The sequence below is a fragment of the Phenylobacterium sp. genome (assembly GCF_022402485.1).
GTDB lineage: Bacteria > Pseudomonadota > Alphaproteobacteria > Caulobacterales > Caulobacteraceae > Phenylobacterium.
The window spans coordinates 1-44,783 of record NZ_JAKRSA010000032.1 but is presented as its reverse complement, the minus strand read 5'-3'; the positions used below and the strand labels follow the sequence as shown (position 1 = coordinate 44,783).

Genomic DNA, 44,783 nt, shown 5'->3' with positions numbered 1-44,783 from the left:
TGCCGACCTTTGGCTCCCCGATCAGGGGGTGGCCCCTTACCGGGGGCGGGGCTGATAGGTGCCTGCGAGGGCGACCGGATAACTGCCCCTGGACGTTACGGAAGATATGGCAAGCGCTTCAACGCTGGCTTGCCGACGATGGCTTAGGTTTGGAAAGCCGACGCTGAGGCTTGCGCGCCCAGTGTGCGCCTTGATGCTTCCACAGTTTCACAGTATCACAGCGTTATGCGCAACATAACCGTCGCCATTGACGAAGAAACCTACCTCGCCGCCCGGGTGAAAGCCGCGGCGCAAGGCTCCTCGATCTCCGCCCTGGTCAAACAATTCTTGAAGGACCTGACCGCCCTTGACGCGCGGTTCGAAGCCCTTGCCCGGGAGGAGGAGGATATCCGTGTCAAGATTGAGGATTTCGACGCCGAGGCCCGATTGCCCCGCGGCGACCTTTATCGCCAAGACACATGAGCGTATTCCTCGACACCAATGTCCTCCTCTACAGCCTTGACCTCAACGTCGGCGAAGGGACCAAGCGGCATGTGGCGCTTGGCTATCTTGCACGCCGGGATGTGGTGCTCAGTGTGCAGGTCTTGCAGGAGTTCTACGTGCAGGCCACGCATGCGCGGCGGGCGCGACCATTGTCCCATGATAACGCCGTCGGCTTGATCCGCGCCTGGAGCCGCTTTGACGTGATTGACAATACCCAGGCCCTTCTCAAGGCGGGCCTGGCGTTGCGCGCCTCTGCGCAGTTGTCGCTCTGGGATGCTCTTGTCGTTGCAGCGGCCGCTGGTGCCGGCTGCGAAGAATTGATCACAGAAGACCTTAACCCTGGCCAGACCATCGCTGGCGTGCGGATTACTAACCCGTTCCACCGGGGTGCTACGTAAGCGCAACTGGCTGCAGATTGGGTCGCCGACTGGGCCGCGGCCGACGCCTGGCTTTGGAAGACCAAATGTGGGGCGTCCGCGAGCGAGCCGATCCCTGAAAACGGCAGCGTTTCCAAACCTCATGTCCAGCCGGACGAACAGACGCAGTCATTGCGCCCTCACTGGCGGCAAGGGCCTTCAACTGCTATATAGAGTAGGCCCAACTCTCCTCGGGCGTGTCACCGGAGGCCGGTCGGCGTTTGCGCCGGCCGGTCTTTGTGTTTCGCCCCGCCCAGGGGCTGGTGGCGGCACTCCAGGCGCGGGCTCTTACAGGTCTTGTTCGACAGTTGCATGACAGGCTCCGGGCAAGGACTGGGTGCCGGCAGGCCTATCCCTCCCAGCGGCTGACCAGGCTGTTGGCGTCGGGCCGGACGCGCTCCAGAGGCGGCGTCGCCGATGTTCCCATGAAGATGTAGCCGGCCACCCGCTCGCCGTCCTCCAGCCCTAGGATCGCCAGCGCGTCGGGGTCATAGGCGTACCAATCGGTGATCCAGTTGGCACCATAGCCCATGGCGATGGCACCATAGAGCAGGTTGGTACAGACCGCCGCAGCCGAGAGCAGTTGCTCCCACTCTGGGATATCACTTTGGCGCGGTCTGGCGATGACGGCCACGCCCAACGGTGGGGCCTTGAGTTTGCCGAGTTTGACCACGGCCTTGGTATCGCCCCGCTCCAGGGCCAGCGCCTCCAGTTTCGCAGCGAACGCGGCCTTTGGAGCGGTCTCCAGCACGATCAGGCGCCAGGGAGTCAGCTTTCCATGGTCTGGAACTCGGGTGGCCAGACGGGTGAGCACGTCCACCTCATCTGACGTGGGGCCAGGGGCAGCCAGGGTTTGAGCCGAGGCAGATCGCCGGGTGGCCAGAAACTGCAGCACCTCCGGGCACGGGGGCTGCGGCATGGGCGTGCCCATGGGGACAGGAGTAGGAAGGGGCGAGGACAAGGGATACCTTTTCTTGGATGGCCCGGAGACTCAGGGGCTGCAGTTCAACTCAATCGACGGCTCTAGTTGAGAATATGTCGCAAAAACTCTCCTGGCGCCAGCCCCATGGAAGCCCTTGGCAGGCGGGCCCGCCGCGCCGGGTGTACGACAATCCCTGGATCACCGTGGAGGAGTATGACGCGACGGCCCCCACAGGGGCTCCGGCGCTCTACGGGGTGGTTCGGTTCAAGAACCTCGCCCTGGCCATTCTGCCGTTGCACGACGACGGGACGGTGACCCTGGTGGGGCAGAACCGGTTTCCCCACGCCGACTACAGTTGGGAAATCCCCGAAGGCGGCGGGGCTCTGGACGGCGATCCCCTCGAGCACGCCCGCCGAGAGCTGCGCGAGGAGGTCGGGCTGGAGGCCTCAGAATGGCGCGAAGTGCTTCGGACGCAGCTGTCAAACTCGGTCACGGACGAACGCGCCATGGGCTTTCTGGCCCTGGGACTGAGCCCTGTCGACCACGCGCCCGATGAGACCGAGGACCTGGCGGTGGCGCGGGTGCCCTTCCGGGAGGCCCTGGAAACCGCGTTGGCTGGGCATTTGCCTGATATGCTGACAGTAGCAATGTTGCTTAGGGCCTACCATATGGCGCATGAGGGAGCCTTGCCCCCGGCGCTGACGCGCCGGATGCTGAGCTAGGGAGAACGCCCATGGGCCGGGAAGACGCCGCACGGCTGGAAGTGATCGATCCGGGCCATGCCCCCCCTGTTTGGGCGGCCCTGCGCAACGAGGCTGAACGTGCGGCGCGCGATGAGGCCGCACTCGCCTCTCTGCTGAACGCCGTGATCCTCAGCCACCATAGCCTTGGCGACGCCCTGTCCTATCAATTGGCGCGAAAGCTCGGCGACCAGGAACTGCGGGCCATGAGCCTTCGGGACATCGCTGAACAGGCCTATGCCGCCGCCCCTGGACTTGTGGACATCGCCGAGGCTGATCTTCGGGCGGTCTTCGAACGCGATCCGGCCTGCAAGGGCTATGTACAGCCCTTCTTGTTCTTCAAAGGGTTCCTGGCGCTTCAGACCCAGCGGGTCGCCCACTGGCTGTGGAGCCAGGGCCGGGACACCATGGCCTTTTATCTCCAGAGCCGGATGTCTGAGGTCTTCCAGGTGGATATCCACCCGGCCACCCGGATTGGCTCGGGCGTGTTCATCGACCACGGGACGGGCATCGTCATCGGTGAAACAGCCGTGATCGGCGACGAGGTTTCGCTGCTTCAAGGGGTGACCCTGGGGGGCACCGGTGCCGAACGTGGAGACCGGCACCCCAAGATCGGCCGCGGCGTGCTGCTGGGGGCCGGGGCCAAGGTTCTGGGCAATATCACCATCGGCGACTACGCCAAGGTCGCGTCAGGCTCTGTGGTTCTCAAGCCGGTCCCCGCCCATTGCACGGCGGCAGGTGTTCCGGCTCGGCTGGTGAACTGCCCCACGGGGGATGAGCCGGCCCGCAGCATGGACCACACCCTGTCCGAGGCTGTGTATGACTATGTCATCTAGGCGGGAAATCGCCTCGGCCTAGGTTTTATATGGGGGCGCGAACGTCTAGGTTCGCCGCTTCATTGGATTCCCAAGGAGCCCCCCGTGGACGAACGCGCGATGCGTAAAGTCGAAGGCCACCTGCGCGGCACCTTCGCCAATGCCAGGATCACCCTGGTTCCGCGCCCCAAGCAGAAAGACTCGGCCGAGGTTTACATCGCCGATGAATTCATCGGCGTCGTCTTCGAGGACGAGGACGAGGCGGGGTCCTACATGTTCGAGATGGCGATCCTGGCCGAGGATCTCCCCTAGGCCTGCGACGGATCAGCCCTGCTGGGATGATTTTGCATCTCTTGCCTGCATTTGACCTTCCCTTAACCCCTGAGGCAGACCTTACCCAAATTGGGTTTTGTCGCCGGTGTTGGTTTCCTGGGTGGGTGAATGTTCGGCACAGTAAGGCTCTGGGGAGGCTCAGCCTCTCCGAAGTTTGACGCCGTCGGTCTGCGCCCCGTGCTTCGCCGCATGGCGAGGGCGGCTCGGGCGCACTTTGCCGCCGTGCATGTCGAGATTGTGCTGCACGATGGTGATGACGCTTTTCGCTGCGCCGAGGACGGCGAGCTTGAGCTTGTGGTGGATGCGGGACCCGAAGTTCTTTTCACCACACCGCTTTGGTCTTCCGAGCAGGCCCAGAACACAGAGCTGGGCTTTGCCGGGGCGGTCTTCGTGGCGAGCGCCCCGATGCTGTTCCGTGGCCCCTGCCTGCGGGGCCGGATCACGGTTGTAACGGACAGCGCGCGTGGTGCCGACGCTGATCTGGCTGAAATCCTGGCGGATCTGGCCGACGGAGTTGCGACCACCGCCGAGCGCCTCCATGCCGACGCTGCCAATGACTTCGCCCAGGCCGAGGCCGATGCCGCCGAGCAGCTGCTGCTCAATCTGATGGCCTCAGCGCCGGTGGCGATGGCCGTCACCAACTGCGATCTGCGTCTCATGCACAGCAGTCCGCGTTGGCGAGAGGAGATGGGCCTGGTCGACCGTGATCTGCACGGAGAGTCGCTCTCTGAGCTCCTGCCGGAGGTCTTCAGCCGTTGGCAGGGCCGGTTCCAGGACTGTCTGGCAGGCGAAGTGCTGAAGGCCGAGCGGGTGCAGTTCGCCACTGCAGACGGTCGACGCATCTGGGCGCGGGTCGAGGTGGCACCCTGGCGTGCGCCTGATGGGACCGTCGGCGGGCTCATGCTGCTGTCACAGGACATTTCCGATCTGGTGGAGGCGATCGATCGCGCTCAGCGCTCAGAGTCTCGCATGCGTCTGGCCACCGAGTTGTCAGAAATCCATGTCTATGAGCTCGACTATACCTCACGGCAGCTGTTGAGCGTCGGTGCCGAGGATACGTTCTTCACCCGACGGCTGACCTATGATGACCTTTACCGCAATGTCTGGGGCACCGTGCATCCGGACGACCGCGCCATGGCGCAGGCGGCCTGGGACCATCACCAGCAGACGGGCGAGCCCTACCGGGTCGAGTACCGGGTCGCTCGGGATGATGGCCAGGAGGTCTGGGCCTATTCGACCTCGGAATTGATCACCGACCCAGCCGGCCGTCCCCTACGCCTTGTCGGCGCGCTGCAGAACATCACTAGCCGCAAGCAGGCGGAGGTGGAGATGGCTCAGGCCCGTGACGCCGCAGAGGCTGCCAATCGGGCCAAGAGCGAGTTCCTGGCCAATATGAGCCACGAGATTCGCACCCCCATGAACGGGGTGATCGGCATGAACGCGCTTCTGCTGCGCAGCGAGCTGACGCCAGATCAGCGCAAACATGCCGAGGCAGTCCAGACCTCGGCCGAAAGCCTGCTCTCGATCATCAATGACATCCTCGATGTGTCGAAGCTGGAAGCTGGCAAGGTCGATCTGGAATCGATCGCCTTCAGCCTCACCGATCTTGTGGAGGACGTGGCCGAACTGATGGCCCCTCGGGCGGCAGAGAAGAAGCTCGAACTGGCCTGCTATCTTGATGATGGGGCCCAGGGCGGGTTCACGGGCGACCCCACGCGCCTGCGTCAGATCCTGCTCAACCTCGTCTCCAATGCGGTGAAGTTTACAGAGCGAGGCTATGTGGCCATCGAGGTGTCCTCGACGTCTGCAGCCAACGGGTGCCAAGCGCTAAAGATCGAGGTCGCCGATACGGGTCCTGGTCTGACCCCGCAGGCCAAGCTCGGCCTGTTCCAGAAGTTCCAACAGGCTGACGGATCGATCACCCGCAAGTTTGGTGGCACGGGCCTTGGCCTGTCCATCTGCCGCCAGCTGGTCGAGCTGATGGGCGGGCAGATCGGCGTCAGAGACCGGCCAAGCGGCGGCTGCGTTTTCTGGTTCGAGGTCGAACTGCCCAGGGCGCAGCTGACCGAGGAGGCCCCTCCGCTAGATCATCCGTCGAGCCTTGCCGGCACCCGCATCCTGGTGGTCGACGATATCGCCTTGAACCGCGACATCTTCCGTCGGCAACTGGAGGGGGAGGGGGCCATTGTGGCTGAGGCCGACTGTGGCGCCGTGGCCTTGACCCTTTTGGGTGCGGCCTGCGAGGCGCGCAGGCCCTTCGACGTGGTGCTGCTGGACCACATGATGCCTGGAATGGCCGGAGATGAAGTGGCCCGGGCCATCCGCGCCTCCACCACCTTGCGCCAGCCCAGGGTCATCGTCGCCTCCTCCATGGGGCCGCCGTCGCGCGAGGAACTGGAGGACTGGCCAGCCCTCGACGCCTTCCTGACCAAGCCAGTGCGCCAGCATGTCCTGATGGATACCTTGCGCCAGCCTGGTGCAGGTCGATCTCTCCGTGCGACAGAGATGCATGCGGCTTCGCCTCATCCCCTTGGCCATTCCCCGGCCAAGGACCCTGAAGGCGGAGACCGGGTGCGGATTCTCCTGGCGGAGGACAATGAAATCAACACCCTGCTGGCCTGTACCCTGCTGCACGAGGTGGGGTGTGAGGTGGTCAGCGTGGTCAATGGTGCCTTGGCCGTGCAGGCCGCCGCCGCCGGGGACTTCGACCTGATTCTGATGGACATGCAGATGCCGGTGATGGACGGGCTGGAAGCCACCCGGCGGATCCGGTCACTCGGTGGGGCGATTTCTCAGGCCCCTATCGTGGCCATGACCGCCAACGCCATGCAGTCTGACCAGGACGCCTGCTATGCCGCCGGGATGAGCGATTTCATCTCCAAGCCGATCCATCCGGAAACCTTCCTGACGGCGATTGCCCGCAACCTCGATAATGCCATCGAAGGGTCCTTGAAACTCGTGGGTTCCGAGGCCTGAGACCCTGGTGCATTAAGGGCTCCAAAGGTCTGTCGCCGGAGCGATTCCATGCTGAAGGTCATCGCTCTGTCCCTCGGCGCCCTGCTCGTCCTATGGGTCGGTACCGGCCTGATCATCGAAGCGATTTTCGCGCCTAGGGATCTGCGGGGGCAGATGGTCGATCTGGGGGATCGGCGGCTGCGGATGGTGTGTGAGGGCCCCGACAGCGGCCCCCTGGTCTGGCTTGAGGCCGGTGCCTTCGGCTTTTCGGCCGATTTCTCTGACCTGCAGTCGGCCCTGGCGGCCGAGGGGGTGCGCAGCTGCGCCTATGATCGGGCGGGGCTAGGCTTTTCCGACCCTGGTCCTCTCCCCCGCGACAGCGCCGCGATCGTCACTGATCTGGAGCGTCTGATGGTGGCGGCCGGCGTCACCCAGCCGGTCGTCCTGGTGGGTCACTCCATGGGCGGGCAGCATGTGCGGTTGTTCGCCACCCGGTATCCCGAGCGGGTGGCGGGCATTGTCCTGGTGGATGCTGCGACGCCTGAGGCGGTGGAAATCCCCCTGGTACGACGGTTTGTCACCACCTTTGGCGGGCTCTCTCAGGCGACAGCTACGGCCATCAGTCTTGGGCTGGCCAAGCCCCTGTTCTTCCTGGGCGACCGGATTGGCCTGAGCGGTCCTGCCGTGCGGGAGAAGCAGGCGGCCTTTGTGTCGGGCCGCCACGCCCGAAATGCGGCCAATGAGGCCTCTCACTGGCTGGCCAGCGCGGCCATGGCCAGGGCCGCAGGGGGGCTTGACCCGGCCTGGCCGGTGGCTGTCGTCACTGCTGGCGCTGCGGCAGATGAAACCAATGCCTGGGGCCGCGCGCGCCTGGCCCCGGTCAAGGCCTCGGCCCACGGCAGTTATGCTGCGGTCCCCGCCGCCGGCCATGCCACCCTCCTATCCCACGCCCACAACGGCGAGGTTGTCGCAGCCGTAAAGCGGGTGATCGCCAGCGCCCGGAAGCCGGTCTGACTTTGGTGGTTAGGCGGATTTCAGAGCTGCTTGATTGAACTCCGTCCGCCAAGCCTCCAGGGTTGGGCCCGTGGCGGCCTGATCCCACGGATGGAAGCCCGGACGGTACCAGGCAAAGTAGGTCTTCCAGCCCCGCCGGAAGAGCCCAGGCTTGACCCAGACGAACTGTTTGACGGCCTTTAGGGCGGCTTCAGGCGTATAGCCATCGGCCTCCAGCAGGCGGGCAGCGTTGCGGGTGATGTTGCGCGTGAACATGATGGTGATCAGCGCCATGGCGATGCAGCGGCGGCGATAACGCAGGAACGGCGACCAGTCCTTGGTGGCGACCATGAACACGTCATAGGCCACGGCCTTGTGCTCGGTCTCCTCCAGGGCATGCCAGCGCCATAGCTTCTCGATGGCCGGGTCGGTCTTCTGGAACAGCTCCTCGCGATGGCGGATATGCACCTCGGCCATCATGGCGGTGAAATGTTCCAGGGCGATGGTCGAGACCAGCATGGCCATGGGACCACGGCTGCGGCTGAAGGCCACCCGCTCGCGGATTTCGGCCTCGATGGCCGCCACCGGATAGCGATCGCGGTCGATCAGCTGGTTCAGGCTGTGATGCTCCCGGGAATGGATCGCCTCCTGGGCGATGAAGCCACGGACATCTTCAGCCAGCTTGCCCGACACCCGGTCGCGGTAGTGGCGCACGGCGTCCATGAACAGGCGCTCGCCATCGGGAAACGTCAGAGACAGGGCGTTGAACACCGCTGTGGCCACCGGGTCGCCATCGAGCCAGTGGCCTGTACTGGCGGCTGCGGAGTCGAAGTGAATGTCCCGAGGGGTGACGTCGACATCGGTGGGCGTGGTCTTGCGCGTCATGACGTGATCCTGTGGAACCGGGATGGCCAACCCTTATGGCTATCGGTTGAGGCCAAACTAGAGTTACCTACAAAAATGTCAATAGAGCCCGTCCGTCGCCTTCGCCGCTCGCCTGAAGCTGCCCGCCAGAACATTCTCGAGGCCGCCGAGCGGCTGTTGCTGGACCGTGGCCCCCAGGCCTTGAAGCTGGTGGATGTGGCGAAGGGTGCCGGCGTCGCGCACGCCACGGTGCTGCACCACTTCGGGTCCATCGACGGGGTACAGACCGCGCTGATGGAGCAGATGATCCGCCAGCTGGTCGTGCAGATTCTGACGGCCGTCCGGCCGGTCGATCCCGCTGAGCAACTGGAGAGCGTCGGGCAGGTGCTGTTTGACGCGTTCGAATCTGCGGGCGGTGCCCGGCTTGCCGCCTGGCTAGAACTGACCGGCGAAACCCGACGCCTGACCATCGTGCGCGCCGCCGTAGAGGAGGTGATCTCGGGCCCCATGGCCCAGAAGGGCATCGCCCCTGAGACCGCCACAAATCTGATCCTGGTGGCGGTGTCCCTGGCCATGGGCGTTGGCCTGATCGGCCGCTCGCTCGCCGAACTGGTGGGCCGCCCGCCTGAAAGCACCCGACAGGCGGCCCTAGATTTTCTCAACGCTGGCCTGGCCGCGGCCCTGAAGCCCTAGCTGTTGGCGAAAGCCCAATGCCTTACGTCCTAAAGGACGCCGAGCATCTCGGCGACCAGGGGGTGGCGGACGATGTCGCGGTCTTTCAGGCGGACCACGGCGATGTTGGGGACGGTGTCCAGCTTTTCGGCCACGGGACCTAGACCTGAAAGCTCCGGCAAGAGGTCGGACTGGGCCGGGTCGCCGGTGACCACCATGGTGGAGTGCCAGCCCAGCCGGGTGAGCAGCATCTTGAGCTGCACATAGGTGCAGTTCTGGGCCTCATCGATGACCACAAAGGCATTGTTCAGGGTACGGCCGCGCATGAAGCCCACCGGGGCGATCTCGATGGCACCCTCGGCCATCAGGGCTCGGACCCGCTTCATGGACAGCCGGTCGGACAAGGCGTCATAGAGCGGCCGCAGATAGGGGGCGAGCTTGTCCTCCATCTCACCGGGCAGGAAGCCGATTGACTCGCCGGCCTCCACCGCCGGGCGCGACAGGACAATGCGGCCGACCCGACCGGCCTCCAGGGCTTCGACGGCCTTGGCGATGGCCAGATAGGTCTTGCCAGTGCCGGCAGGGCCCAGCGCCAGGACCAGGTTCTTGGCGTCGATGGCGGCGATCATCTCCTCCTGGCCGGGGGACTTGGCCTTGATGGTCTTGAGATACCCCTGATCCCGGCCCTCCTCGGCAGGCCCCAAGGGCGACCACCCCCGTTCGATGGGCAGGCGGCGGATTTTCGAATCGTCAAACTGCTCGGCGTCGAAGGCGCCTTCGCGCAGCTGTCGCTTCAGGGCTCGCTTGGTCATCAAAGCCTCCATGGGGGCATGAAAAAGGGGCGAGTCCTGTGCGGACCGCCCCTGGGGGGAGGACGAACGTGAAGAAGGCGGAGCAGGGCGAGCGCCTTGCGGCGGCCCATCCCCGGCGGTGGCCGGGTCATCGGTGGCAGGGAGACCCCGCCTGGATCGAAAACGCAGCGCCATGCACTCCGTCCCACTCGAACCTTGCAGACCGGAAGCCGGTCCGGCGCGCCTCCGTCGGGGTATGATCCCTTCGAATCGCCACGCAACTATGATGCTAGCGTGGTTAAGCGAGTCTAAAGTGCGACGTTTTCAATAAGATATGGGGTGTGCGGATGGCTGTCTATAACTTGGGCGATGTGGCGCCGGAACTGCCGCCGGAGGGCGAATACTGGATTGCGCCGACGGCCGCCGTCATGGGCAATGTCATCTTGAAGAAAAATGCGTCGGTCTGGTTCAATGCCACCCTGCGCGGCGACAATGATCCGATCATCATTGGCGAGAATTCGAATATCCAGGACGGCTCTGTACTTCATACCGACACAGGTTCGCCCCTGACCATTGGCCGCGACGTGACAGTCGGGCACATGGTGATGCTGCATGGCTGCACCATTGGCGACAACAGCCTGGTGGGGATCGGCTCGATCATCCTGAACGGCGCAAAGATCGGGAAGAACTGCCTGATCGGTGCCAACTGCCTGATCACCGAAGGCAAGGAGATCCCTGACAACAGTCTGGTCATGGGCGCGCCGGGCAAGGTGGTCCGGGAGGTCTCCGAGGGCCAGGCGCGCATCCTCACCGCCTCGGCCCATCACTATGTGGAGAACTGGAAGCGCTATCACAGCGCGCTTCAGCGCACCGCCTGAGGCCAGGGGCGGGCTAAAAGACCCGCAGGATCATCGACTGGCTGGCGGTGGCCATCAGCTCCCCGTCCTGTGCGAACAGGGACATGGCCCCGTGGCCAAAGCCTCCGTGCACCCCTTCGATGCGGATGTCGCACAGCACCCAGTCGGTGGGGACGATCCGGCGGTAGCGGATGGTGTTGTCCAGGCTGTTGCCGCCGGCGTTCAGATGCAGGGCGTTGCCCAGGGAGCCGGGGACAAAGTCCGCCACGATGGCCAGGAAGGTGGAGTCAATCGGCAGCCCCTCCCGGGAGCGGATCCAGAGCAGCAGGCGGCCATCGGTGGCGGGTTCTCCTGCCCTGGCACCCCCATAGAGGCCCTGGGCCACGCGGACCTCGATGCGGCTATGGAGATCATCCCCGCCCCCGCGCCAGTGTCCAGCCTCGATACAGTCTTCAGGGGGCGGTGCGGCGGGTGCCTGGACCCACTGGGCGGAGTGCTCGCTCTCGCGGGCCCCCAGGGCGGCGTTGACCGTGAAGATCTCCTTGTCCCCCACATGGCCGATCACCCGGGCCTGGCTGTTATACTTGCCTGAGGCCGGCACCCAGACGTCCAGGTCGACGATGCTGGGGGGGCGGGCATAGGAGAGATACTGTGCGGTCGCCCAGATGGCCGGCCGTTCGCAGGTCCGCTCCAGGGCGGCGATGGCCGCAGCCATCCCGACGCCGCCGAACATGAACAGGTTATCGGGCACGCCCACACAGACCGAGGGGCTGAGCGGCAGCAGCCAGCGGTGCGGGTTGTGGGTGGATTGCAGGTTGAAGAACAGGTTGGAGTTCATCGGGATCGCTTGCAGCCGCAGGTGGGGGGCGGAACCTGTCCCAGCCCGGCGCCAAGCTCAACCCGAACCTTCGTCGCAGGCGGATTTCTGGGGCTGAAATCCGTCAGACCGGTGGTGTTTTCGGCAGGACGGCCAGCAGCTTGTCCACATCGTTCATGTCGTTGAACACCGCAAGGGACACCCGGAAACGGTTCTGGGACAGGCCCAGACGGATCTGAGCCGCGTTGAGCCTCTCGGTCAGCGTGGCCCGGGCGTCCTTCAGCGCGAAGGCGACCAGGGGGGTGCGGCTGTCTTCAGGGGTGAGGGGCTCATAGCCCCGGTTGCGGAGTTCGGTCTGGATCACATCGGCCATGGGCTGGCGCCAGGTCTGGATGGCCTCGACCCCGACCCTGTTCAGCCAGGCTAAAGACCAGTTCAACTGGATGACCCCGGTCCAGGGGGCCGCGCCCATGGCGAACAAGCCCTCAGCGCCATCAATGGCCTCGTAGTCAGCCACGGTCTCGCCGGGGGTGTCATAGGGATAGACATGGGACTGGAAGCGGGCGAGCTGATGGTAGCCCCACCAGGGGCGGCGCAGCTTCTCCTGCACCTCCCGGCGCACATAGAAGAAGCCCAGGCCAAAGTCCCCCATCAGCCATTTGTAAGAGGCGCTGGAGGCGAAATCGACGCCGGCCGCCCGCAGGTCAATGGGGGTGGTTCCCGCCCCGTGGATTATGTCGGCGAACACATAGGCACCCTTGGCGTGGGCCAGGTCGCAGATCGCCTTCAGGTCATGCTCAAAGCCGTTGACGGTGGAGACGTGGCTGATGGCCACCAGCTTGGTGTTGTGGTCGATGGCGTCCGCCATCTTGCCCATGTCGATACGGCCATCGGCTTCCATGGGCAGGGTCACCACGTCCATGCCCGCCCGGCCCATCTCGCCGTAGGTGTAGAAGGACCCGAAGAAGTGCAGGGCGTCGGTGACGATTCGTCCGCCGGCCTCAGGCAAACCCAGCGCCAGCAGAGCCAGGTTCTCGCCCATGGTCGTGGACTGGATGAGGCTCAGCTCATTGGGCGCAGCGCCCACCAGGGACCCGAAGGCCGTGATCATCTCGCGCTCGAGCGCCCCGACCCGCAAAGGTCGCGCCGAGCCATCCAGGGTCTTTTCCCGGAGGTAGGTTTCCAGGGCGTTTGCGGCGCCTAAGGGCATGGGGTGGGTGGCACCGGCGTCCAGATAGGTCAGCGGCATGTCGGCAAACTCCGACTTGGCCGGCAGCAAGGGGCGCGACGCGCCACGGGCTGTGGTGTCGGCTGTCACGTCTGCGACGGCAGGATTAACGATGCCCGTCCCTGCAGCAGCGGCGGCGATCAGGCTTCGGCGTGTGAGCATTCAGCGATCCTCAAGCGTTCAGCGTACGGCGCGCACCTTCAAGGGCACAGCTGTGGTGCTCTTGGAGTCGGTCAGGGTGACGATGGAGCGCACATCCACGACGCCCGGGAGCTTGAGGATCGTGGAGAAGACGAAGTCTTGGTACCAGTTCACGTCAGGGGCGAGGATCTTGAGCATGGCGTCCATCTCCCCAAACACTGTATAGCACTCCATGATCTCAGGAATGCTCTCGATGGTCCGGTGGAAGCGCGCCCGGTCCTCATCGCTGAGGGTGGTCATCTTCACCTGCGCGAAGATCTGCATGGTGAAGCCAAGCTTGTGACGATCCACCAGGGCGACGGTCGCCTTGATGAATCCTTCTTCCTTCAGCCGTTGGATGCGCCGCCAGCATGGCGACTGGGACAGGCCCACCCGCTCCGCCAGATCAGCCGTCGACAGGGAAGCATCCCGCTGCAGGATCTCAAGGATCCTCAGGTCGATGGCGTCCAGTTGGCCGGGCATAGCTTATGCTCCACATGGCAAGAGTGCGCATAGCAGATGCCGATATGGTCGCTGTCAAGGCAATCTCGCAGTGGCCGCTGCCGATGCATCTGCACCGCCTGAACTTCAGTACAAAGCTGTCGAACTCAGCGCGCAGGTGAACACGAGCACTTCATAGCCGTTCTTAAGCAGCTCGCAGCGGAACACTCCGGCGTCCAGGGCAAACTTCGAACTGCCGAGCGAAGCCTTTATACGGCCGGTGTCTAAGGTGCGCTCTGGGACGCCTGCCTCAGGAAGGCGCGGACGTCTTCGGCCAGGGCCCGGGCGCTCTCTTCCCCCAGATAGGGCATGTGGCCCGACGGATAGGCCTTCAGCACCACGCGCTCGGCCGGCAGGTCCACCTGGTTGAAGCCGTATTCGGCAGCGCCGAGCGTGGTGACCAGGTCATAGTGGCCCGCCGCGATGAACAGCCTGAGGGCGGGGTTGCGCCGCAGGGCGGCGGCAAATTCGACGGCGTTGTTGCGGCCTCTCAGGCCACCAGGGCCGTAGTCCCACTTGGAGTTCACCTCGGTGAAGGCGATGGGGATGTAGGGCGTGGTCATCCGCACCTTCAGCTCATTCGACAGATAGCTGTTCATGGCACCCACAAACGCCGGGGTGTACTGGCCCATGGCCGGATCATCGGCCACCGGATCGTTGCCAGCCGCCTTCAGGGGCAGGACATAGCGGCTGTCATAGGCGCCGACCTGCAGGCCCCTGGCCTTGAGCAGCTCGCGGCCATAGGCACCAAGCCCGATGCGCAAACCATTAGCGACCCAGACGTCTGACGACACGCCCGTCAGGGCCGTCAGCTTGACCAGCAGGTCGTCCCGCTCGGCGGTGGGCAGGGCGGTCCCCATATAGAGGGCCCGCATATAGGGGCCGGCCGCCAGGTCACGGGCGCTTTGGACCACATCCTCCAGGCTCTGCCCGTTGCGGCGCTCTGGCATGTGATACCAGGCCGTCGCGGCCATGGCAGAGAGGTTGGCGCCATAGAGGTGGTCGCCCACGGGGCCGCCCATGGAGGGGCCGACCACCAGGATCCCGTTCAAGGTCACCGCGCCAAGCTCACCAGAGGGCGAGGTAGGGCCACCCATCAAGGTGGTGGCCAAGGCTGCCGCCCGGGTCGCTCCATAGCTCTCCCCCATAATGAACTTGGGGGAATTCCAGCGGTTATTCCGGGTCAGCCACTCGCTGATGAATTGGGCGACGGCCCGGGCATCCTGATTGACGCCGTAATAGTCCTCGGTCCGACCCTCGGGCAGCACCCGGCTATAACCGGTGCCGGGGGGGTCGATGAACACCAGGTCAGCGACATCCAGCAGGGCATTGGGATTGTCACGCAGGGCAAACGGCGGAACGGTCGGGGGATTGACCTCGTCGTCAAAGTCCACCTGCCGGGGACCCGCCATCCCTAGGTGCAGCCATACCGAGGATGAGCCCGGCCCACCATTAAAGATGAAGACCACGGGGCGATTGGCGCGGGCCGAGGTTTCGACATAGCTGAACGCGAACAGACTGGCGGCCGGTACCCCCTTGGTGTCCCGCAGGATCGTCTCGCCAAGGGTGGCCACATAGGAGACTTTGCGGCCGCCGAAGATGCCGGAATGCGACGTGGTGAAGCTCTTGGGTGCCGCCGCCGTTTCAGCCATTGCCGGACCAAAGCCAAAGGATAGAAGGGCCGCAGCCAGGAGCCCGGTGAGGGAACGAAGAGCTCGCCTCATGGAGCCACCGTCACAAGGGCGCGGACATCGACCATCATCTCCGCCAGGCTCGCCTCGATGGAATAGGCCATATGGCCCCCCTGGTAGCTCTTGGCGCTCGCCCGGTCCTTGGGCCAGCCTGAAAGCGCCAGGCCATAGTCCATGGCCCCGGTGGTCGTCTGAGTATCCTGATGCCCATTGGCCATGAGCACCCGGAAGGTCGGGTTCAGGGCAAACACTTCGCTGACGGCGCTCATAAAGGGATAGTCAGAAAAGGGGGAAGCAGGGCCTTCCGCATAACGCCAGCCTCGGGTCACCGGCGAGCGGGTGTTGTAGGTCCCGATCCCGTCGACCTTGAGGGTCTCCCGGGCATAGGTGTCGAAGGCTGCGATGAGCGCCTGGGGGATCACCCGCGACGGGTCGGCGGCCCGCTCGCCTGGCGCTGAGGATGGGCCCACATAGCGGGCATCAGACATGCCGATGGTCAGGCCCTGATCCTTGAACAGCTCAACCCGGTAGCGCTCTTTGGTGATGCGCAGATTGTTGTCCACATAGAAGCTGGCCGGAATGCCGCTATAGGCCTCCAGCCGGGCGGCAACCTTTGCCCTGGTTGCGGCATCGAGATCGTCGCCCTGGGCCAGGGCGGTCAGATAGTCGGTCCGGGCAAACAGCCGCATCTCCGCCATCCAGGTCTCGAAGTCCTGACCGCCCAGGTCGGCCTTGCCATGCCACCAGGCCGTCGCCGCCAGAGTCGGTAGGGAGACCACGTAGCTGATGATGTTCATGGGCCGCTGGACGTATTCGACGATGTTGATCGCCTGGCCCATGAAGACCACGCTTTGCAGGTTCTGGTCCTGCGGCAGTTTCTGGATCTGGTTGGCGGCGACCGCCGCGCGGATCGTGCCATAGCTTTCGCCAAACAGATGCTTGGGGGAGGCTTCGCGGCCATGGGCCTTGGACCAGGCGACCACGAAGTCCGTCAGCTGGCGAGCGTCGGCCTCAACGGAGAAGTAGGTCTCGGGATCAACGCCCTCAGCGAAGCGGCTGAAGCCGGTTCCGGCGGGATCGAAAAACACCAGGTCGGCCACATCAAGCACGGTGTAGGGATTGTCGACGATCTCAAAGGTGGCCGGGTCGGCGCTCAGGTCGTCAGGGACCGCCAGCCGCCGGGGGCCGAAAGCCCCCATGTGCAGATAGGGCGACGGCGAGATGGGGCCGCCGTTGAAGACGAAGATCACCGGGCGCTTGGGGCTGGCCAAGGTGCCGGTGGCCACATAGGCGGTGGTTACCAGCCGAACGCCGGGTCCCCCGTCGGGGCCGGGCAGGTCAAAGGCCTCGACCCGGGCCTGATAAGTGACCCGCTTGCCGTTGAAGACACCCTTGTGGGTGGTGACCACCGGGGTGCTGAGGTTCACAGGCCCCAGTTGCGGCGGCAGCGGCGTCTGGGCCTGAGCCGCACCGACACAGAGGGCAAGGCACGCCCCCACCAGCAGAAGTCGCCGTCCAATGGAGGTCATGGCCCCTGTCCCCTGTGCCCTGTTTTGCGCCGAGTTTAGCGGTGCGAGGCGGAATTATCTTGCCCTTGTCCGCCAAGCCCTGGGGGCCTCTTGGATAGGCTATGCGAGGCGCTCAGCGAAACTGGCGGTGGCGCAGGGGCACAGCAGTGGTCGACTTGGATTCCGACAGGGTGACGATGGACCGGACGTCGACCACACCGGGCAGCTTCAGGATCGTCGAAAAGATGAAGTCCTGGTACCAGTTCACGTCTGGGGCCAGGACCTTCATCATGCAGTCCATCTCTCCGAAGACCGCATAGCACTCCAGGATTTCCGGGATGTCGTGGATGGCCTTGTAGAAGCCTTCGCGCTCCTGGTCGGTGAGGGTTGTCATCTTCACCTGAGCAAAGACCTGCATCTTGAAGCCCAACAATTGGCGATCGAGGATGGCCACGGTCGCCTTGATGTAACCCTCATCCTTCAGGCGCTGGATCCGTCGCCAGCAAGGGGACTGGGACAACCCTACGCGCTCGGCCATTTCCGCTGTGGAGAGCGAGGCGTCCTTTTGCATGAGGTCGAGGATCTTGAGGTCGATCGCATCCAGAGCCGCCGGCATATCTTATGTCTCCGCATCTCTCACTGAGCATAGCGGATGCGGAAATTACCCCTGTCAAGGAACACAAAGGCAAGAAAAACCACGCCCCAAAACTAGGATCGGCTCTTGGGCACCTGCCGCATTCTGGCAGGTCAAGGAGTGCAGGCCATGGGGAAGCGGCCTTGAATTCAGCGATAGCGCGGCTGAGCTCTTCCCCCCAGCACGGGTTCCGCTCGGGGTTGGAGGGCGGCTACACCGCCTGGGTCCGTGAGGTCCTGCGTGCGGTTGCTGCTGAGCCCCGGGCTGCGGTCCTGTTTGACTCCACCATCAAGGAGCCCACCGAGCTGCTGGCGACCGTCGTTCGCCGCGCTTTCGCAGGTGGCGTCACCGATCGATATGAGAGCACCTTTGCCGGCGGGAACCGTTTTGTGGCCGCTGCCGTCGCTGACCGGCACGGGGTTCACCCCGATCAGGTGATCTGCACCACCGGCGCCACCAGCGCCATGGGCATGGCCATGCGCGCCTTCGTCGCGGCGGGCGACCATGTGATCGTGGAGGCACCGGCCTTTGATCTCTTGCCCGCCCTGGCCCAGGACGCCCGGGCCCGGGTTACCCCCCTGCCGCGCCGGGCGCCTGACTTTGCGATTGATCTGGATGAGCTCGCGGCCCTTGTCCGGCCCGATACCCGGCTGATCCTGTTGACCCAGGTGCATAACCCTTCTGGCGCGATCTTGGACGCCCAGACCTTGCAGGGCATCGGGGAGATCGCCGCCAGGGTCGGTGCGAAGGTTCTGATCGATGAGGTTTATGCCGACTTCGCCGATGTGGGCTCGGCGGTCCGCATCTCAGATGTGTTCATCAGCGCCGGCAGTCTGACCAAGGTTCAGGGGCTGTTTGCCTTGAAGTGCGGCTGGGCCGTGGGCTCGCGGGCCAATATCGCGGCGATCCAGGCGGCCAATCCCCAGGGTGATCTCGGGGTCTCCAAGCTGACCCACGCCATCGGCGCCCTTGTGCTTGAGGACATGGCGCCGTTCGAGGCCCACTGGCGCGGGGTGCTGGATGCCGCCCGTCCGGTGCTGGCCGCGCATGCCAGAAGGATGGTGACCGATGGATTGATCCTCGGCGACCTGCCCACCTTTGGCTGCATGTATTTCCCCCGGGTGGTGGGGGTCAGCGACAGCCTGAGCCTGGCCTCCTGGCTCTGGTCCAGCGAACAGATCGTGGTCGCGCCCGGCGAGTTCTTTGGCCAGCCCGGTCACATCCGGATCGGCTTTGGCGGCGACGCTGCGGCCCTCGACGCCGGCCTTACGCGCCTCCACAGTGCCCTTCTGCGCCTGCGGGCCGCCGCATGACAGCCGGGAGCATCCCAGCGATCAGGCCCTTGGATGCGACAGTCGGCCTTGGCCGGACCATCGCATTGGCCATGCGGCGGCTCCGGGCCAACTGCATAAACGATTTGCGACGGGCCAGTGACGCTTGGCCTTTCGAAAAGAAAAACCGCGCCTGTCTGGCTAGGCTGGGCAGGACTGCAGTCACGTGCCTCCGGTTCCGGCGGACGCCCCCAGGACACAGAAGATGGGGCGCCACGGCGGGAGGTTCTTGGGATGTTGGGGGCCGCTTCGGCCACAGGGGGATGCAATGAGCTATCAGTCGATCCGCGGGCGCCTGCTCGCCACCACCATGCTCGGTGCTGCAGCGGCAGCGGCCCTGACGGCCATGCCCGCCTCGGCGCAGACGAGCGCGCAGACGCAGGTCCAGGAAATCGTCGTCACCGGGTCGCGGATCCGCCGTGTCGATACTGAGACCGCCGCGCCGGTCCTCACCGTGGATCAGCAGTCCTTCACCGACCGTGGCGTCGTGCAGGCCGGCGATCTGATGAACCAGATCAGCTCGAACATCCCGAGCTTCCCCATCGCCCCTGGCTCGGGTGCCGCGGCCGGCGCTGGCCAGCAGTTCCCGAACCTGTTTGGCTTGGGTCCCGGACGTACCCTCACCCTGGTGAACGGCCGGCGCTTCGTCGCCTCGTCCAATGGTCTGGCCGGCTCCTCGGTGGACACCAACATGATCCCCCTGGGGCTGCTCGACCGGGTCGAGGTGGTGCAGGGCGGCGGCGCTGCGGTCTATGGCTCTGACGCCATCGCCGGGGTGATCAACTATGTGCTGAAGACCGACTTCGAAGGGGTCGTGCTGGATGCCCAGACCGGCATCTCCTCACGCAACGATTACCCGGTCCACAGCCTGCGCGGCACCTTCGGTAAGAACTTCCTGGATGATCGCGCCAATCTGGCGGTGAATCTGGAGTGGTCCAAGAGCGACTCTCTGCTCGACTATGACCGGCCCCGCAGCAACCTCGCCCGCATCACCGTGCCAAACCCGGCCAACACCTCAGGCACGGACGGCATCCCCTCCATTAGGGAAATCGTCGACGCACGCTTCTGGGAGTTCAATCCCAACGGGGTGATTTTCACCACCCCGGCGCCGGTGCCAGCCTTCCTGCTTGGCCAGCAGTTCACCTCTGCAGTAGCGCTCGCGGCCTTCAATCCCGGCTCCATCCAGGGGGTGCCCTTCGCCAGCGGCGGCGACGGCCTGACCTACCGTGAGCTCGCCGCCCTGCGCACCGGGATCGAGCGGTTCAGCGTCAATGCCATCGGGCACTATGACCTGACCGATCGCGTCCGGCTGACGGGCGAGATGCTCTATGGCCGTACTGAGGGCACCGACCCCTACGCCGTGCAGTCCAGCAATACCGTGTTGAACAATGCGGCGTCAGGCTCTGGCGTCATCGCGTTCACGCGCACGAACGCCTTCCTGTCGCCGGCAACTCTGGCTCAGCTCACCGCCCTGCGTCCGGCCTTCGGCGCTGGCGCGCCGCTGTTCCTGTCCAAGTGGTTTGATGATCTGCTGCCGACCCGCGAAGGGACCCAGGTCACCGAGAGCTACCGCGTCCTGGCCGGCCTCGAAGGGGACTTCGATCTCGCCGAGCGCAACTTCTACTGGAGCGCCACCGTCAGCCGCGGCGTCACCGAGGGCCGTCAGGAGGCCTTTGGCGTCAACACGGCCCGGTTCAACAACGCCATCAATGCGGTGCGCAACACCGCTGGAACGATCGTCTGCGCCATCAACGCAGACGCGACCACCGCCAATGACGATGCGGCTTGCGTGCCGATTAACCCGTTTGGCGCTGGCAATGTCTCCGCTGAGGCCCGCGCCTACGCCACCACCTTGACCGGGCAGGAATTCTACAACGTCCAGGACAACTTCCTGGCCACCCTGGGCGGGGACCTGTTCACCCTTCCGGCCGGCCCGGTTCAGTTCGTGCTGGCCTATGAGCATCGCGCCGAGGACGCCAAGTTCGTGCCGCTGCCGGCGTCGCAGCAGGGCCTGACGGGCTCTCGGGTGCCGACTGTCGCCACGCGGGGCGAATACAATACCAACGAGTACTCCGCCGAGCTGTTGGTCCCGATCCTGGGCGGTGACTTGACCTTGCCCTTTGCCCAGTCTCTGGAGTTTGAAGGTGCCCTGCGCCGGGTGCAGAACTCCCTGGCCGGTGATGAGGACGTCTGGGGCGCGGGCTTGCGCTGGGGGGTCTTCGAAGGCTTGACCCTGCGCGGCTCGCTCAGCCGGAACTTCCGCGCGCCCACCCTCGAGCAGCTGCTGGCCCCGTCCCGCACCGCACTGGGCAGCATCGGCCAGGACCCCTGCGATGCGGACCGGATCAGCGGCGGCCCGGCCCCGGCCACCCGCCTTGCCAACTGCCAGGCCCTGTTTGCCGCCAATCCTGGCTTTGGCCCCTTGGCGACCTTCCAGAACCCGGCGGAGAACTTCGCTGCGGCGCTGATCACCACGGGGGGTAACCCCGATCTGCGTAACGAGATCTCCGACACCACGACCTATGGCTTCATCTTCCAGCCGACCTTTGTGCCAGGTCTGACGGTGGCCATTGACCGGGTGGAGGTTGATCTGACCGATGGTCTGTCGGCGTTCACCCCGCTGAACTTCATGGCGACCTGCTTCGACACCAGCCCGCAGCCGACCGATATCTGCAGCCGCTTCACCCGCACCCCCACCGGGGCGACGGCGACTGCCCAGACCACCACCTTCAACGCCGGCCTCGTCACCTATCGCGGCGAGACCTATTTCGCCGGCTACACCTTCGCGCCGGGCCGTTTCTTCGGCGACGCCGACTGGGGCGATCTCGACCTTTCGGTGGAGGCAACCCATACCGCCAAGCTGGAAACCTCGGTGACCGGCTTTGACCAGGCTCGGCTGGAGGGCTCAGTGGCCAATCCTGACTGGACCACCCGGTTTGACGCCCGCCATGTTCGCGGTCCGATGCGTCTGACCTATTCGATGATCTACCTGCCCGAGGTGAAGGCTGCGCCGACGGCGACCATCGAGAACAATCCCAACCCGATCATTCCGCGCAATATCCGTCACAGCGTCTCGGGCCAGTACAATTTCGGCAAGTACACGGTGCGGGCCGGGGTCATCAATCTGACGGACGAAGAGCCGTCCTACCCCACCCGCAACCATGGCGACATCCTGGGTCGCCAGTACTATGTCGGTCTCAACGCGCGCTTCTAGGGCCGGTTCGTTTGGCGCCCGTGAGGCTGCGTCTGATCTGACTATGCCCTGGAGACGACCCCAAAAGGCGGCGGGCATCTAAACCCCGACGTCCCTGCGGGGGCGGTGCGATGGCCCCACCATCGTCCGCCCCCGTCTTTGCAAGTGGAGGCTCGCCGCATGGCCGTGCAGGCCACCCATCCCATCGTGATCGACGCTGAGGGGGTCCGGAATCGCCTGTCCTTTGCCGAGGCGATTCCCGTGATCGCCGAGGCCATGATCGCCCTTTCAACGGGACGGGTCCGTCAGCACCTGCGCAGCTTTATCGGCCTGGGGGAGGGGCGCACCTTCGCCATCATGCCCGCAGCCCTGTCGGAGGAAGGCGTCTTTGGGGCCAAGCTGGTCAGCGTCTTTCATGACGGTGCCGGGCGAAAAGCCCATGAAGGGCTGGTGGTGCTGTTTGACGGTGCCAGCGGGGCACCGATCTGTCTGGCTGACGCCGCCGAGATCACCGCCATTCGCACTGCGGCCGCCAGCGCTGTGGCCACCGACGCTCTGGCCCCGAATGAGGCCTCAAGCCTGGCCATTCTTGGCCTTGGTCGACAGGCCGAAGCTCATCTGCAGGCCCTGCGTCTGGTGCGTTCCCTGGCTGATATCCGCGTTTGGGGCCGAGACCCTCAGCGCGCGAAAGCCTTCGCCGACTGGCATGGTCTGACGGCCTTCGACACGGTCGAGGCGGCGGTGGATGGGGCTCAGATCATCTGCACCGTCACGGCCGCCACGGACCCGATCCTGCAGGGCCGCTGGGTCGCGGCGGGCACCCACGTCAATGTGGTGGGCTCGAGCGGACCGGGTCAGGCTGAGATCGACAGCGATCTGGTGGCCCGGGCCCGGTTCATTGTCGATCACCGGGAGCATGTGCTCGCCCACGGTGGAGAGTTCCTGCGCTCTGGCCTGCCGGCCGAGCACATCGTCGCTGAGATCGGCGAGGTTCTATCCGGGCAAACGTCTGGCCGCACGGCCCGCGATGACATCACCGTCTACAAGTCCCTGGGCCATGCCGCCCAGGATCTGGCCGTCACAGCCTGGCTTTCTGGCCAAAAGGATCAAAGACCATGAGCGATCCCACCTCGCCTGAGGCTGAAAATACCGGCCTGTTGCATCGAGGCGTCGACCTCTGGGCTGTGATCTCCCTGGGGCTGGGGACGGCCGTCGGGGTGGCGATCTTCTCCGTGATCGCCCCGGCCACCGCCCTGGCCGGACCCGGCATGTTGCTTGCCGTCCTGATCGCGGCGGTGCCGATGTTCATCATCGCCCTCACCTACGCCTTCATGGGATCAGCCCTACCCACCTCGGGGGCGTCATTCGAGTGGTCGCGGCGGTTTGTCAGCCCGTTTCTGGGGTTCATGATCGCCTGGCTTCGGATCGTCTCGAACCTGGGGGCCATCTTGATTCTGGCCCTGGTGCTGATCCGCTATCTCAACATGGTGGTTCCGCTACCAACCAAGCCGGCCATGTTCGTTGTGTTTCTGATCTTCTGGGCGGTGAACATTATCGGGGTGGGTCTGGCTGGCCGGCTTCAGGTGCTGATGATCGGGGCGATGATCGCGTTGTTCGCTGTCTTCGCCGCCTGGGGTGCCCCATCCATCACGCCACAGGCCTACGAGCCCCTGCTGCCCCAGGGCTGGGTTGGGGTGTTCGCCGCCATACCCCTGCTGATCGGCCTGTTCTTTGGCCTGGAGTCCTCTACCGAGATCGGCGACGAGGTGAAGGACGCACGCCGGACCATTCCGCTGGGGCTTGCCCTGTCTATCCTGGCGGCGGTGGTGCTCTATCTGCTTGTGGCCGGGGTAACGCTGGGGGTGCTGGGTGCCAGCGCCCTAGGCACCAGCGACACACCCCTGCTGGACGCCGCCGAGGTGTTCATGGGACCCTGGGCCAAGCCCCTGATCGTCACCGCCGCCGTGGTCGCCATCGGCACCTCGATCAACTCCCTCTTTCTGGGCTTCTCGCGGAACCTCTACGCCATGGCGCGGGCCGGCATGCTGCCCAAGGCGCTGCTCAAGGTGCACCCGCGCACCGGCGTTCCCCACGTGGCCCTGACGGTCATCCTGGTGGGTGCCACCCTAGGTCTGGCGGCACCGATGAACCTGACGGCCCTGTTCCTGGCGGTGAACATTCCAACCTTGCTCAAATATGTGGGGGTCAGCCTGTCAGCCGCCGTGGTCGCCCGGCGCCATCCTGAGATCTACGAAGCCGCGCGGTTCAAGCTGTCCAAGGGCGCAACCGTATTCTGGGCCTATGCCGGGACCATCATGGCCCTGGTCGTCGCCCTGCTGGGTCTCGGCGCCGACTGGACTCCCTATGCGGCCCTCGGGGTCTGGGCGATCCTTGGCGTGGGCTACTATCTGGCCTTCATCCGTGCGCGGGGCGGGGCCTGATGCGGGTCATCGGCCAGGACGAGGTCCGCGCCCGTCTGACCTATGAGGTCTGCATCCCGATTGTGCGCCAGGCGATGATCGCCCTCTCTCGGGGCGAGACCCGGCAGCTCCTGCGGACCATCATTCCCCTGGCCCAGGGGCGTATGTTTGGCGTCATGCCTGGGGCTCTGGGGGAGCGCGCCGCCTTCGGGGCCAAACTGGTCAGCGTCTTTCCTGAGAACTTCGCCCAGGGGCGGCAGTCACATCAGGGGGTGGTGGTCTTGTTCGATGGGGCGAGCGGGGCGCCGATCTGCGTGGCCCATGCCGGCGAAATCACGGCCATTCGGACGGCGGCGGCCAGCGCAGTCGCCACCGATGCCCTGGCCAGGCCCGAGGCGCACCGGCTGGCGATCCTCGGCTATGGCGAACAGGCGCATACCCACATTCGGGCCATCGCCCAGGTCCGCAAGCTGACCGAGGTGCGGGTCTGGGGGCGCGATCTGGCCCGGGCCCATGCCTTTTCCACTGCGATGACGATCGAAACCGGTCTGGAGGTGACAGCCTTCGCCGAGGCGCGCACCGCAGTCGAAGACGCCGACATCATCTGCACGCTCACCAGCGCCAAGACCCCGATCCTGCAGGGGGCCTGGGTCGCCCCTGGAACCCATCTGAACCTGGTGGGCTCCAGCTATGCTGGCCCCGTCGAGGTGGACCACGATCTGGTGGTCGGTGCGCGGCTCATTGCCGACAGCCGCGAAGGCGTCCTGGCCCAAGGGGCGGAGGTCCTCGCCGCCAAGGCGGCCGGTCTGATCGACGACAGTCATGTGGTCGGTGAGATCGGCGAGGTGCTGGATGGCCGTCTGGAGGGTCGTCAATCGACCGCTCAGATCACGGTCTACAAGTCCCTGGGACACGTGGTTCAAGATCTGGCCAGCGCCCAGGCGCTGATGGAGTCATCTCCCTCATGACCTTCAGGTTGGCCTTAAAAGCACTCGTCCTTGTGGCTGCAGGTATCGGTCTTGGCCTGCAGCCGGCGTCAGCCGCTGTGCCACGTCAGCTGACGGTCCTGATCGCCCCTGGGGAGATGGATGAGGAGAAGGGCCTTGGCCATGTGGATATCACCCTGACCCTGTCGCAGGCCGAGGCGGAGGCCGGCGATGTGCTGTTTAGCCTGCCCATTGTCATTGCCAACACTGTGACCGTCGCCGATCACCTGATGGGGCTAATGGCGCGGGACGCCTTGGGGGAAGTACCCCTGGTGGTGCGCGACGATCCCGTAGCGCTGGCCTATAGCCGCCATTGGCTGGCTGGGCGGGCGGTGGCTGGTCCCCTCGTGGTGACCTACCGGGCGCCAATCGACAATACGCCCCCCCGCCGGGGTTCAGGCCCGCCCTACCAGCTGCGGACCGAAGGCGGCGGCTTCTCGGCGGTGGGCAACACCTTCATTCTGCTTCCGCCGGCGGGTCTGGATTACCAGATCGCTCTGGACTGGGATCTCAGCGCCATGGTGCCTGGCGCAACCGCCACGTCCAGCTGGGGGGAGGGCGATGTGGCGCTGCCGGGGACGGGGCCGGCACCTCAGCTCTGGTCAGGGGTGTTCATGGCTGGCCCCATGAAGCGTTATCCTGAGACGCCACAGAACGCGGGCTTTTCCGCCGCCTGGATGGGCAAGCCCCCCTTTGACCCAGCGCCACTGATGGCCTGGACAAAAACCCTGCACGACTGGATGGGCGACTTCTTTCAGGAAACCGGAGACCCGCCCTACCGGGTGTTTCTGCGGTTCAATCCGATCAATGCCGGCGGCGGCGCGGCCCTGACCAATTCGTTCCTCACGACCTACGGCCTGGCCACCGAGGCGGAGAGCATCAAGGGCACCCTGGCCCACGAAATGATCCATACCTGGACCTCCCTGGGACCTGGGCAATGGTATTCCGAAGGCAATGCGGTCTTCTACCAGGCGCGCCTGCCCTGGCGGGGGGGCTTGTTGTCTACCGAGGACTATCTGGTCGATATCAACGACACGGCCCGGCGCTATTACACCAACGCCCTCAATGACACCCCCAACGACCAGATCGCGCCCCGCTTCTGGGAAGACACCCGGGTGCGGACTCTCCCCTATGATCGGGGCGGGCTCTATTTCGCGGTTCTCGATGATCAGATCCGCAAGGGATCGGCCGGCGCGCGGTCCGTCGACGATCTGATCTTCGCCATGATCGCCCGGCGCCGGGCGGGCCTGCCGGTCACCGAGGCCGACTGGCAGGACCTGGTCGCCCGGGAGTTGGGGGATGTTGGCCGCCAGCTGACCGCCGACATGCTCGCAGGCAAGCTCATGCTGCCGGCCTCGGACGCCTATGGCCCCTGTTTCGCGCGCACCACAAAGCCGTTCCGGCGCTTTGAACTTGGATTTGAGCCCCGGTCCCTGGTGGGAGACGTCAAGACCATTAGCGGTCTTGATCCTGGCTCCGAAGCGGCCAAGGCGGGGCTGCGCAATGGGGACGTGGTCACCGTTGCGGTGGCCATGGACTCCGTCCAGGGCGACCCGGAGCGAACCTTGACCTTGCAGGTGACGCGAGAGGGGGAAACCTTCCCCATCACCTATCTGCCGCGCGGGGAATGGGTGGAAGCCTACCAGTGGGAACGGCGACCAGAGGTTCCAGAGGCCGCCTGCCGCTCCTGACCTTTGCGGCGCCAGTCCTGCTTTGGCCTCGGTTCGGCCTGCGTTCAGGCTTGGCGCAGGCGGACGTGTGGCGTCATCTGGCCGGCGTCACCGGCGGCGGGGCCGCAAACGGGCGCACATTGAGGTGCTCGTAGATCTCGGCGGGGAAATAGGCCACGCCGCCGACCATGGTCATCCGGACCTTGCGGATGTCGCTGATATTGGTGGTCGGGTCGCCCTCCACCAGGATCAGGTCCGCCAGCTTGCCCCGGGCGATAGAGCCAAGCTCGTGGTCACGGCCGAAGTAGCGCTCCGCGTCCAGGGTCGCCAGTCGCAGGGTCTTGCCCGGCGAAATCCCGGCCATGACATAAACTTCCAGCTCCCGATGCACGGAAAATCCGGTCCCGTCATCGGTGCCGGGCAGGAGCTGGACGTTGTTGTCATCCAGCAGTTTGAGCACTTCCAGGACCTTGCCGAAGGCGGCCTGATAGGCGGCGTCGGTCTGGCCGGGATCGGCGTCCAGAGTCACGAAGGTGCGCTTGCGAAACCGCTGATAGGCCACCGGCACATGATCGTAATAGGGGGCGTCGGCCGGATGTACCTGTCCAGACCGGCTCAACATCAGCCGCTCAAGGATCATGGCCGTGGTGTCCAGGGCCTTGCCGTTCTCGCTCATATAGCGAACCGTTGAGCGCACCTGTTCGGTGGTCAGATCCAGGTTGGCGGCCCGTGCCATGCCGGTGAGGCGCAGGGGCGTGCGGGTGTCTTCCCCGGGGCTCAGGATCCAGCCCAGCATCAGCTGGTTGATGTGGGCGATGTCGTCATAGCCGTCGAACAGCACCCGGTCTGGATTGGAAAAGGCCGGAACATGACCTGTGACACCCATGCCCAGCCTGCGGGCCTCGGCCGCCAGGGGGCCAACCCAGTCGGGGTTCATGGAGTTATAGATCTTGATCTGCCAGTAGCCTCGCTCGGCATACCAGCGGATGTGCTCCATGCCCTCTTCCAGGGTTTCGGCGATGAAACCATTGCGCGCCGAATAGCTGCTGCGCCCCTCCAGGAAGCCATTGCGGACGATGCGTGGCCCGGCCAGTTCGCCCTTTTCGAGGCCCTCTGAAATCTGCAGCAGGCGGGCATTGTCGTTGCCCTGGTCCCGTGTCGCGGTGACGCCGGCCGCCAGATAGAACAGGTTGGAGTCCAGGGAGGTGTGGGAATGCATGTCATGCAGACCCGCCATCAGGGTTCCCCCCTGGCCGTCGATGACCACTTGGCCCTCTGGCGCCGGGGCTGCGGGATCCTGGGCCTCAGGCTGTACGCTGGTGATCCGATCACCGAACACCACCACGGTGGAAAGCTCGCCCAGGGACTGGGTCAGCGGGTCAAACACCCGCACATTTCGGATGCGCACCGGGGTGTTGAACCGGTGGGCGAGCTTAGTCTGGGCGGCCTTGGCCTGGGCCAGGTCGATTTCGCGAGCCAGGGCGTTGAGGGTGTCCAGATGGCCTTCATAACCCTCGCGGATCAGGCCACCGCCGAGAATTCCGAACAGGTCCCCGCGCTGATCAACCAACACATAGCTGGGGGTCAGATCGACGCCAGCCAACTCATAGACGGTCAGGTAAATGGCCCTAGGGCCGTCTCCGAGGGTGAACTTGCGCACCTCCTTCAGGCGCATGGTCCCCGATGGCAGGGCCGGCAGGCTCCAGCCGGGTGCCTTCAGCAGGGCCTTGACGTATTGGCCCAGAATCCAGGGGCTGCCGTCATTGGGCACATAGAGCGGTGTCCCGGTGACATCGGTCTCTCCCTTGTCGGCCTGGCTGACCCACTGGGCGCGGTTGCCCGTTCGGCTGAAGCGCTCCTGTACCGGACTGCCGAACAGGGATGAGCCTTCGATGTCCACTTGAATGGGGACCCCGGCGCGGTCGACGATGATGGTTTCTCGGGCCTTGGGCCCCCGGCCATTATTGTCGATGGCGAAATCGACCCTGGTGGTTGCGCCGTCGACCTCAGCCAAAAGGTGTCCCACCTTTTCGCCACCGGCCATGGCGACAAAACGATGGGTCGCAGCCTGTACGGCGCTGGCACCGGCCAGGATCACGGTCACAAGGCCGACAAGGAACAAGGGTCGCGCAAAGGTCATCATGGGGTCCAGTCTTCCTGACGGCGGAGCCTAGCGCCAAGCTGCCGCATAGTGCTTGCGTTCTCATCGGGCCCAAGCTGGCCAGCGCATAGTTCATGCGGCCCGGACGTCTCGCGCGGGGCGTTGACCACAGTCTTCCCCGGGGCAGGGTGGATAACGCAATGCAATTGCTTTGCCTCACGCCTAGGCTGAGCCCTTGTAACGGGCCATGAGCGGCCTGTCGGTGAGGACGCCCATGCTGCGAAACTTGGTCCTTGGCCTCGTCCTGGTGGCAGGCCTCTGTCAAATCGCTGTGGCTGCCGAAGCCCAGGACAGTCCAGCTCCCAGCGCTGTGGCGCTGACCCGCCACAGCGGACTCTTTAACGGCCAGCCCCTCACCTATGAGGCCAGAGTCGAGGCCTGGAGGGCTATGCCGGCGCCCGCTGAGGCATCGGCGACCTCCATGCCTGGCCGAGAAGGCCAGATCGTCACCACCAGTTATGTCAGGACCGATGCGCCCGCTGGACCGCGCCCGGTGATCTTCCTGTTCAATGGCGGCCCAGGCGCTTCCACGACGCCCCTGCATTTCGGCGCCTTCGGACCCAAGCGGCGGGTGGGCGAGGGGGCAAACCAGCAGATGGTCGACAATCCCCACAGCCTGCTCGATGTCGCCGATCTGGTGTTCATTGATCCTGTTGGAACCGGCTACAGCCGGCCTGCAAGCCCGGACGCTGGCCAGGCCTTCTGGAGCCCGACGGGGGACGCTCTTTCGGTGAAGGGCGTGATCGCCGACTGGCTGGGTTTCCACGGCCGGCAGGCCTCGCCGCGCTATGTCCTCGGACAGAGCTATGGCACGACCCGGGCGGCCCTGATCGCCCACCATGGGTCGGCATTAAAGCTGGATGGGGTCTTGCTGTTTGCCCTGGTGGCGCGGCCGCCGGGGCTGGAGATGCCCTATGTGACCACCCTGCCGAGCTTTGCCGCCAGCGCCTGGAGCCATGGCCGTATTCCCCGCCAGGGTCGCACCGCCGGCCAGGTCTATGAGGCCGCCGTCGAGTTTGCCCGCACCGACTATGTGAGCGCCCTGATCGCCGGGGCGAGCCTTCCACCCCATGCGCGGCGGGATGTGGCCGAGGCCATGTCGGACCTGATCGGCCTGCCAGTGGACCTGATCCTGGAAAAGGACCTGCGGCTGAGCCGCGCCGACTTTTACCTCAACCTGCTTAGGGACCAGGGCCTGCGGACCGGCCAGTTGGACGCCCGCGCCACCCGCGCCCTGGATGCGCCAGCCCAGAGGCCGCCCTATGACGATCCCGGCCTGAATTACATCCCCCCAAGGCCTGCGGAGGCCCTCACCGGGGCCTTGCCAGTGGCGGCGGGCCTGAGCGCGGTGGAGTCTTACTTCAAGTCGCACCTGGCCTTTGAGACGGCTGAGACCTACGAGTCCCTCAATCTCGAGGTCAACGCAGCCTGGAAATGGGGTGAGGGCGAAGACCAGGCCCCTCAGCGCCTGGCCGAGGCCATGGCCGCCGATCCCAAATTGCGGGTGTTCTGGGCCGCGGGGCTGTTTGACCTCAGCACGCCAGCCTATGCCGGTCGTTACATGCTCGATCAGGCCGGCGTGCCCGCCGACCGGCTGACATCTGTTCTGTTCGAGAGCGGTCACTCGGTGTTTGTCGATCCCGACGGCCTCAGCGCGCTGGGCGCTGCGGTGCGCGACTTCGTACGTCCTTAAGCGCTCTGGGCCCGCGAATGGCTTGACGGACGCAGGGGCGCCCTAGGGAAAGTCTTGAAAAGGTCGACAGGCAAGGTCGGCCCGGCAGGACGATGGGAGAACGCCATGGCCTATGACTTCATCACGGTAGAACGGGACGGCCCGGTGACGGTGGTCACCCTCAACCGGCCGGAGGTGATGAACGCCCTGCATTCGCCGGCCCATCATGAGTTGCACGCAGCCTTTGACGCCTTCGCCGCCGACCCCGAGCAGTGGGTGGCCATCGTTACCGGGGCGGGTGAGCGGGCGTTCTCCGCCGGCAATGACCTGAAGCACCAGGCCGGCGGCGGCGGCATGGGTCTGCCCGCCTCCGGCTTTGCCGGTCTCACCGAACGGTTCGACCTGACCAAGCCGCTGATTGCCGCCGTCAACGGGGTGGCCATGGGCGGGGGCTTCGAGATTGCCCTGGCCTGCGACCTGATCATCGCCGCCGAGAGCGCCACCTTCGCCCTGCCCGAGCCCCGGGTAGGCTTGGCCGCCCTGGCGGGTGGCCTGCACCGTTTGCCCCGGCAGATCGGAGAAAAGCGTGCCATGGGCATGATCCTCACGGGCCGCCGGGTGAGCGCCGCCGAGGGCCGCGATCTGGGCTTCGTCAATGAGGTAGTTCCAGCCGCTGACCTCATGGCGGCGGCCCGGCGCTGGGCGGCGCAGATCTGCGAGCTATCGCCTATGTCGATCCGGGCCTCCAAGGAGGCGGTCAATCTCGGCCTGGACGCGGCCACGCTACAGGCGGCCATGGGTGCCCAGATGCGCTATCCGGCGATTTCCGCCATGCTGCGGTCCGAGGACTTCAAGGAGGGGCCGATGGCCTTCGCCCAGAAGCGACCGCCGCAGTGGAAGGGCCGCTAGGCCCTCTCATTCAAGATCGGGCGAAGGCCCACACAAGACGCGTTCAGGGGAGGGCGGTCATATGGACCGATACGACTACATCATCATCGGCGCGGGCTCGGCAGGGTGCGTCCTGGCCAATCGGCTTACCGAGAACCCGGCCACCAAGGTGCTGCTGCTGGAGGCCGGGGGCCGCGACAACTCTCTAATGGTCAAGATGCCGGCTGGCGTCGGGGGCCTGATCGGCAAGGAGGGACCCTATAACTGGGGCTTCTGGACTGAGGCCGAGCCGAACCTGAACGATCGCAAGCTCTGGTGGCCCCGGGGCCGTGGCTGGGGCGGGTCGTCCTCCATCAACGGCATGATCTACATCCGTGGCCATGCCCGGGACTATGACCAGTGGCGCCAGATGGGCCTGGCGGGCTGGTCCTATGCTGAGGTGCTGCCCTATTTCAAGCGCTCCGAGGCCCTTGAGGGCGGCGGCGACGCCTGGCACGGGGGCGATGGCCCACTAAAGGTGTCCAAGGCTTCCTCTCCCAACCCGATCTATGCTGCAACCATCGAGGCCGGCCGTCAGGCGGGCCATAAGATCACGAAGGACTTCAATGGCTTCCAACAGGAAGGTTGGGGCCCCTATCAGCTCACCATTCATGATGGCCAGCGCTGGAGCGCCGCCCGGGGCTATCTGCACCCGGCCTTGAAGCGGCCCAACCTGACCTGCCTGACCGGGGCGAGAACCACACGGATCGTCATCGAAAACGGCCGCGCGGTCGGCGTGGAGTATGTGGACGACAAGACCAAGGCCAAGACCATCGTCCACGCCAATGCCGAGGTTCTGCTGTGTGCCGGCGCGGTCCAGTCGCCGCAGATCCTGCAGCTGTCGGGCATCGGCGATTCCGAGGAGCTGTCGGCCCACGGCATCCCTACGGTGCATGAGCTGAAGGGGGTCGGTGCCAATCTGCAGGACCATCTGGACGTGACCCTGTCCTGGGAGTGCCCCCAGCCGATCACCGCCTATTCCATGCGAAAGGGCCTGATCAAGACCCTGGGGGTGGGCATGAACTATGTGTTCTTCAACAAGGGTCCTGGCCGCCAGCAGTTCCTGGAGTCCGGTGCCTTCCTGCGCTCGCGCCCCGACCTTGATCGTCCCGACCTGCAGATCCACTGCGTCCTGGCCATCATGCAGGACCACGGCAAGGTGGCGGTGGCCAAGGATGGCTTCACCTTCCACGTCTGCCAGCTGCGTCCAGAGAGCCGGGGACGAGTGGGTCTGCGCTCAGCTGATCCCATGGATCATCCGGCCATCTTCGCCAACTATCTGGCCACCGAGGAAGACCGGCGGGCGATCCGGGAAGGCGTCAAGATGATGCGCGACGTGGCCCGTCAGGCGGCGCTCGACCCCTATCGTGGTCCAGAGTTCTCGCCTGGGGAGGGTGTGCAGTCCGACGAGGAGATCGACGCCTGGATCCGGCGCACCGCCGAGACGATCTATCACCCGGTGGGCACCTGCAAGATGGGCGCGGACGGGGACCCCATGGCTGTGGTCGATGCCGAGCTGAGGGTTCGGGGCCTGAGCGGTCTGCGGGTCATCGACGCCTCGGTCATGCCAACCCTGGTGGGGGGCAACACTAATGCGCCCACCATCATGATTGCCGAGAAGGCTTCGGATATGATCCTGGGACGGGCGGCCCTCCCGGCTGACGAGGCGCCGGTCTATGCCGACGGCCAACAGGCCGCCTGATTCACCTGATCGAGAAGGAGCCTGCTCATGGAACTGCGCAGACTGGGACGTTCGGACCTGAAGATTGCCCCGCTGATGCTGGGCACAAATGTCTTTGGCTGGACGGCCGATGAGAAGACCTCCTTCTCGATCCTCGATGCCTTTGTGGACGCTGGCTTCAACGCCGTGGACACCGCCGATGTCTATTCCCGCTGGTCGCCGGCCGGAGCAGGGGCGTCGGAGACGGTGATCGGCAACTGGCTCGCCCAGGGCGGCAGGCGCGACAAGATTGTCCTGGCCACCAAGGTCGGGATGGAGATGGGCGAGGGGATGAAGGGGCTGTCGGCGGCCTATATCGAAACGGCCGTCGAGGCGTCGCTAAAGCGGCTGAAAACCGACCATATCGACCTTTATCAGTCCCATCGGGACGATGCCGACACTCCCCTGGCTGAGACCGCCGAGGCCTATGGTCGCCTGGTCAAGGCCGGCAAGGTGCGGGTGGTCGGGTCCTCCAACTTCACCGCTGAACGCCTGAAGTCAGCGGTCGAGACCGCGCAGACCCTGGGCGCGCCCCGCTATCAAAGCGAGCAGCCGCTCTACAATCTCTATGACCGGGCCGGTTTTGAGGGCGCACTGCAACAGCTCTGTATTGAGGAGCAGATCGGCGTGATCCCGTTTTACGGCCTGGCCAGCGGCTTCCTGACGGGCAAGTACCGTTCGGAGGACGATCTCGCCAAGAGCCCCCGGGGACGGGGTGCCAAGAAGTACATGGACGCCCGCGGCATGCGCATCCTCACCGCCCTGGACGAGGTGTCTGCAGGTCATGGCGCGACGCCGGCTCAGGTCGCCCTGGCCTGGGTCATGGCCCAGCCGGGGCTCACAGCCCCCATTGCCAGCGCCACGAGCGTGGCCCAACTGCAGGAGCTGATGGGCGCGGCAGACCTCAAACTCAGCGCTGACGACCTTGCGGCGCTGGGAACGGCGAGCGCTCCGGAGTGACCGGCCCGACCGGATGCTGACCGATCCGGTCTTCTATGTCCTGGCCATTCCAGCTGTGATCCTGCTGGGACTGGCCAAGGGCGGATTTGCCGGGGTCGGGGCCATTTCCCTGCCGCTGCTGGCCTTGGCCATCTCGCCGGTCCAGGCTGCCGCCATCCTTTTGCCCGTCCTGATCCTGCAGGATGTGGTGGGCGTGTGGGCCTTCCGGCGGAGCTGGGACCGGGGGATCTTGCTGCTGATGATCCCTTCAGCGGCGCTGGGCATCGGGCTCGGCTATCTATTGGCCGCCGAGGTTTCGGCCACCATAGTCCTGGCGGTCCTGGGTGCCATCAGCATCGTGTTCGCCCTTCATCGTCTCTGGCTGGCCAGGGGCGGCGGGGTTCAGGCCCCGAAGGATGCACCCTTGGCCCTGGGGATTGCGCTGGGTGCGGCGTCGGGCTTCACCAGCCAGATTGCCCATGCCGGCCAGCCGCCATTTCAGATGTGGGTGCTGCCCAAGAACCTGCCGCCTCTGGTGCTGGTGGGCACCACGGCGATCTTCTTTGCGGTGATCAACTGGATCAAGGTTCCGGCCTATTGGGCCCTGGGCCAGTTCACCCGGGAGAATCTTCTGACGGCTGCAGCCCTGGCCCCGCTGGCGATAGTTTCGACCCTGGCGGGGGTCTGGCTGGTGCGTCGCATCAAGGCCGAGCGGTTCTATACCGTCATCTATGTCCTGATGATCCTGGTGGGTGCCCAGCTCCTATGGAAGGCCTTGGTTACGGGGTGACTCCGTGGGATCAGGCGATCCTGCGGCCGTCGATAGCGGCCAGGCGCAGGCGGGGGGCCGCCTCATAGGTGCCGCCGCCCTTGCGGATGTCTTCCAGGGTAAAGCTGAGCACCGGCTTGTCCCTAAGCCGGGCCACCATGGCCAGGGGCTGATAGAGGCCCAGGAAACGGTCTGGCCCACTTTCTGGACCGGCCAGGGGGGCAAACATCATTTCCATGCCGATGGCCACGCCCTCGGCCTGGGCCTGGGCCGTGACAACGATCGGTTCAGGCCGACGCCGGGCCATTTCCAGAGCCGATTGCAGGTCCATCCTGTCCTTGGCCCCAAACAGGGAGAGCGCGTTTTGCTGGCGCAGGTCGCGCTGGTGCAGTTCGCTGACCAGCCCACCGGCCAGGCGGATGGGATAGATGCCTGAGCACACCCGGCCAAGCATGACCACCTGGGGCAGAAGGTCGGCAAAATCCGCGGGACTGATGGAGGTGCGCGGCGGCGGCGCGCCCGGACGGGCCCGGCTATGCCAATAGTCTATCAACCGTTCCGTGTTTGGATGGCTCATCGACATCGCTGCGCGGCTCCCATTGCAGTCGAGATTGACCGCATGGGGCTTGCAGAGAATTTCGGGCCAGGCCGTCCCTGTCTCCATCCGGGACAGCGGGGCCGCAGATCCGCCGAGATGGGGGACTTGCGGCCTGAAAATTGCAGGGCTCGCGGGTTAGAGACTTGGAGGCCGCCATGGCGCCGCAAAAGACCCTGCTTGGCCTGACTCTCGGGCTTGGGCTGTTCCTCCTGGCCGGGGCTGCGCCGGAGCGTGCCGAAGCCGGAGGTGGGGGCAGCGGCTGCTGCACACCGCCGCCGCCGCCCGTCCACTGCTGCGAGCCTCCGCCGCCGCCCTGTTGCAATCCGCCCCCGCCGCCTCCGCCGCCGCCGTCCTACAAGCCGCCAGGCCATGGCGTGCGTATTCCCGGCGTCAATGTGGTCGTCGCCCCCACGGTCGTGGTCAATGCCAGCGCCAGCGCGACCGTCAATGCCTCAGCCAGGGCTGGCGGTGGCGGCATTGCGGGCGGGTCTGGCGGCGGTACGGCCGTCTATTATGGCGGCGGCGGCGGTGGCGGCGGCTATTCGCCCCCGGTGGCCACCGGCGTGATCCAGGGTCTGAATGTGGAAGGGGTGCGCCGGATGAAGCGGGTCGCCTATCAGGCCACCCGGTCAGCGACCCGCCGGGTGGTGATCCAGGCTGTCTGTATCGATGACCGGCAGAACCCGCACCCCGCGGCCCAGATTTTCCCAGAGCGCGATGTCCGCGATATCTACAGCGGCGAACTCTATCGCTGCGTCGCTGGCGCACGCCTGCAGTTGACCATCGCCGAGTTCAACGGCCAGGTGGACTTCTCCGGCGGCCAGACCCTGGTCTGCGCCAAGGGTGAGGCCCTGTTCCATGCGCCGGGCGGCCAGGTGGCCTGCCGGCCTCAGGCACCGGCTCGGGACTGCCATGAGCGCTCGCTGCTGCGCCGTTTCGGGGCCGGTGTGAAGATCCTGACCATGGTCACCACAGAAACCTACACCGCCTATCGTGAGGAGGAGGACTATTCAGAGTCCACGTCCTCCGTGGCGTTCAGCCTCGACGGCGGCGTCGGCGGGACCGTCTACTAACGCGGCCCCAAATGGGACTGCCCCACAGGCCTGGGCTGACTTCGGATGGGGGCTATTCCTCAGGCAGGACTTCGAGCCTCCAGGCGGCCTCGGGTCGCAGAATGCGTTGGGCGGCCCGCTGGACATCCTGCGCTGAGACTCGTTCCGTACCGGGGATTGAGGCGCGGATCGCCTCTAGGCGCCGGGGATCAGCCTGTCCGCCCGCGAGCTCCCGCAGCCAGTAGTCGTTGGTGACCTGGGCACGGGCGATGCGCTCGACCCGGGGCGAGCGGGCGCGGGACAATTCATCCTGATCGACCTGTTGATTGCGCAGATCAGCGGCGATCATGTCCACGTCGGCAAAGAAGGCCGTCAGCCCACCCGGCGGGATTTCGACACTGGCCGACATATAACCCCAGCCGGTCCAGACATAGGCGTGGCTGTAGTTCACCGAGGGCGAATAGGTAGCGCCCTGGCTTTCTCGCAACTCCTCCACCAGCCGCAGCCTCAGGATCTCCCCGAGAATAGCGGCTTCCCGGGCGGCCTGCGGATCAGCGAAGAAGTCGGTGCTGGGCCAGGCCACATAGCCGATCGACTGGTCATCGCGGCCGGTATGGGTGCGGCGCAGAGCTGCCGCTGTTGGCGCGGGAAACCGGACGCCAGTGGTCACCGGGGGAACGGTCTCTGGGCGAGCTGGCAAGGCACCCAGGGTCTGGGCGACAATGTCGATGGCCTTCTCCACCGTTGTGTCGCCGACGATCACCACCTCGATCTGTCCGTCAGTGAGCGGGCCGCTCAGTTGCGTCTTCAGATCATCCAGCTTGGCCTCGGCGATCTCGGTCTTGGTGGGGAAGGTCCAGCGGCGGTCGCCCGAGCGCAGCAGGCCCGAGAGATCTCGGGCCAGGACGCCGCCGGCTGTGGCTTCGTACTGGTCATGAATAGTGGCCCCTGCGGCCTTGATCCGGGCAAAGGGCTCGGCCCGCCAGGCCGGATCGGTCAGATAGGCGCTCAGGACCTGCATCTGCACGTCCAGGTCTTCGGGCCGGGTGGCACCTGATAAGGTGAAGGCCTCATCGCTGACGCGCAGCCGAACCCCATAGACCCGGGAGGCCAGGACCCGCTCCATATCTTCGGCGGTGATCTTGCCGAGCCCCCCTTCCGCGAAGGCCTGTGTGGCCCAGGTCAAGGTCTGCACATCCGAAGGGAGGCTTTGCAGGCCATGGCCCACATTGACGGCAACCAGGATCTCATCGTCCTGAAACTTGGTCGGCTTGATGGTCAGGCGGACGCCGTTCTCAAACCGGACAAAGACCGTGTCGAGATCGGTGACCTCTTTCGTTTCCGCCACCTTGCCCACCGGCCCAAAGCTCAGATACGGCCATTCCAACTGGCTCAGGGCAGCTGGCGGCTCGACGAGACGGACCCTGGCCGCCTCATAAGCCGCCAGGACGGCTGCCTCACCGCCATCCACCGGCGTGGGGTTGGCCAGGAAGATTAATGGCCCCTGGCCCTCAAACGCCTGCGTCAGGGCCTCGCTAACGGTCGCGGCCTCCAGTCCCTGCACGGCGGCCTCAAACTGGGCCAGGTCCTGGGCCGGACTGGTGACCACCCGGTCCTGCGCCGTGGCACCGAGGATCTGCTGGGCCAGGGTTGCGGGCCGGCGGGTGGCGGCGCCGGCGACGCTGGCCTCCAGCCGGGCACGATACTCGACGATCTCGCGTTCAAGCTCGTCCTGGCGGACGCCAAACAGCATCATCCTGCGCTGTTCGGCCTCGATGGCGCTCAGGGCCTCTTGCCACCTTCCTTCCTGGGCGTTGGCCAGGATGCTGGTGGTTTCGGCGGCGCCGAACTCGTCGTTCACAAAGGCGCCGGCCCCCAGAAAGGGGGGATCAGCGGCCCGGGACAGGGCCGACAGCCGCCGGTTCAAGACTGAAAACCCCAGCTGCTCGATCACCTCAGTCCGTCGACGGACCAGGGTGTCGACACCCCGGTCCGGCGCTCGGACCCAGGCCATCTGCAGGGCGGCCTGCACCCCGGGCTCTACGGCGACCCTGGCCTCCAGGCCCCGGGGCTGTACGGCCCCCAGATCGGGGTCTTCCCCTGATGCCCCAGGGGGCGACCAGCTGCCGAACGCCGCCACGATCTGCGTTTCCATGGCGTCGATGTCAAAATCCCCTGCGGCCACCAGCAGGGTCCGCTCAGGCCGGTAATAGGCCTCATAGAAATCGCGCAGGCGCTGGGCCGGCGCAGTCCGCAGAATCTCAACCTCGCCAATGGGATAGCGCGTGTTGAGGCGCTGGCCCTTCAGCAGGAAGGCAAGGCGGTTCTTGTAGATGCGATAGGGCGGCGTATCCCGGGCCCGTTCCTCCGACAGGATGATCCCGCGCTCACGGTCCACGGCGTCCTGCGCGATAAGCAGGTTCATCGCCGTTTCGCGGAGCAGCATGAGGCTGGTGGACACGGTCTCGGCGTCGGTGCGGGGCAGGTCGAGCTTGTAGATGGTCTCGTCAAACCCGGTGGAGGCGTTGGTGTCGGCCCCAAAAGCCAGCCCCAGCCGCTCCAGGATCTTGATCATCTCCCCTTCCGGGACGGCCTTGGAGCCATTGAAGGCCATGTGCTCAAGGAAGTGCGCCAGGCCCAGCTGGTCATCGGCCTCCATCAGCGAGCCGGCATCGATCCGCAGCCGCAGGGCCCCCTGGCCTTCTGGAATGGTCTGGCGGCGGATCGCGTAGCGCATGCCGTTGGGCAAGGTGCCAAAGCGCACGTCTGGATCGGGGGCGATGTCGGCGAGGGCCTGGGGCCATTGGCCGGGGGCGAGCTCTGTAGCCGTGCCTGCCTGTGGCGTCACCTCGGTAGAGGACGGTGTCGCCTGGACACTCAGACTGGCCGCGCCCACAGGGCTGGCCAGGGCGAGGGCCGCAATAAGCGCAAGCATCGCCCGCAGGGAACTGATCATTGAGCCGTCCGAAGGTCACCAGAACAGCGGGCACCATCGCCGCCGGTTGGGGCGAGGGCAAGGCGCTAACGGGGCGAAGATCCGGCGAGGGGCTTGGGCTGTGGGCAGACCAGAAGAGAAGGGGGCTCTTAAGCCGAACCCGAGTTAGTGCGCGCCGGGACGGCTCACGAAATAGGTCGCCGTATTGCCCACGGCATTGGACACCCCTGTGGCCGATCGGGCGTGGCCCGTCACGGTGACCGAAGAATGGGCGCTGATGTCGGTGCTGTTGACTTGCTGGCTGGTGGCCACGAGACGTCCATCACAGTCGTTGCAGACAAAGCCCGTGGCCGCGTTTCCCATGGCCGTCGCATGGGCCGAGGCGTCATAGCCCTCAGCGCCTGTGAAGTCGGCGATGACCTCAACCCCGCCGCTGTCATTAAGCTGAACGGCGTCGATGATGGTTTCCGAGCCAAGATTGCCGGCTAGGAAAGAATTGCCGACCCCGAAGGCGATGGAGGCGGCCGACCCAAACTGGAAAGCTGAGCCCACGCTTTGGGCCCTCAGATAGGCCTCATTGGTCTGGCGGCTGGTCACGTCCAGCAGCCCGCCTTCATTGTGCAGATTGATAGAGCCGCCAGTGGCCGTGGCGCTGGTGGTGGCGAGATAGGCCGAGCCGTGGGCGGTAAACTGGCTGGCCTGGACCATGGCCGGCGCATTGGTCTGACCGATGATGTAGCGCTGGGCGGCCCCGTCGATGCTGGAGCTGGTGACGTTGGCCCCTGTGGCCGCGCCGGCAAAGGTCGCCGCCCCATCCACATGACCCACTGTCCCGCCGCCGTCGGCGACCACATCGGCGGTATTGGTCTGGTTTACCCGCGCACCCACCACGCTATGGCTGACGCCGAAGCCCTGGTTCATGCCGATGGCCTGGGTTGAGGCGGTGATGTCCCCGGCCTCCGCCTGGGGGGCCTCCACATGGCTGTGGCTGTAGATTCGGTTCGGTCCGGTCCGCTGGGTGTAAACCCCGGTCAGGGTGCCGTTATAGATATTGGACTCGCTGGTGACGCCGGTGGCGGTGGTGCTCAGGGCTGCGACAGCGCCGGCGTTAACGGCGGCGTCCAGGCGGGTGTCGGCGGTGACATTGGCCTGCAGATTCTGATTGGCGCGCACATCCAGGGTCACCCCTTCGCCAGATCCATCAAAGGCGGCACCGGTGGCCGTGGCAACCGAGGTGGTGGTGTCGCTCACCGACACGACATTGAGGGTCTGACCGGCGAAGATGTCGCTGGTCTGGACCTGGTCGCTGACGATGACGCTGTCGAGGGTCTGACTAGTAGCGGCCGCGGACGTTAGGATCGCGGTGGACGTTCCAACGGCTAGGATCTTGGCGAGTCTGCGCATTGTTGGTCCCCAGATTGTTATAGGCCGGGACGTAAGCGCCCGTGATCCCCACAGTGCTCCCGCCCAGGGGGTCGGACGACAGGCAGGCCTGAGGACCGGGCATGCCGTAGAGGTTGGCGCTCATCTCGATCACCGCCCGTTCCACCAGCGAGCGGACGGCCAGCTGCATGGGCTCCAGGGCTCCGGTGCCGGCTGAAATGTCGAACACATTGCCGCCCAGGAAGTCGAACAGGCCGACACCGACCTCCCGACCAATCACCTGCTTCTGGTAGGAGATCACGTCGACCACTTCGAGGGTGCGGGTGTTGATCAGCCGCAGGTCCAGGCCGATGTTCATGATGAACAGGCGGCCGCGGATGTTGCCCTTCAGGTCCTGTGGGTCAGGATCGCCGCCCCCCACATCGAACCCCGAAGAACGAATGTTGAAGTTCAGCTCCGTCAGGCCGCCGGCCACATAGAAGTCCGAGCCGGGCACCTGGCCCGACAGGATGCGGCGGTACTCCGCGGGCATGTTCGGGGCGGCGTTGGGCTGGTCAGAGATCAGCTTGTTGTTGGCGTATTTCAGCTCAAGCTCGGAGACCGAGGTATCGAAACGCTCCACCAGCGGCATGCCGGCCTTGGCGAAGGCTGACATGGCCATCAGCGATGCGCCCTGGGTGATCTTGCGGCCGCTACCGTCCGACTCCGTCTTGCCGGTATAGTCGGCGATACGACCCACGGCGATCCGCGGGGCGGTCAGATTGGCGTTGCGGGCATAGCCGGCCAGGCAGACCAGGGCGGTGGAATAGGGGGTCGGATTGGCGGTCACGGGCGCGCCGCCGATCGGGCGGCTATAGTTGCCGCCAGGGCCAGCCACCGGCGTGGCGCAGGCCGACAAGGTCAGGGCCAGGGCGCTGACCGCGCCGGTCAATCGCATGGCGGGTTTAATTTGCATCGCCGACCCCGCCGGAATTCAGTTTCGTTCCGGCCGAGACGGTCCCGGTGTTCACCTGGTGCGAATTGACGATGACCGTGTTGTAGTTGCCCTGGGTCACCACCACGAGGTTGTTGCCTATGGCGCTGGCCCCGCCAGCGCTTGCGCCGACCCCGGCGAACACATCGGCCGATCCGCTTGAGCGGGCGAAGCTCGACTGGTCCTCGCCGGTCAGGATCAGGCCGTCGACAATGATCCGATTGCCGTTAGCGTCGCGGGTAGAAACCTCGACCGGACGGTTCTCGCTGCCGGCATAGCGGCCCCACCCGGCGTTGAAATCCGCCGAGTTGGTGGACATGTGCTGGGCATGCGCTGTGCTGACGCACAGGGCACCTGAGAGGATCGCGGCAAGCCAGCCGACGGGCTGGGCGAGGTTGACGAGGGCCATGGGCTTGGCGAACTCCGGAGACAGGGCGCGGGGTTCATTAAGCAAACCGCGTGCCAAACTTGGACACCGGCGCATCTAGGGGGCCTAACCCTCGCAAATTCGTTAAGGCTGAGTCTGATTTGGCGTAAACGCCGCAGGAGATTGATGATTGTCCGAGCCCCGAGAGCCAATCTTCAAGGCCCCCTGGCCTGCCATGATGATGTTGGGCGCCATACTGGGGGCTTATGCCCTGCAGGTTTTCGTCCTCGGAGACGAGGCCTATCGGCGGTTTGGATTTTCGCCTGCGGGCTATGAAGCCGGCGCCCATTTTGGGTTGGTCAGCGCGCTCTTTATACACGGCGGCTTTGTGCACGCGGCCATGAACGCGGCCGGCGCCTTGGCCTTTGGCAGTCCTGTCGCCCGACTGTTTGGTCTGCGGACGTCCGGGGCGCTGGTGTTTCTCGGCTATTATCTGACCTGCGGGGCCCTGGCCAATCTGGCCTTTGCCTGGGTGCATCCCGGTGAGGCGATCGTGCTTGTGGGGGCATCAGGGGCGGTGTTTGGCCTGATCGGGGCGGCGACGCGCCTTCTGGCCGGGGGCGGCCAACTGGCCGGGCTGTTGGATCGTCGCGTCCTGTTCATGAGCGCCGCCTGGATCGGTCTGAACCTGCTGATCGCCGTCCTCGGCTTTGCCCCAGGGATGGATGGGGCGGTGGCGTGGGAGGCCCATATTGCGGGCTATCTGGCGGGGCTGCTGTTGGTGGGCCCCGCGGCCGGATTGGCCAGGCGACTGTCACCGCCCGCGCCGGCCCCCGGGCCGTGGGCTGAGCCGCCGGAGCCGCGCCATCCTCCCCCGAACGATCCGACCATGTGAGTGATTGCCAGAACCGCCGTTATGCGACAGGCTCCCTCCAGGGGATGAGGGAGAAAACGACCTATGCTGGTGTCCCAGATCCTGAAGACCAAGGGCGACCTCGTCTTCACAGTCACGCCCCATGACTCGGTGAGTTCAGTATCAGCCCTGCTGCACGCCCGTCGGGTGGGGGCCCTGGTCGTCCTGGACGGCGGCCGGGTGGTAGGCATTGTCTCTGAGCGCGACGTGGTGCGCATTGTCGCCGAGCAGGGGGCGTCGGCCCTGGACCGGCCGATCTCCGGTTGCATGACCAGCGATGTCCTGTTCGCCACGCCGGGGGAGACGGTAGATGCCCTGCTGGAACGGATGACCGATCGCCGGGTACGGCACCTGCCGGTCTGCCAGGACGACAAGCTCCTGGGGATCGTCTCCATCGGCGACCTGGTAAAGTACAAGATCTCCGAGGTGGTGGCCGAGGCCGACGGCCTCAAGGCCTATATCGCGGCAGGCTGATCCGTTTCGGTGCTGGTGTTGGCGGGGAAGGGGGGTGCCTTTGCTCCCTGACCGAAAACATCAACCTCAATGTCGCGGGATCAGGGCCTAGGTGGCGATGCGAAACACTTCGCCGCCGGAGCCCGTTGCGGCATCGGCGAGGCTGTAGGCCTCCAGCACCGCGGCGGTGGCGTCCCGGGCGCGGAGCAGGGCTTCGCGCAGGGTGCAGGTCGCCAGGTCTGTACAGTCATCACACTTGCGGAAGGCGGTGCGGCTAACGCAGGGGGCCAGGGCGAGCGGCCCTTCCATTACCCGTATGACCTCGGCGAAGGCGATGTCGCCGGCGGGCTTGGCCAGGGTGTAGCCGCCAAACTTGCCTCGCCGGCTAACCACCAGCCGATGACGGGACAATTCCAGCAGGATGGCTTCAAGGAACTTCCGGGGGGCGTCGGCGCGGGAGGCCAGCTCTCCAGCGGTCAGCTGGGTGCCTTCCACCCGTGCCAGCTCCACAAGGGCGCGCAGGGCGTATCTCGTCTTCTGCGACAACATCGCGGCCGGCGCCTCCTCGTGCGCCCCCCTCTTAGGGAGATTGCCGGGGGGTGAGCAAGCCGGTGCAACGGGACGGTGATCCGTTGACTCCTGCGGGCGCGGGCCCTAAATCGGCGGCCCTGGACGTGACGCCGGGCAGAAACAGTTGGTGGCCGAAAGGCTATTGACCTTTTCTTCATTGCTCGCTAGCTTCCGGTCCTTCAATCGAATCGCTTCGGACACTTGAGGGTAGCCTCACGGCGGCCAGAAGTGTTTTTTGCGCCAAATTTCGGCCGGCAAATGCCTCCGAAAAGTAACGCAGGAAAGTCTGAAAGGATCGATTGACACTCATGGGGGTGGCGACTAGATACGCCGCTCCTCGCCGCTGACGGA

The 44,783-nt window shown here is 65.4% G+C and carries 39 protein-coding genes; 23 read left to right on the top strand and 16 right to left on the bottom strand.

Annotated elements, in window-relative coordinates; all coding sequences use genetic code 11:
• The first annotated feature begins 225 nt into the window (after positions 1 to 225).
• Both MH112_RS14265 and MH112_RS14260 read left to right on the top strand, forming a co-directional pair.
• The gene (locus tag MH112_RS14265; RefSeq protein ID WP_296569013.1) at positions 226 to 462 is read left to right on the top strand and encodes a hypothetical protein; all 237 of its coding nucleotides are present in this window, start codon (positions 226 to 228) and stop codon (positions 460 to 462) included.
• Positions 459 to 881 carry a PIN domain-containing protein gene (locus tag MH112_RS14260; RefSeq protein ID WP_296569010.1) on the top strand — a complete coding sequence of 141 codons (423 nt, stop codon included), beginning with the start codon at positions 459 to 461 and terminating at the stop codon, positions 879 to 881. Before MH112_RS14265 ends, MH112_RS14260 begins: the two co-directional genes overlap by 4 nt.
• A 367-nt stretch (positions 882 to 1,248) precedes the next feature.
• Here the strand turns inward: MH112_RS14260 and MH112_RS14255 are convergent, their stop codons facing one another.
• Entirely contained in the window at positions 1,249 to 1,818 is a 570-nt protein-coding gene (locus MH112_RS14255) for a nitroreductase (RefSeq protein WP_296569007.1), read from the bottom strand.
• Positions 1,819 to 1,934: 116 nt separating this feature from the next.
• Between MH112_RS14255 and MH112_RS14250 the strand changes: the two genes are divergently transcribed.
• The 5 genes from MH112_RS14250 to MH112_RS14230 all read left to right on the top strand — a co-directional run bounded on the left by MH112_RS14250 (position 1,935) and on the right by MH112_RS14230 (position 7,678).
• Complete coding sequence (locus tag MH112_RS14250; protein WP_296569005.1) at positions 1,935 to 2,543, top strand: NUDIX hydrolase; 609 nt, start codon at positions 1,935 to 1,937, stop codon at positions 2,541 to 2,543.
• An 11-nt stretch (positions 2,544 to 2,554) separates the two neighbouring features.
• A complete protein-coding gene (gene cysE / locus MH112_RS14245; protein ID WP_296569002.1) occupies positions 2,555 to 3,397 on the top strand; it encodes a serine O-acetyltransferase in 843 nt (280 codons plus the stop codon).
• A gap of 84 nt (positions 3,398 to 3,481) precedes the next feature.
• Entirely contained in the window at positions 3,482 to 3,688 is a 207-nt protein-coding gene (locus MH112_RS14240) for a DUF3126 family protein (protein WP_296568998.1), read from the top strand.
• A gap of 129 nt (positions 3,689 to 3,817) precedes the next feature.
• On the top strand, positions 3,818 to 6,685 hold the full coding sequence (locus MH112_RS14235; protein WP_296568996.1) for a response regulator: 2,868 nt from the start codon (positions 3,818 to 3,820) through the stop codon (positions 6,683 to 6,685).
• A 48-nt stretch (positions 6,686 to 6,733) separates the two neighbouring features.
• Positions 6,734 to 7,678, top strand: a complete 945-nt coding sequence (locus MH112_RS14230) for an alpha/beta hydrolase (protein WP_296568995.1) — start codon at positions 6,734 to 6,736, stop codon at positions 7,676 to 7,678.
• Between the two features lie 9 nt (positions 7,679 to 7,687).
• Here the strand turns inward: MH112_RS14230 and MH112_RS14225 are convergent, their stop codons facing one another.
• The gene (locus tag MH112_RS14225; RefSeq protein ID WP_296568991.1) at positions 7,688 to 8,542 is read right to left on the bottom strand and encodes a metal-dependent hydrolase; all 855 of its coding nucleotides are present in this window, start codon (positions 8,540 to 8,542) and stop codon (positions 7,688 to 7,690) included.
• 75 nt (positions 8,543 to 8,617) lie between these two features.
• On the opposite strand from MH112_RS14225, the gene MH112_RS14220 reads away from it, so the two are divergent.
• Positions 8,618 to 9,214 (top strand): TetR/AcrR family transcriptional regulator, encoded by a 597-nt coding sequence (locus MH112_RS14220; protein WP_296568988.1) that lies wholly within the window; start codon positions 8,618 to 8,620, stop codon positions 9,212 to 9,214.
• Between the two features lie 29 nt (positions 9,215 to 9,243).
• Here the strand turns inward: MH112_RS14220 and MH112_RS14215 are convergent, their stop codons facing one another.
• A complete protein-coding gene (locus MH112_RS14215) occupies positions 9,244 to 10,017 on the bottom strand; it encodes a PhoH family protein (RefSeq protein ID WP_296568987.1) in 774 nt (257 codons plus the stop codon).
• Between the two features lie 314 nt (positions 10,018 to 10,331).
• Between MH112_RS14215 and MH112_RS14210 the strand changes: the two genes are divergently transcribed.
• Positions 10,332 to 10,862 carry a gamma carbonic anhydrase family protein gene (locus MH112_RS14210; protein WP_296568984.1) on the top strand — a complete coding sequence of 177 codons (531 nt, stop codon included), beginning with the start codon at positions 10,332 to 10,334 and terminating at the stop codon, positions 10,860 to 10,862.
• Between the two features lie 13 nt (positions 10,863 to 10,875).
• Here MH112_RS14210 and MH112_RS14205 read toward each other — a convergent pair whose 3' ends face one another.
• The 6 genes from MH112_RS14205 to MH112_RS14180 all read right to left on the bottom strand — a co-directional run bounded on the left by MH112_RS14205 (position 10,876) and on the right by MH112_RS14180 (position 17,382).
• Positions 10,876 to 11,679, bottom strand: coding sequence for an acyl-CoA thioesterase domain-containing protein (locus MH112_RS14205; RefSeq protein ID WP_296568982.1), 804 nt, complete (start codon positions 11,677 to 11,679; stop codon positions 10,876 to 10,878).
• 103 nt (positions 11,680 to 11,782) lie between these two features.
• Positions 11,783 to 13,048, bottom strand: a complete 1,266-nt coding sequence (locus tag MH112_RS14200; protein WP_296568980.1) for an aminotransferase class V-fold PLP-dependent enzyme — start codon at positions 13,046 to 13,048, stop codon at positions 11,783 to 11,785.
• 18 nt (positions 13,049 to 13,066) lie between these two features.
• Positions 13,067 to 13,549, bottom strand: coding sequence for an Lrp/AsnC family transcriptional regulator (locus tag MH112_RS14195; protein WP_296568978.1), 483 nt, complete (start codon positions 13,547 to 13,549; stop codon positions 13,067 to 13,069).
• A 242-nt stretch (positions 13,550 to 13,791) separates the two neighbouring features.
• Positions 13,792 to 15,291: a hypothetical protein gene (locus MH112_RS14190; RefSeq protein WP_296568975.1), complete on the bottom strand. Its 1,500-nt coding sequence runs from the start codon at positions 15,289 to 15,291 to the stop codon at positions 13,792 to 13,794.
• Positions 15,288 to 16,787 carry a hypothetical protein gene (locus tag MH112_RS14185; RefSeq protein WP_296568972.1) on the bottom strand — a complete coding sequence of 500 codons (1,500 nt, stop codon included), beginning with the start codon at positions 16,785 to 16,787 and terminating at the stop codon, positions 15,288 to 15,290. Before MH112_RS14185 ends, MH112_RS14190 begins: the two co-directional genes overlap by 4 nt.
• A gap of 112 nt (positions 16,788 to 16,899) precedes the next feature.
• Positions 16,900 to 17,382, bottom strand: coding sequence for an Lrp/AsnC family transcriptional regulator (locus MH112_RS14180; RefSeq protein ID WP_296568969.1), 483 nt, complete (start codon positions 17,380 to 17,382; stop codon positions 16,900 to 16,902).
• Positions 17,383 to 17,543: 161 nt separating this feature from the next.
• Between MH112_RS14180 and MH112_RS14175 the strand changes: the two genes are divergently transcribed.
• The 6 genes from MH112_RS14175 to MH112_RS14150 all read left to right on the top strand — a co-directional run bounded on the left by MH112_RS14175 (position 17,544) and on the right by MH112_RS14150 (position 27,021).
• Complete coding sequence (locus tag MH112_RS14175) at positions 17,544 to 18,713, top strand: pyridoxal phosphate-dependent aminotransferase (RefSeq protein ID WP_296568967.1); 1,170 nt, start codon at positions 17,544 to 17,546, stop codon at positions 18,711 to 18,713.
• Positions 18,714 to 18,999: 286 nt separating this feature from the next.
• On the top strand, positions 19,000 to 21,945 hold the full coding sequence (locus MH112_RS14170) for a TonB-dependent receptor (protein ID WP_296568962.1): 2,946 nt from the start codon (positions 19,000 to 19,002) through the stop codon (positions 21,943 to 21,945).
• 159 nt (positions 21,946 to 22,104) lie between these two features.
• Positions 22,105 to 23,043: an ornithine cyclodeaminase family protein gene (locus MH112_RS14165; protein WP_296568960.1), complete on the top strand. Its 939-nt coding sequence runs from the start codon at positions 22,105 to 22,107 to the stop codon at positions 23,041 to 23,043.
• A complete protein-coding gene (locus MH112_RS14160; RefSeq protein ID WP_296568956.1) occupies positions 23,040 to 24,365 on the top strand; it encodes an APC family permease in 1,326 nt (441 codons plus the stop codon). The genes MH112_RS14165 and MH112_RS14160 overlap by 4 nt, the downstream gene beginning before the upstream one ends.
• A complete protein-coding gene (locus MH112_RS14155; RefSeq protein ID WP_296568953.1) occupies positions 24,365 to 25,312 on the top strand; it encodes an ornithine cyclodeaminase family protein in 948 nt (315 codons plus the stop codon). Before MH112_RS14160 ends, MH112_RS14155 begins: the two co-directional genes overlap by 1 nt.
• 8 nt (positions 25,313 to 25,320) lie before the next feature.
• Positions 25,321 to 27,021, top strand: a complete 1,701-nt coding sequence (locus MH112_RS14150; RefSeq protein WP_296568951.1) for a hypothetical protein — start codon at positions 25,321 to 25,323, stop codon at positions 27,019 to 27,021.
• 73 nt (positions 27,022 to 27,094) lie between these two features.
• On the opposite strand, the gene MH112_RS14145 is transcribed toward MH112_RS14150, so the two are convergent.
• Entirely contained in the window at positions 27,095 to 29,143 is a 2,049-nt protein-coding gene (locus MH112_RS14145) for an amidohydrolase family protein (protein WP_296568949.1), read from the bottom strand.
• A 232-nt stretch (positions 29,144 to 29,375) separates the two neighbouring features.
• Between MH112_RS14145 and MH112_RS14140 the strand changes: the two genes are divergently transcribed.
• The 5 genes from MH112_RS14140 (at position 29,376) to MH112_RS14120 (ending at position 35,209) form a co-directional block, all read left to right on the top strand.
• Positions 29,376 to 30,854 (top strand): hypothetical protein, encoded by a 1,479-nt coding sequence (locus MH112_RS14140; protein ID WP_296568946.1) that lies wholly within the window; start codon positions 29,376 to 29,378, stop codon positions 30,852 to 30,854.
• A gap of 105 nt (positions 30,855 to 30,959) precedes the next feature.
• Positions 30,960 to 31,742 carry an enoyl-CoA hydratase-related protein gene (locus MH112_RS14135; protein ID WP_296568943.1) on the top strand — a complete coding sequence of 261 codons (783 nt, stop codon included), beginning with the start codon at positions 30,960 to 30,962 and terminating at the stop codon, positions 31,740 to 31,742.
• Between the two features lie 61 nt (positions 31,743 to 31,803).
• On the top strand, positions 31,804 to 33,462 hold the full coding sequence (locus MH112_RS14130) for a choline dehydrogenase (RefSeq protein WP_296568940.1): 1,659 nt from the start codon (positions 31,804 to 31,806) through the stop codon (positions 33,460 to 33,462).
• A 27-nt stretch (positions 33,463 to 33,489) separates the two neighbouring features.
• A complete protein-coding gene (locus MH112_RS14125) occupies positions 33,490 to 34,440 on the top strand; it encodes an aldo/keto reductase (protein ID WP_296568938.1) in 951 nt (316 codons plus the stop codon).
• A 13-nt stretch (positions 34,441 to 34,453) separates the two neighbouring features.
• Positions 34,454 to 35,209, top strand: a complete 756-nt coding sequence (locus tag MH112_RS14120; protein ID WP_296568935.1) for a sulfite exporter TauE/SafE family protein — start codon at positions 34,454 to 34,456, stop codon at positions 35,207 to 35,209.
• Between the two features lie 10 nt (positions 35,210 to 35,219).
• Here MH112_RS14120 and MH112_RS14115 read toward each other — a convergent pair whose 3' ends face one another.
• Positions 35,220 to 35,765: a PAS domain-containing protein gene (locus tag MH112_RS14115; protein WP_296568933.1), complete on the bottom strand. Its 546-nt coding sequence runs from the start codon at positions 35,763 to 35,765 to the stop codon at positions 35,220 to 35,222.
• Positions 35,766 to 35,941: 176 nt separating this feature from the next.
• On the opposite strand from MH112_RS14115, the gene MH112_RS14110 reads away from it, so the two are divergent.
• Positions 35,942 to 36,859: a hypothetical protein gene (locus MH112_RS14110; protein WP_296568928.1), complete on the top strand. Its 918-nt coding sequence runs from the start codon at positions 35,942 to 35,944 to the stop codon at positions 36,857 to 36,859.
• A gap of 52 nt (positions 36,860 to 36,911) precedes the next feature.
• On the opposite strand, the gene MH112_RS14105 is transcribed toward MH112_RS14110, so the two are convergent.
• The 4 genes from MH112_RS14105 to hfaA all read right to left on the bottom strand — a co-directional run bounded on the left by MH112_RS14105 (position 36,912) and on the right by hfaA (position 42,583).
• Positions 36,912 to 39,794, bottom strand: a complete 2,883-nt coding sequence (locus MH112_RS14105) for an insulinase family protein (RefSeq protein ID WP_296568925.1) — start codon at positions 39,792 to 39,794, stop codon at positions 36,912 to 36,914.
• A gap of 144 nt (positions 39,795 to 39,938) precedes the next feature.
• Entirely contained in the window at positions 39,939 to 41,177 is a 1,239-nt protein-coding gene (gene hfaD, locus MH112_RS14100; protein ID WP_296568920.1) for a holdfast anchor protein HfaD, read from the bottom strand.
• Positions 41,107 to 42,093 carry a holdfast anchoring protein HfaB gene (gene hfaB, locus MH112_RS14095; protein ID WP_296569151.1) on the bottom strand — a complete coding sequence of 329 codons (987 nt, stop codon included), beginning with the start codon at positions 42,091 to 42,093 and terminating at the stop codon, positions 41,107 to 41,109. Before hfaB ends, hfaD begins: the two co-directional genes overlap by 71 nt.
• Positions 42,094 to 42,100: 7 nt before the next feature.
• Entirely contained in the window at positions 42,101 to 42,583 is a 483-nt protein-coding gene (hfaA, locus tag MH112_RS14090; protein WP_296568917.1) for a holdfast anchoring protein HfaA, read from the bottom strand.
• A 103-nt stretch (positions 42,584 to 42,686) separates the two neighbouring features.
• Here hfaA and MH112_RS14085 point away from each other — a divergent pair, with 103 nt between their 5' ends.
• Both MH112_RS14085 and MH112_RS14080 read left to right on the top strand, forming a co-directional pair.
• The gene (locus tag MH112_RS14085) at positions 42,687 to 43,391 is read left to right on the top strand and encodes a rhomboid family intramembrane serine protease (protein WP_296568914.1); all 705 of its coding nucleotides are present in this window, start codon (positions 42,687 to 42,689) and stop codon (positions 43,389 to 43,391) included.
• A 63-nt stretch (positions 43,392 to 43,454) separates the two neighbouring features.
• Positions 43,455 to 43,883, top strand: coding sequence for a CBS domain-containing protein (locus MH112_RS14080; RefSeq protein WP_296568911.1), 429 nt, complete (start codon positions 43,455 to 43,457; stop codon positions 43,881 to 43,883).
• An 87-nt stretch (positions 43,884 to 43,970) separates the two neighbouring features.
• Here the strand turns inward: MH112_RS14080 and MH112_RS14075 are convergent, their stop codons facing one another.
• On the bottom strand, positions 43,971 to 44,411 hold the full coding sequence (locus MH112_RS14075; RefSeq protein WP_296568908.1) for an Rrf2 family transcriptional regulator: 441 nt from the start codon (positions 44,409 to 44,411) through the stop codon (positions 43,971 to 43,973).
• Positions 44,412 to 44,783 lie beyond the last annotated feature (372 nt).

Coding starts and splice junctions, on each gene's coding strand:
- MH112_RS14265 (WP_296569013.1), top strand. CDS start 226: ATGCGCAACATAACCGTCGCCATTGACGAAGAAACCTACCTCGCCGCC.
- MH112_RS14260 (WP_296569010.1), top strand. CDS start 459: ATGAGCGTATTCCTCGACACCAATGTCCTCCTCTACAGCCTTGACCTC.
- MH112_RS14255 (WP_296569007.1), bottom strand. CDS start 1,818: ATGCCGCAGCCCCCGTGCCCGGAGGTGCTGCAGTTTCTGGCCACCCGG.
- MH112_RS14250 (WP_296569005.1), top strand. CDS start 1,935: ATGTCGCAAAAACTCTCCTGGCGCCAGCCCCATGGAAGCCCTTGGCAG.
- cysE (WP_296569002.1), top strand. CDS start 2,555: ATGGGCCGGGAAGACGCCGCACGGCTGGAAGTGATCGATCCGGGCCAT.
- MH112_RS14235 (WP_296568996.1), top strand. CDS start 3,818: ATGTTCGGCACAGTAAGGCTCTGGGGAGGCTCAGCCTCTCCGAAGTTT.
- MH112_RS14230 (WP_296568995.1), top strand. CDS start 6,734: ATGCTGAAGGTCATCGCTCTGTCCCTCGGCGCCCTGCTCGTCCTATGG.
- MH112_RS14225 (WP_296568991.1), bottom strand. CDS start 8,542: ATGACGCGCAAGACCACGCCCACCGATGTCGACGTCACCCCTCGGGAC.
- MH112_RS14220 (WP_296568988.1), top strand. CDS start 8,618: ATGTCAATAGAGCCCGTCCGTCGCCTTCGCCGCTCGCCTGAAGCTGCC.
- MH112_RS14215 (WP_296568987.1), bottom strand. CDS start 10,017: ATGGAGGCTTTGATGACCAAGCGAGCCCTGAAGCGACAGCTGCGCGAA.
- MH112_RS14210 (WP_296568984.1), top strand. CDS start 10,332: ATGGCTGTCTATAACTTGGGCGATGTGGCGCCGGAACTGCCGCCGGAG.
- MH112_RS14205 (WP_296568982.1), bottom strand. CDS start 11,679: ATGAACTCCAACCTGTTCTTCAACCTGCAATCCACCCACAACCCGCAC.
- MH112_RS14200 (WP_296568980.1), bottom strand. CDS start 13,048: ATGCTCACACGCCGAAGCCTGATCGCCGCCGCTGCTGCAGGGACGGGC.
- MH112_RS14195 (WP_296568978.1), bottom strand. CDS start 13,549: ATGCCCGGCCAACTGGACGCCATCGACCTGAGGATCCTTGAGATCCTG.
- MH112_RS14190 (WP_296568975.1), bottom strand. CDS start 15,291: ATGAGGCGAGCTCTTCGTTCCCTCACCGGGCTCCTGGCTGCGGCCCTT.
- MH112_RS14185 (WP_296568972.1), bottom strand. CDS start 16,787: ATGACCTCCATTGGACGGCGACTTCTGCTGGTGGGGGCGTGCCTTGCC.
- MH112_RS14180 (WP_296568969.1), bottom strand. CDS start 17,382: ATGCCGGCGGCTCTGGATGCGATCGACCTCAAGATCCTCGACCTCATG.
- MH112_RS14170 (WP_296568962.1), top strand. CDS start 19,000: ATGAGCTATCAGTCGATCCGCGGGCGCCTGCTCGCCACCACCATGCTC.
- MH112_RS14165 (WP_296568960.1), top strand. CDS start 22,105: ATGGCCGTGCAGGCCACCCATCCCATCGTGATCGACGCTGAGGGGGTC.
- MH112_RS14160 (WP_296568956.1), top strand. CDS start 23,040: ATGAGCGATCCCACCTCGCCTGAGGCTGAAAATACCGGCCTGTTGCAT.
- MH112_RS14155 (WP_296568953.1), top strand. CDS start 24,365: ATGCGGGTCATCGGCCAGGACGAGGTCCGCGCCCGTCTGACCTATGAG.
- MH112_RS14145 (WP_296568949.1), bottom strand. CDS start 29,143: ATGATGACCTTTGCGCGACCCTTGTTCCTTGTCGGCCTTGTGACCGTG.
- MH112_RS14140 (WP_296568946.1), top strand. CDS start 29,376: ATGCTGCGAAACTTGGTCCTTGGCCTCGTCCTGGTGGCAGGCCTCTGT.
- MH112_RS14135 (WP_296568943.1), top strand. CDS start 30,960: ATGGCCTATGACTTCATCACGGTAGAACGGGACGGCCCGGTGACGGTG.
- MH112_RS14130 (WP_296568940.1), top strand. CDS start 31,804: ATGGACCGATACGACTACATCATCATCGGCGCGGGCTCGGCAGGGTGC.
- MH112_RS14125 (WP_296568938.1), top strand. CDS start 33,490: ATGGAACTGCGCAGACTGGGACGTTCGGACCTGAAGATTGCCCCGCTG.
- MH112_RS14120 (WP_296568935.1), top strand. CDS start 34,454: ATGCTGACCGATCCGGTCTTCTATGTCCTGGCCATTCCAGCTGTGATC.
- MH112_RS14115 (WP_296568933.1), bottom strand. CDS start 35,765: ATGAGCCATCCAAACACGGAACGGTTGATAGACTATTGGCATAGCCGG.
- MH112_RS14110 (WP_296568928.1), top strand. CDS start 35,942: ATGGCGCCGCAAAAGACCCTGCTTGGCCTGACTCTCGGGCTTGGGCTG.
- MH112_RS14105 (WP_296568925.1), bottom strand. CDS start 39,794: ATGATCAGTTCCCTGCGGGCGATGCTTGCGCTTATTGCGGCCCTCGCC.
- hfaD (WP_296568920.1), bottom strand. CDS start 41,177: ATGCGCAGACTCGCCAAGATCCTAGCCGTTGGAACGTCCACCGCGATC.
- hfaB (WP_296569151.1), bottom strand. CDS start 42,093: ATGCGATTGACCGGCGCGGTCAGCGCCCTGGCCCTGACCTTGTCGGCC.
- MH112_RS14080 (WP_296568911.1), top strand. CDS start 43,455: ATGCTGGTGTCCCAGATCCTGAAGACCAAGGGCGACCTCGTCTTCACA.
- MH112_RS14075 (WP_296568908.1), bottom strand. CDS start 44,411: ATGTTGTCGCAGAAGACGAGATACGCCCTGCGCGCCCTTGTGGAGCTG.